The 55,437-nt window shown below is 65.7% G+C and carries 58 protein-coding genes (2 of these 58 running past the window's edge); 31 read left to right on the top strand and 27 right to left on the bottom strand.

Going from position 1 to position 55,437, the window contains the following annotated elements:
- From BM167_RS14030 to BM167_RS14005, 5 genes are all read left to right on the top strand, one after another.
- Positions 1-329 carry the 3' portion of a CPBP family intramembrane glutamic endopeptidase gene (locus tag BM167_RS14030; protein ID WP_092893352.1) on the top strand. It extends 496 nt beyond the left edge of the window, so only the last 329 of its 825 coding nucleotides appear in the window; the start codon falls outside the window, past its left edge; the stop codon is at positions 327-329.
- A gap of 128 nt (positions 330-457) precedes the next feature.
- A complete protein-coding gene (locus BM167_RS14025; RefSeq protein WP_092893351.1) occupies positions 458-850 on the top strand; it encodes a DUF8147 domain-containing protein in 393 nt (130 codons plus the stop codon).
- A gap of 903 nt (positions 851-1,753) precedes the next feature.
- Positions 1,754-2,569 carry a diadenylate cyclase gene (dacZ, locus tag BM167_RS14015; protein ID WP_092893349.1) on the top strand — a complete coding sequence of 272 codons (816 nt, stop codon included), beginning with the start codon at positions 1,754-1,756 and terminating at the stop codon, positions 2,567-2,569.
- Positions 2,569-3,381, top strand: a complete 813-nt coding sequence (locus tag BM167_RS14010; protein ID WP_092893348.1) for a mechanosensitive ion channel family protein — start codon at positions 2,569-2,571, stop codon at positions 3,379-3,381. Before dacZ ends, BM167_RS14010 begins: the two co-directional genes overlap by 1 nt.
- A 183-nt stretch (positions 3,382-3,564) precedes the next feature.
- A complete protein-coding gene (locus tag BM167_RS14005; protein ID WP_092893347.1) occupies positions 3,565-4,602 on the top strand; it encodes a sensor histidine kinase in 1,038 nt (345 codons plus the stop codon).
- Between the two features lie 17 nt (positions 4,603-4,619).
- Here BM167_RS14005 and BM167_RS14000 read toward each other — a convergent pair whose 3' ends face one another.
- The gene (locus tag BM167_RS14000) at positions 4,620-5,162 is read right to left on the bottom strand and encodes an acyltransferase (RefSeq protein WP_092893346.1); all 543 of its coding nucleotides are present in this window, start codon (positions 5,160-5,162) and stop codon (positions 4,620-4,622) included.
- Between the two features lie 89 nt (positions 5,163-5,251).
- Entirely contained in the window at positions 5,252-6,544 is a 1,293-nt protein-coding gene (gene purD, locus BM167_RS13995) for a phosphoribosylamine--glycine ligase (protein WP_092893345.1), read from the bottom strand.
- Positions 6,545-6,688: 144 nt separating this feature from the next.
- On the opposite strand from purD, the gene BM167_RS13990 reads away from it, so the two are divergent.
- On the top strand, positions 6,689-8,851 hold the full coding sequence (locus BM167_RS13990) for a thioredoxin domain-containing protein (RefSeq protein ID WP_092893344.1): 2,163 nt from the start codon (positions 6,689-6,691) through the stop codon (positions 8,849-8,851).
- 30 nt (positions 8,852-8,881) lie between these two features.
- On the opposite strand, the gene BM167_RS13985 is transcribed toward BM167_RS13990, so the two are convergent.
- Complete coding sequence (locus tag BM167_RS13985; RefSeq protein ID WP_092893343.1) at positions 8,882-9,268, bottom strand: thioredoxin family protein; 387 nt, start codon at positions 9,266-9,268, stop codon at positions 8,882-8,884.
- A 167-nt stretch (positions 9,269-9,435) separates the two neighbouring features.
- On the opposite strand from BM167_RS13985, the gene BM167_RS13980 reads away from it, so the two are divergent.
- Positions 9,436-10,416 (top strand): PLP-dependent cysteine synthase family protein, encoded by a 981-nt coding sequence (locus BM167_RS13980; RefSeq protein WP_092893342.1) that lies wholly within the window; start codon positions 9,436-9,438, stop codon positions 10,414-10,416.
- Here the strand turns inward: BM167_RS13980 and BM167_RS13975 are convergent.
- The 6 genes from BM167_RS13975 to cyaB form a co-directional block, all read right to left on the bottom strand.
- On the bottom strand, positions 10,389-11,261 hold the full coding sequence (locus BM167_RS13975) for an alpha/beta fold hydrolase (RefSeq protein WP_092893341.1): 873 nt from the start codon (positions 11,259-11,261) through the stop codon (positions 10,389-10,391). The genes BM167_RS13980 and BM167_RS13975 overlap by 28 nt on opposite strands.
- A 39-nt stretch (positions 11,262-11,300) precedes the next feature.
- Positions 11,301-11,756, bottom strand: a complete 456-nt coding sequence (locus BM167_RS13970) for a DUF5804 family protein (protein ID WP_092893340.1) — start codon at positions 11,754-11,756, stop codon at positions 11,301-11,303.
- 67 nt (positions 11,757-11,823) lie between these two features.
- Entirely contained in the window at positions 11,824-12,099 is a 276-nt protein-coding gene (locus BM167_RS13965; RefSeq protein WP_092893339.1) for a hypothetical protein, read from the bottom strand.
- A 114-nt stretch (positions 12,100-12,213) separates the two neighbouring features.
- Positions 12,214-13,431, bottom strand: a complete 1,218-nt coding sequence (locus BM167_RS13960; RefSeq protein ID WP_245781372.1) for a tRNA sulfurtransferase — start codon at positions 13,429-13,431, stop codon at positions 12,214-12,216.
- Between the two features lie 92 nt (positions 13,432-13,523).
- Positions 13,524-14,729, bottom strand: a complete 1,206-nt coding sequence (locus BM167_RS13955) for a methionine adenosyltransferase (RefSeq protein WP_092893338.1) — start codon at positions 14,727-14,729, stop codon at positions 13,524-13,526.
- Between the two features lie 109 nt (positions 14,730-14,838).
- The gene (cyaB, locus tag BM167_RS13950) at positions 14,839-15,420 is read right to left on the bottom strand and encodes a class IV adenylate cyclase (protein WP_092893337.1); all 582 of its coding nucleotides are present in this window, start codon (positions 15,418-15,420) and stop codon (positions 14,839-14,841) included.
- A 207-nt stretch (positions 15,421-15,627) separates the two neighbouring features.
- On the opposite strand from cyaB, the gene BM167_RS13945 reads away from it, so the two are divergent.
- A complete protein-coding gene (locus tag BM167_RS13945; RefSeq protein ID WP_092893336.1) occupies positions 15,628-16,614 on the top strand; it encodes an FKBP-type peptidyl-prolyl cis-trans isomerase in 987 nt (328 codons plus the stop codon).
- A gap of 65 nt (positions 16,615-16,679) precedes the next feature.
- The gene (locus BM167_RS13940; RefSeq protein WP_092893335.1) at positions 16,680-16,955 is read left to right on the top strand and encodes a DUF8049 family protein; all 276 of its coding nucleotides are present in this window, start codon (positions 16,680-16,682) and stop codon (positions 16,953-16,955) included.
- Between the two features lie 50 nt (positions 16,956-17,005).
- Here BM167_RS13940 and BM167_RS13935 read toward each other — a convergent pair whose 3' ends face one another.
- The 3 genes from BM167_RS13935 to BM167_RS13925 all read right to left on the bottom strand — a co-directional run bounded on the left by BM167_RS13935 (position 17,006) and on the right by BM167_RS13925 (position 18,769).
- Positions 17,006-17,632, bottom strand: coding sequence for an RAD55 family ATPase (locus BM167_RS13935; protein WP_092893334.1), 627 nt, complete (start codon positions 17,630-17,632; stop codon positions 17,006-17,008).
- Positions 17,633-17,653: 21 nt separating this feature from the next.
- Positions 17,654-18,298, bottom strand: a complete 645-nt coding sequence (locus tag BM167_RS13930) for a MinD/ParA family ATP-binding protein (protein ID WP_092893333.1) — start codon at positions 18,296-18,298, stop codon at positions 17,654-17,656.
- A 96-nt stretch (positions 18,299-18,394) separates the two neighbouring features.
- Positions 18,395-18,769: a YlbF/YmcA family competence regulator gene (locus tag BM167_RS13925; RefSeq protein ID WP_092893332.1), complete on the bottom strand. Its 375-nt coding sequence runs from the start codon at positions 18,767-18,769 to the stop codon at positions 18,395-18,397.
- Positions 18,770-18,859: 90 nt separating this feature from the next.
- Here BM167_RS13925 and BM167_RS13920 point away from each other — a divergent pair, with 90 nt between their 5' ends.
- From BM167_RS13920 to BM167_RS13905, 4 genes are all read left to right on the top strand, one after another.
- Entirely contained in the window at positions 18,860-20,467 is a 1,608-nt protein-coding gene (locus BM167_RS13920; protein ID WP_092893331.1) for a hypothetical protein, read from the top strand.
- Positions 20,439-21,473 (top strand): diphthamide biosynthesis enzyme Dph2, encoded by a 1,035-nt coding sequence (gene dph2, locus BM167_RS13915; RefSeq protein ID WP_092893330.1) that lies wholly within the window; start codon positions 20,439-20,441, stop codon positions 21,471-21,473. The genes BM167_RS13920 and dph2 overlap by 29 nt, the downstream gene beginning before the upstream one ends.
- Positions 21,474-21,611: 138 nt before the next feature.
- Positions 21,612-22,160 carry a DUF8173 domain-containing protein gene (locus tag BM167_RS13910; RefSeq protein ID WP_092893329.1) on the top strand — a complete coding sequence of 183 codons (549 nt, stop codon included), beginning with the start codon at positions 21,612-21,614 and terminating at the stop codon, positions 22,158-22,160.
- Between the two features lie 82 nt (positions 22,161-22,242).
- The gene (locus BM167_RS13905) at positions 22,243-22,821 is read left to right on the top strand and encodes a DUF8173 domain-containing protein (protein ID WP_092893328.1); all 579 of its coding nucleotides are present in this window, start codon (positions 22,243-22,245) and stop codon (positions 22,819-22,821) included.
- Between the two features lie 24 nt (positions 22,822-22,845).
- Here BM167_RS13905 and BM167_RS13900 read toward each other — a convergent pair whose 3' ends face one another.
- Both BM167_RS13900 and BM167_RS13895 read right to left on the bottom strand, forming a co-directional pair.
- Positions 22,846-23,859 (bottom strand): hypothetical protein, encoded by a 1,014-nt coding sequence (locus BM167_RS13900; RefSeq protein ID WP_092893327.1) that lies wholly within the window; start codon positions 23,857-23,859, stop codon positions 22,846-22,848.
- A 67-nt stretch (positions 23,860-23,926) separates the two neighbouring features.
- Positions 23,927-24,388, bottom strand: a complete 462-nt coding sequence (locus tag BM167_RS13895; protein ID WP_092893326.1) for a TIGR00725 family protein — start codon at positions 24,386-24,388, stop codon at positions 23,927-23,929.
- Positions 24,389-24,780: 392 nt separating this feature from the next.
- Here BM167_RS13895 and BM167_RS13890 point away from each other — a divergent pair, with 392 nt between their 5' ends.
- From BM167_RS13890 to BM167_RS13880, 3 genes are all read left to right on the top strand, one after another.
- Complete coding sequence (locus BM167_RS13890) at positions 24,781-25,614, top strand: MBL fold metallo-hydrolase (RefSeq protein ID WP_092893325.1); 834 nt, start codon at positions 24,781-24,783, stop codon at positions 25,612-25,614.
- 90 nt (positions 25,615-25,704) lie between these two features.
- Entirely contained in the window at positions 25,705-27,474 is a 1,770-nt protein-coding gene (locus tag BM167_RS13885) for a coiled-coil domain-containing protein (protein WP_092893416.1), read from the top strand.
- Positions 27,475-27,538: 64 nt separating this feature from the next.
- Positions 27,539-28,435, top strand: coding sequence for a phosphoribosyltransferase HisG-related protein (locus BM167_RS13880; RefSeq protein WP_092893324.1), 897 nt, complete (start codon positions 27,539-27,541; stop codon positions 28,433-28,435).
- 78 nt (positions 28,436-28,513) lie between these two features.
- Here BM167_RS13880 and BM167_RS13875 read toward each other — a convergent pair whose 3' ends face one another.
- From BM167_RS13875 to BM167_RS13865, 3 genes are all read right to left on the bottom strand, one after another.
- On the bottom strand, positions 28,514-29,734 hold the full coding sequence (locus BM167_RS13875; protein WP_092893323.1) for an ABC transporter substrate-binding protein: 1,221 nt from the start codon (positions 29,732-29,734) through the stop codon (positions 28,514-28,516).
- Positions 29,735-29,964: 230 nt separating this feature from the next.
- Positions 29,965-31,020, bottom strand: a complete 1,056-nt coding sequence (locus BM167_RS13870) for a tyrosine-type recombinase/integrase (protein ID WP_092893322.1) — start codon at positions 31,018-31,020, stop codon at positions 29,965-29,967.
- Positions 31,010-31,432 (bottom strand): DUF5805 domain-containing protein, encoded by a 423-nt coding sequence (locus BM167_RS13865; protein WP_092893321.1) that lies wholly within the window; start codon positions 31,430-31,432, stop codon positions 31,010-31,012. The genes BM167_RS13870 and BM167_RS13865 overlap by 11 nt, the downstream gene beginning before the upstream one ends.
- 963 nt (positions 31,433-32,395) lie before the next feature.
- Here BM167_RS13865 and BM167_RS13860 point away from each other — a divergent pair.
- Positions 32,396-34,075 (top strand): twin-arginine translocation signal domain-containing protein, encoded by a 1,680-nt coding sequence (locus BM167_RS13860; RefSeq protein ID WP_092893320.1) that lies wholly within the window; start codon positions 32,396-32,398, stop codon positions 34,073-34,075.
- Between the two features lie 396 nt (positions 34,076-34,471).
- Here the strand turns inward: BM167_RS13860 and BM167_RS13855 are convergent, their stop codons facing one another.
- Positions 34,472-35,179 carry an SOS response-associated peptidase gene (locus tag BM167_RS13855; protein ID WP_092893319.1) on the bottom strand — a complete coding sequence of 236 codons (708 nt, stop codon included), beginning with the start codon at positions 35,177-35,179 and terminating at the stop codon, positions 34,472-34,474.
- Positions 35,180-35,295: 116 nt separating this feature from the next.
- Here BM167_RS13855 and BM167_RS13850 point away from each other — a divergent pair, with 116 nt between their 5' ends.
- Positions 35,296-36,084, top strand: coding sequence for a ribonuclease H-like domain-containing protein (locus BM167_RS13850; protein ID WP_092893318.1), 789 nt, complete (start codon positions 35,296-35,298; stop codon positions 36,082-36,084).
- 38 nt (positions 36,085-36,122) lie between these two features.
- On the opposite strand, the gene BM167_RS13845 is transcribed toward BM167_RS13850, so the two are convergent.
- Positions 36,123-36,320, bottom strand: a complete 198-nt coding sequence (locus BM167_RS13845) for a DUF5800 family protein (RefSeq protein ID WP_092893317.1) — start codon at positions 36,318-36,320, stop codon at positions 36,123-36,125.
- Positions 36,321-36,419: 99 nt separating this feature from the next.
- Between BM167_RS13845 and BM167_RS13840 the strand changes: the two genes are divergently transcribed.
- The 3 genes from BM167_RS13840 (at position 36,420) to BM167_RS13830 (ending at position 39,526) form a co-directional block, all read left to right on the top strand.
- Entirely contained in the window at positions 36,420-37,271 is an 852-nt protein-coding gene (locus BM167_RS13840; protein ID WP_092893316.1) for a polymer-forming cytoskeletal protein, read from the top strand.
- Positions 37,272-37,382: 111 nt separating this feature from the next.
- Complete coding sequence (locus BM167_RS13835; RefSeq protein WP_092893315.1) at positions 37,383-38,273, top strand: DUF4349 domain-containing protein; 891 nt, start codon at positions 37,383-37,385, stop codon at positions 38,271-38,273.
- Positions 38,274-38,350: 77 nt separating this feature from the next.
- On the top strand, positions 38,351-39,526 hold the full coding sequence (locus tag BM167_RS13830) for a redox-regulated ATPase YchF (RefSeq protein WP_092893314.1): 1,176 nt from the start codon (positions 38,351-38,353) through the stop codon (positions 39,524-39,526).
- A gap of 239 nt (positions 39,527-39,765) precedes the next feature.
- On the opposite strand, the gene BM167_RS13825 is transcribed toward BM167_RS13830, so the two are convergent.
- The 3 genes from BM167_RS13825 to BM167_RS13815 all read right to left on the bottom strand — a co-directional run bounded on the left by BM167_RS13825 (position 39,766) and on the right by BM167_RS13815 (position 43,043).
- On the bottom strand, positions 39,766-40,089 hold the full coding sequence (locus BM167_RS13825; protein WP_245781370.1) for a DUF7344 domain-containing protein: 324 nt from the start codon (positions 40,087-40,089) through the stop codon (positions 39,766-39,768).
- Between the two features lie 163 nt (positions 40,090-40,252).
- On the bottom strand, positions 40,253-41,815 hold the full coding sequence (locus BM167_RS13820) for a Na+/H+ antiporter NhaC family protein (protein WP_092893313.1): 1,563 nt from the start codon (positions 41,813-41,815) through the stop codon (positions 40,253-40,255).
- A gap of 106 nt (positions 41,816-41,921) precedes the next feature.
- Positions 41,922-43,043 (bottom strand): pyridoxal phosphate-dependent aminotransferase, encoded by a 1,122-nt coding sequence (locus BM167_RS13815; protein WP_092893312.1) that lies wholly within the window; start codon positions 43,041-43,043, stop codon positions 41,922-41,924.
- Positions 43,044-43,291: 248 nt separating this feature from the next.
- Between BM167_RS13815 and BM167_RS13810 the strand changes: the two genes are divergently transcribed.
- From BM167_RS13810 to BM167_RS13800, 3 genes are read left to right on the top strand one after another with little or no spacing between them, the layout of a single operon-like run.
- Entirely contained in the window at positions 43,292-44,356 is a 1,065-nt protein-coding gene (locus BM167_RS13810) for an ABC transporter substrate-binding protein (protein ID WP_092893311.1), read from the top strand.
- A gap of 7 nt (positions 44,357-44,363) precedes the next feature.
- Positions 44,364-45,218 carry an ABC transporter permease gene (locus BM167_RS13805; protein ID WP_092893310.1) on the top strand — a complete coding sequence of 285 codons (855 nt, stop codon included), beginning with the start codon at positions 44,364-44,366 and terminating at the stop codon, positions 45,216-45,218.
- Positions 45,206-45,958 carry an ABC transporter ATP-binding protein gene (locus BM167_RS13800; protein ID WP_092893309.1) on the top strand — a complete coding sequence of 251 codons (753 nt, stop codon included), beginning with the start codon at positions 45,206-45,208 and terminating at the stop codon, positions 45,956-45,958. Before BM167_RS13805 ends, BM167_RS13800 begins: the two co-directional genes overlap by 13 nt.
- A gap of 15 nt (positions 45,959-45,973) precedes the next feature.
- Here the strand turns inward: BM167_RS13800 and BM167_RS18585 are convergent, their stop codons facing one another.
- Positions 45,974-46,132 carry a hypothetical protein gene (locus BM167_RS18585; RefSeq protein ID WP_177213379.1) on the bottom strand — a complete coding sequence of 53 codons (159 nt, stop codon included), beginning with the start codon at positions 46,130-46,132 and terminating at the stop codon, positions 45,974-45,976.
- Positions 46,133-46,241: 109 nt separating this feature from the next.
- On the opposite strand from BM167_RS18585, the gene BM167_RS13795 reads away from it, so the two are divergent.
- Positions 46,242-47,591: a DEAD/DEAH box helicase gene (locus tag BM167_RS13795; protein WP_092893308.1), complete on the top strand. Its 1,350-nt coding sequence runs from the start codon at positions 46,242-46,244 to the stop codon at positions 47,589-47,591.
- Positions 47,592-47,606: 15 nt separating this feature from the next.
- On the opposite strand, the gene BM167_RS13790 is transcribed toward BM167_RS13795, so the two are convergent.
- Together BM167_RS13790 and BM167_RS13785 are read right to left on the bottom strand one after the other, a co-directional pair.
- Positions 47,607-48,014: a transcriptional initiation protein Tat gene (locus BM167_RS13790; protein WP_092893307.1), complete on the bottom strand. Its 408-nt coding sequence runs from the start codon at positions 48,012-48,014 to the stop codon at positions 47,607-47,609.
- A gap of 110 nt (positions 48,015-48,124) precedes the next feature.
- Positions 48,125-48,529 carry a hypothetical protein gene (locus BM167_RS13785; protein ID WP_092893306.1) on the bottom strand — a complete coding sequence of 135 codons (405 nt, stop codon included), beginning with the start codon at positions 48,527-48,529 and terminating at the stop codon, positions 48,125-48,127.
- Between the two features lie 140 nt (positions 48,530-48,669).
- Here BM167_RS13785 and BM167_RS13780 point away from each other — a divergent pair, with 140 nt between their 5' ends.
- Both BM167_RS13780 and BM167_RS13775 read left to right on the top strand, forming a co-directional pair.
- Positions 48,670-50,256: a DUF790 family protein gene (locus BM167_RS13780; protein WP_092893414.1), complete on the top strand. Its 1,587-nt coding sequence runs from the start codon at positions 48,670-48,672 to the stop codon at positions 50,254-50,256.
- Positions 50,257-50,404: 148 nt separating this feature from the next.
- Positions 50,405-50,761: a four-helix bundle copper-binding protein gene (locus BM167_RS13775; protein WP_092893305.1), complete on the top strand. Its 357-nt coding sequence runs from the start codon at positions 50,405-50,407 to the stop codon at positions 50,759-50,761.
- Positions 50,762-50,888: 127 nt separating this feature from the next.
- Here BM167_RS13775 and BM167_RS13770 read toward each other — a convergent pair whose 3' ends face one another.
- Positions 50,889-51,428 carry a DUF7122 family protein gene (locus BM167_RS13770; RefSeq protein ID WP_092893304.1) on the bottom strand — a complete coding sequence of 180 codons (540 nt, stop codon included), beginning with the start codon at positions 51,426-51,428 and terminating at the stop codon, positions 50,889-50,891.
- On the bottom strand, positions 51,425-52,363 hold the full coding sequence (locus BM167_RS13765; RefSeq protein ID WP_092893303.1) for an RsmB/NOP family class I SAM-dependent RNA methyltransferase: 939 nt from the start codon (positions 52,361-52,363) through the stop codon (positions 51,425-51,427). The genes BM167_RS13770 and BM167_RS13765 overlap by 4 nt, the downstream gene beginning before the upstream one ends.
- A gap of 128 nt (positions 52,364-52,491) precedes the next feature.
- On the opposite strand from BM167_RS13765, the gene BM167_RS13760 reads away from it, so the two are divergent.
- The 4 genes from BM167_RS13760 to dnaK all read left to right on the top strand — a co-directional run.
- Entirely contained in the window at positions 52,492-53,235 is a 744-nt protein-coding gene (locus BM167_RS13760; protein WP_092893302.1) for a proteasome assembly chaperone family protein, read from the top strand.
- Positions 53,236-53,313: 78 nt separating this feature from the next.
- Complete coding sequence (locus BM167_RS13755) at positions 53,314-53,994, top strand: nucleotide exchange factor GrpE (protein WP_092893301.1); 681 nt, start codon at positions 53,314-53,316, stop codon at positions 53,992-53,994.
- A 95-nt stretch (positions 53,995-54,089) separates the two neighbouring features.
- Positions 54,090-54,806, top strand: coding sequence for an alpha/beta fold hydrolase (locus BM167_RS13750; protein WP_092893413.1), 717 nt, complete (start codon positions 54,090-54,092; stop codon positions 54,804-54,806).
- 159 nt (positions 54,807-54,965) lie between these two features.
- A protein-coding gene (dnaK, locus tag BM167_RS13745; RefSeq protein WP_092893300.1) for a molecular chaperone DnaK crosses the window boundary here: on the top strand, positions 54,966-55,437 show its start. 1,445 nt of this gene lie beyond the right edge of the window; only the first 472 of its 1,917 coding nucleotides appear in the window; its start codon is at positions 54,966-54,968; the stop codon falls past the right edge of the window.

The raw sequence follows: 55,437 nt of genomic DNA, 5'->3' as shown, positions 1-55,437 counted from the left end.
GTGTCGCTGTCGGCGTCGTCTGGGCAGTGTGGCACGTTCCGCTCTTTTTCATCCCGAGCGAAACGATCTACTACCAGAACCCGTTTCTCGGGTTCGCGGTCTCTATCACGCTTCTGTCCGTGCTCATGACCTGGGTGTACAACAACACGAACGCCAGCCTTCTCCCCGCCCTTCTGTTTCACACCTCGTTCAACTGGTCTCAGGGAATGTTTCCAATACTCGACTCCGATCCAGCGAGCCTCACGCTCGTCGGACTCCTCGCTTTTACGACACTGTCCGTCGTCCTCTACTGGGGGCCGACCAGACTGCGTCGGACAGACCGCTCGTAGTCTCTCTTACTACCGCGAACTGTTAGCCGACAAACTCCGAATGCTGGATGCAAGTGAATCCAGCGCGACGAACCTCTCCGACCCCCCCTTCCCCGTGTCTTTATTGTCTCCACCGTGATATGTCAGCCATGACAGCTCGTACGACTGCTCTGGGTGCGGGTGCCGCTGTCACCACGTTCCTGTTAGCCGGTGCCGCGACAATCGAACTGCTGGGGGGCGGAGAGGCTCCCGCAGTCGGTATCATCGGCGTCTTCGTCGCCGTCATCGCCGGACTGTTGGCGGGCGGGATTGTCAGCGTGTACGCTGACCGCCTCTCTCGAACCGCCAGTTCGGTCCTCGTCGCCTACGCGACGTTCGGCGTCGCCTTCGTCGCAATCGCCGGGATGAGCTACGTCAACGTCCCGTACGTTGACGACGTGTTCACGTTCCCCGTCCGTATCGGCGTGAGCATCGTCGTCGCAGTCGTCGTCGCCCTGTTGGCCAGCCGTAGAAAATCCGGCGAGGGGACCGGGACCGCCTGAGTTCGACCCCGGTTCGTTATCGAATCCGCTCTCACGCGCTCTCACGGGCCGAGCGAACCGGTACTGGCGTTCGACGCTGGGGCTGACCAGACTCGTCGTCTCCGTACGGTATTCACGTCTCGGAGCGGTCGTTTCTGACTTCCGACAGACCGTTCGCTCGCGAACTCCGTTCTTCCGCACGCGTCGCAACGAGTTCGACGCTACGACTCCGGATGGTAGATATACGAGTGGCGGATGTCGCTGTCGTACAACTGACCCTGCGCCGTGTGTTCATCAGAGTCGCCGAAACCTATCACCGGTCGGGGATTCCGACAAGCTCCCTCGAACGCAACTCAGTATTCTACATAAACATTCAGGATAAGAACTATATGTATCTGACGTGTCGTGTCCAAGTGGATGGTTACCACGACAACGCAGACGGTCACTGTCGACCGAGTTAGTAACGGTGGAAACTCCATCGCGCAACAGCAGCACGGTGGCAAGTCCATCCACGTTCCTGCCGGAGAGGTGGGAGAAACGTACGAGGTTCGCCTCGTCGAGAAGGGTGGGTACTTCGAGGCTCACCTAGTGGACCAAATGGACTCGGTTCAACCGCGGGGACCGAGTATCGGTCCAGATACGAGTGACGTTGGCAAGAGCCTACTCGACCCTGAACGGAACCACTCTCATTCGTATGAGATCCGGAACTCTCCCGGAGGCGGGAAACTACGTAGCAACAACCCCTCGGGACAGAGGATGCGGAGCGATCTGTCGCGACGGAAGAAGTGACTGCTCGAAGCGTCGCTGAACTGCTACGCACTCCGTATTTAAACCCGCACCCAGACCCATCGGCCGCCGACGACCGCTTCTCACCTTTGAGAACATGCCACAACTCTTTTTCGTACCGGGATTGACGTATCAACGATGGCGGCCTTATCGGACCTCCTCGGAGATATCGTCGAGAGCGTGGATGCGTTGTTCTTGTTCTCCCCAAGCAGTTCGTTCTACGAACGGTTCGCCGACGCGGACTCGAACGTTCCGGTGGTGGTCGTCGCACCGGAGAACGCCGTGGACGCGGAGACGTACGTCGAACTTCCCTTGGAGTTCGACAACGTCCGCGACCGGGTTCGCTTCGGCGTCGAGGGCGCGATGGAACGCGGACTCGTCGAGGACGGCGACACCGTCGCTTGTAGCGTCTCCGTGTTCGGCGGCGACATCGACTCTGTCATCCGCGTCCGGGTCAGCGAGGGGATGCGCTCGGGCATCTTCGACCTGTTCGCGAACTCCCGGGCCGAACCGAGCGTCATCCGCGACGTCTTCGAGGTGGCTCTCGAACTCGGTAAGAAGGGCCAGAAGGGCAAGCCCGTGGGTGCGTTGTTCATCGTCGGCGACGCCGGGAAGGTGATGAACAAGTCCCGACCGCTCTCGTACAACCCGTTCGAGAAATCCCACGTCCACGTCGGCGACCCCATCGTGAACGTGATGCTCAAGGAGTTCTCCCGCCTCGACGGGGCGTTCGTCATCTCCGACTCGGGAAAGATAGTCAGCGCGTACCGCTACCTCGAACCCTCCGCGGAGGGAGTCGACATCCCGAAGGGTCTCGGCGCGCGCCACATGTCCGGCGCGGCTATCACCCGCGACACGAACGCGACGGCCATCGTGCTCTCGGAGTCCGACGGTCTCGTCCGCGCGTTCAAAGGTGGGAAGATGATTCTCGAAATCGATCCGGAGGGGTACTGATGACCGGGGGGACACCCGTACAGACGCAGACGGGCGGCTCCGTCTTCGGGGAACTGTTCGACACCGTCCCCCGCGACGTGTGGTTCGCTCTCGGCGTCCTCGTCGTCGGCGTCCTCGTCGCGTTCGTCCTCGGCTCTCTCACCCGGCGCGTCCTCGACGGACTCGGCGTTCCCGGTGCGATAGAGGGGACGGCGTTCGAGCGAACCGCGCGCGACTTCGACACCTCCACGGTCGAACTGTTGGGCTGGCTCGTCCGCTACTTCGTCATCGGCGTCGCCGTGTTGGCGGCCCTGTCGCTGTCGGACGTGAACTACGCCACCCAGTTTTGGAGCCGAGTAGTCGGGTTCCTTCCGATGCTCTTTTTCGCGGTGGTCATCCTCATCGTCGGCATTCTCGTCGGCGACAAGGTGGAACTGCTCATCACGGAACGACTGCGCGGGGTCAAACTCCCCCAGATAGGTATCATCCCCTCCATCGCGAAGTACACGGTCTTCTTTCTCGCGACGCTCATCGCGCTTTCGCAGGTACGAGTCGCCACGGACGCGTTGGTCGTCGCCCTCGGCGGGTACCTGTTCGCGCTCGTTGTCTTTGCCGCGATAGCGTTCGCCGACCTGCTGAAGTCCGGGGCGGCGGGGACGTTTCTCCTGTTGAACCAACCGTACGCCATCGGCGACCGGGTTCGCGTCGGCGAGACGAAAGGCATCGTCCAAGAGGTAGATCTGTTCGTCACTCGAATCGAGACCGACGACGAGGAGTACATCGTCCCGAACCAGAAGGTGTTCGAAGAGGGCATCGTCCGCATCCGGTCGTGAGGCGGACGGACGACGCCGGTATCGAGGCCGTCCTCGGTCGACGCGGTCGAACGCTCGTTTTCTTTTGACCGCTGTCGACCCCTCCGTTTTTCTCCCCGCCACGCGGAGAACCGCGAGACGGGGCAGTCGGCGGAGCGCCGAAACAACCCGGAAAGTGAAATACCTCCCGGACGACGTAGTGCCGTGGAAGGCAGTCACTCCGGCGACGAGAGCGGACTCGACGAGGAGGTGTACCGCGAGGCGTTCCGCAGCACCGAGACTCCTGCGCTCATCGCCGATCCGGAGTTCGTGATTCGAGACGTCAATCACGGCGGACTGGAGTTTCTCGGCTACGAACTCGACGAACTCGTCGGCCGACCGATGACGATAATCTCGGGCGACGACGACATCTCAGACGAGATGCTCGACTGTCTCAGGCGCGGAGAGAAGTGGCGCGGGGAGTTCGCCGTCGAGACGCAGAACGGACGCAACGTCTACGGAACCGGCTCTGCGTCCCCCATCGTCTTCGACGGCGAGACGAAGGGCATCATCACGATATTCGTCGACACGACGAAACAACGGCAGTACGAGAACACCTCCGAGGTGTTGAGTCGGTTGCTCAGACACGACCTGCGCAACGAACTCAACATCATGTACGGGCACATCCAACGCGCCCAGTCGACGACGGACTCCGCGGACGCCGACGAGAGCCTCGAACGGGCGAGAGACAAAATCGTCGAAATCGTCCACAAGACCGAACGCGCACGCGACCTGCGGAATCTACTGGAGAAGTCCTACTCCGCTTCGAACCGGCCGGTCAGACTCGACATCGTCCTCAACAACAAGATAGTGGAGGTGATGCACGAGTTCGACGAGGCGGAGTACGACTTCGAGGTGTTCCCCGAAGTCGCCGTCGTCGCAGACGACCTACTGCCCGCGGCCATCGAGGCGGTCCTCGAAAACGCGGTCACCCACAACGACCAACCGACGCCGCGGGTCGAAGTCTCGGTGGAGGTCACAGACTCCGCGGCGATAGTCTCGGTCGCGGACAACGGCCCGGGCGTCCCCGAGGCCCAACGCGAACTCATCTTCGGCCGCGAGGAGTTCGACCAACTCCACCACGGCACCGGAATCAGCCTCTTTTTCGCCGACAGCGTCCTCAGCAGTTACAGCGGCGACATCTGGGTCGAGGACAACGACCCCCGCGGAGCCGTCTTCAACATCCGCCTCGAACGACCCTGACCCCGCCCGCCCCGCGTCTACTCGCTTTCGCCGTCGTCGTCCTGACTGGACATCGGCCGCGCGGGGACGCCCGCCACCGTCGTGTCCGGCGGTACGTCGCGCGTGACGAGCGAGTTCGCCGCGACCTGTGCGCCCTCGCCGACGCGGACGCCGGGCAGAAGCACCGCCTTCGCGCCTATCATCGCCCTGTCGCCGACGACCACCTCGCCGGTCCGGTACTCGTCTTGGAGGAACTCGTGACAGAGGATGACGGAGTCGTAGCCGACGACGACGTGGTCCCCGAGCGTTATCAGTTCTGGCCAGAACACGTCCGGCGTCGCCTCTAACCCCCACGAGACGCCGTCGCCGACGGTGACGCCGAGTCGCCTCAGCGCCCAGTTTTTCAGCCAGAAGAAGGGAGAGACGCGGGCCACCCACACGAGGAGGTAGTTCAGCGTCACTCGCCAGAGCGGCTTTGCGTCGGTCCAGTATCGCAGGGAGTTGAGCGGTCCGGGCGTCGGATGCGCCGTCACCCGGTGGTGTCGCCGCCCCGCCGCGTCCGCGTCGTTCTCGTCGCTCACGACTCGGGGTTCGCGGGCGCGGTACAAAAGAAATACCCGGCGGCGGAGTCGCCGGAACCGTCGGACCCGCCGACCGGAGAGGCGCGGCGCTACTCGCCGCGCAGTTCGGCCACGTGGTCGATACGCTTTTGGACGAGTTCGGGTTTCCCGATGTCGTGGCGGATGCGGACGCCCTCGCCCGCCGCGGCGAGTCCGGATTCGGCCTGCTTCTCGGCCGCGTCGATGGTGTCGGCCACGCCGACGACGGCGAACGACCGCGAGGTGGTCGTGTAGATGCCGTCCTCGCGGGCGTCCACGCTGGCGTAGAAGAGGAGTGCGTCGCCGACGTTCTCCTCGTCCACGGTCACCTTCGCGCCCGAGTCGGGGTCCGTCGGGTAGCCGTCGGGGACGGCGTACTTACAGACGGTCGCCTTCCCGGCGAACTCCAACTGCGGAATCGAGTCGCCGTCGCGCGCGGCCGTCACCACGTCGAGAAACGACGTTTCGAGGACCGGAAGCGTGTTCATCGCCTCCGGGTCGCCGAACCGGGCGTTGAACTCGATTACCTTCACGCCCTCGGCGGTGAGCATGAACTGCCCGTAGAGAACGCCCTTGTAGTCGGGAAGCGCGTCGATTGTCGCTTCGAGAACCTCCACCGCCGCGGCGTAGTCGTCGCCGGTCATGAACGGCAGTTCCGGCGCGGCGTCGGTGTAACTCCCCATGCCGCCGGTGTTCGGCCCTTCGTCGCCCTCGTAGGCCCGCTTGTGGTCCTGCACGGCGGGCGTCGGATGCACCTCGCCGTTCGCGACGAACGCTTGCACGGTGAACTCCTCGCCGACGAGTCGTTCTTCGAGGACGACTTCCTCGTACTCGGAGTCTCGGAGGTACTCCTTTGCCTCCGCTTTCGTCACCTGGTCGCCGGTGACTTTCACGCCCTTCCCCCCCGTCAGGCCCGCGGGTTTGACCGCCAAATCGCCGTCGTAGTCGTCGATGTAGTCGCAGGCGGCGTCGATGTCTTCGAAGACGGCGAAGTCGGGACAGCCCGGAATCTCCTTTTCCTCCATGAACCGCCGTTGGAACGCCTTGTCCGTCTCGATTTTCGCCTCCTCCGCCTGCGGGCCGAACGTGTAGACGCCCGCGTCGTCTAACGCGTCCGCGACGCCCGCTTGGAGCGCGGATTCGGGGCCGACGACGGCCACGTCCGCGCCCACTTCTTCGGCGTAGGCGACGATGTCCGCCGCCGCCGTCTCCGAGAGTTGCTCGAACCCGGCGGCGAGTTCGGCGATGCCGGGGTTTCGGTTGCTCGCGCAGGCGTACAGTTCGCAGTCCGAACCCGCCGCCAACGCGCGGGCTATCGCGTGTTCTCGGCCGCCGCCGCCGACGAGGAGCGCAGTCTCGGTCATACGCGGTACCGCGATGCACGAGAGTGTAAAAGTTGCTCTTCGGACAGCGCCGAACACTCACAAACGTGGATATGCGGGGCGCGAACGCTCCGCTCCGTCGCCGCCTCCACGCCCCTTTAGTTCCCGACTCTCCTACCCACGTCCATGAACGACGTTCTCGGGCGCAACCGACTCGACGACGAAGAGAGTCCGTACCTCCGCCAGCACGCGGACAACCCCGTGAACTGGCAACCGTGGGACGACGACGCACTCGCCGTCGCCCGCGACGAGGACAAGCCCATCTTCCTCTCGGTCGGCTACTCCGCCTGTCACTGGTGTCACGTGATGGCCGAGGAGAGCTTCGAAGACGAGGAGGTGGCGAACGTCCTCAACGAGGCGTTCGTCCCGATAAAGGTGGACAGAGAGGAACGACCCGACTTAGACCGAATCTACCAGACCATCTGCCAACTCGTCACCGGCGGCGGCGGGTGGCCCCTCTCGGTCTTCCTCACGCCGGAGGGAAAGCCGTTCTACGTCGGCACCTACTTCCCGAAAGAGGAGCGTCCCGACAGGGGGAACGTCCCCGGCTTCTTGGACTTGATTCGGTCGTTCGCGGGGTCGTGGGAGACCGACCGCGACGAGATAGAGAACCGCGCCGAGCAGTGGACGAGCGCCATCACCGACAACCTCGAAACGACGCCCGACGAACCCGGCGAAGCGCCGGGCGCGGAGATTCTCGGCTCCGTCGCGACGGCGGCGGTTCGAGGTGCCGACCGCGAGTACGGCGGGTTCGGCTCCGGCGGCCCGAAGTTCCCGCAGGCCCGCCGCGTCGAATCGCTCCTGAAGACGTACGTTCGCTCCGGCGACGAGGACGCCCTCGCGGTTGCGAGGGAGGCCCTCGACGCGATGGCCGGCGGCGGCATGTACGACCACGTCGGCGGCGGTTTCCACCGCTACGTCACCGACCGCGAGTGGACCGTCCCGCACTTCGAGAAGATGCTGTACGACAACGCCGAACTCCCGCGCGTCTACCTCGCGGCCCACCGACTCACCGGTCGAGAGGACTACGCGCAGGTGGCCCGCGGGACGTTCGACTTCGTCGAGCGGGAACTCCGCCACCCCGACGGCGGCTTCTACAGCACCTTAGACGCCAGAAGCGGCGGCGAGGAGGGGACGTACTACGTCTGGACGCCCGAACAGGTCCGCGAGGCACTCGGCGACGAGACGACGGCCGACCTGTTCTGCGACCGGTACGGCGTCACACGGTCGGGGAACTTCGAGAACGGGACGACGGTGCTGACGGTTTCTGTCCCCCTCGACGGACTCGCAGCGGAGCACGACATCTCCGTCGAGGAGGCGGCCGACAGACTCGACGACGCCCGAGAGACGCTGTTCGAGGCGCGCGAGGAGCGCGTCCGCCCCGCCCGCGACGAGAAAGTCCTCGCGGGGTGGAACGGCCTGATGATTTCGTCGCTCGCGGAGGGCGGACTCGTCCTCGGCGAGGAGTACACCCGACTCGCGGAAGACGCCCTCGCGTTCGTCCGCGACCGACTCTGGGACGACGGCGAGAAGCGACTCGCGCGGCGGTACAAAGACGGCGACGTGAAGGGCGACGGCTACCTCGAGGATTACGCCTTCCTCGCCCGCGGCGCGTTCGACCTCTACCAAGCCACCGGCGACGCCGACTACCTCGCTTTCGCACTCGAACTCGCGCGCGCCGTCGTCGACCAGTTCTACGACGAGTCGGCGGGGACGCTGTACATGACTCCCGCCGAGGGCGAATCGCTCGTCACCCGCCCGCAGGAACTTCAAGACCAATCGACGCCGTCGAGCGTCGGCGTCGCCGTCTCGCTTCTCCTCGACGCGGACGCGTTCGCTCCCGACGCCGACTTCGCGTCCGTCGCGGGCGCGGTTCTCGACACGCACGCGGACCGAATCCGCGGGCGGCCCCTCGAACACGTCTCGCTCGCACTCGCCGCCGAGAAGCGCGCACACGGCGGGACGGAACTCGTCGTCGCCGCGGACTCGCTCCCCGAGTCGTGGCGCGAGACGCTCGCCGCGCGCTACGTCCCCGACGCCGTCCTCTCGGTCCGCCCGCCGACGGACGACGAACTCGGACCGTGGCTGGAGACGCTCGGACTCTCCGACGCGCCGCCGGTCTGGAAGGGTCGCGAGGCGCGCGGCGGCGACCCGACTATCTACGTCTGCGAGGGACGGACGTGCTCTGCGCCCGCCCACTCCGTCGACGAGGCGTTGTCGTGGCTCGAAGGCGACGGGGACGACGAACGAGACGTCTCGCTCGACGACGTGGACGACATCGACCTCTGAAAAACGAGACGGCGGCGAGCGGAGACGTCGTCAGGAGTCGAGTTCGTCCGCGAGGTAGACGGCGATGGGTGCGGACTCCTCTTCGACGAACCGCGCCACCTCCTCGCCGTCGCGTTCGACGACGACGGTCGGGATGAGTTCGATGCCGTACTCCTCGACGTTCGGCCCGGTCTTGCTCCCGTCGTCTTCTTTCTCGACGGGGTAGTGGTGGACGTTCTCGTCGGGGACGCCCGCGGCGTCTAACGCGGCGCCGAAGTCCGGCAGTTGCCCCCGGCAGTCGCCGCACCAGTCGCCGCCCCACACCCGATAGACGAGACCGTCTTCGGCGAGAGCCTCGATTTCGTCCTCGTAGGACTGTTCGTCCCACATCGGGTTCGGTTCCATCGTCTCTAACGTCCGTGACTCGGCGTCGGCCATGTCACACGATACCGGGTCGAGGGGTTTAATCCGAGCGGTCCGCGACGGATTCCCCTCGCCGATGTTCCGCCTCCGCGCCGCCGCCTCCGCCTACGCGCGTCGCCGAATCCGGCGCGTCTTGCCCGGGTCCGCCACCGTTTTCGGTCCGAGTCGCCTACGAGTCGGTGATGGATGCGAGTATCCTCGAGACCATCGGGTCGCCGTTGGTCCGAGTTTCGTCGCCGCCGGGGGCGCTCGTTGCGGCGAAGATAGAGTCGAAGAACCCCGGCGGGTCCGCGAAGGACCGACCGGCGCTGGGGATGATAGAGGCAGCCGAACGGGAGGGACTCATTTCGCCGGGCGACGAACTGGTCGAACCGACGAGCGGGAACACCGGAATCGGACTGTCGATGGCCGCCGCGAGCAAAGGCTACGACGTGACTATCGTGATGCCCGCCTCGAAGTCGCCGGAGCGACGCGAAATCATGCGGGCGTACGGCGCGGAGATCGAACTCGTGGACGGCGACATCTCCGCGGCGAAAGACCGCGCCGACGAACTGGAGGCCGAGGGGATGACCCAACTCCGGCAGTTCGAGAACCCCGCGAACCCGCGGGCGCACTACCGAACCACCGCAGAGGAGATTCTCGAACAGATAGAGGGCCGAACCGTCGACGCCCTCGTCGCGGGCGTCGGCACCGGCGGCACCCTCTCGGGCATCGGGCGACGCCTCCGCGAGGAGTTTCCCGAGATGGACGTCGTCGCCGTCGAACCCGAGGGCAACGCCGTCCTCTCGACCGGGAAATCGGGGCCCGACGACTTCCAGGGGATGGGGCCGGGGTTCGTCAGTCCGAACCTCGACAGGGACATCGTAGACGAGATAGAAGTCGTCTCTCTCGGTGCCGCCGAAGAAGAGTGTCGCCGCCTCGCCCGCGAGGAGGGCATCCTCGTCGGGCAGTCGTCGGGCGCGTCGAACCTCGCCGCGCGCCGCGTGGCCGACCGACTCGCGGACCCGGCGACGGACCGCGAGAGCGACGCGGACGGCTACGTCGTGACGGAGGGTCCGGCCGACGCGTCCGCGGAGTCGCTTCCAGACGAGGACTGCCCCCTCGTCGTCACCGTCTTCTGGGACAGCGGAGAGCGCTACATGTCCACGGGCATGTTCGACTGAACGAACAGTCGAATCAACGCGTTCACGCGGTTCGGTTGCTCTCGCGGCGGCCAGTGACCGCAGTTCGGCAGGATGCGCACCTCCGCGTCGGGGACGAGAGCCCCCGCGCGGACGGACCACGACTGCGGGACCAGCCTGTCGTCCTCGCCGTGGACGAAAAGCGACGGCACCGACACGTCGGGCAGTCGGTCCACGTAGTTCGTCTTCAGGCCGCGGAAGCCGACTTCGGCCCGTTGGAAGCGCCGCCACGCGTCGCCGTCGGTTCGCTTCGCCTCCGCGAACACCTCGTCTACCAGTCCCGGCGAGACGTTGCCGTAGGAGACCACCGCCCGAACCGAGAAGTACGCGACCGTTCGACTCCGCGCGATGGCCCGCCACGAGAGGTCGCCGAGGTACGGAATCCGCGGAAAGAGCGCGCCCAACACGCCGCCGGGAACCGACCCGCCGAGTCCGTAACTGTCGATTGCGACCAGCGCGGAGACTGACGCCGCGTGTTCTAAGGTGTAGCCGACGGCGATTCCGCCGCCCATCGACGTCCCGACCAAAACGGGCCGTTCGACGCCGATTTCGGGGAGGAACCGTTCGAGGACGCGGACGTAGTAGTCCGTCGTCGGCGTCCGTTCGGGCGGGTCGCTCTCGCCGTATCCGGGGAAGTCGGGCGCGACGACGCGGAAGTCCTTCGCGAGGGCCGGAATCAACTCGCGCCACGAGAGCGACGCGCTATCGAGTCCGCCGCCGTGCAGGAGGACGACGACGGGGTCCGCCGAGTCGCCGGCCACCAGATACCGAAGGTGGAGGCCATCGAGTTCGACGTCGCGGGACTCCGCCCCGTAGGGAACCGCCATGGACCCGCCTACGACCGCCCGGACAAAAAGGTGCGCCGCCTACCGCCCGAACTCGTCGTCGCTCACGCGGACCACCACCGTCTCCGAGACGTCTCTGAGGTCGTACGTCGGCACCGACCCGTCCGGACGGCGAGCGACGTACATCGGTTCGACGAGGCGGCCGTCTTCGAGGCCGTATATCGCGAGTCGCTCTCTCGTCTCCTCGGGGCGCACGTCGCCGTCGCGAACCCGTTCCGCGAGGCGGCGCGAGAGCCACTCGGTATCGCTGATGCTCGGTTCGCGGACGAGGACGGTGTCGACGAAGCGGACGAGATACCAGTTGAGGTCGTTACAGAGAGAGACGGCGGCGCCGACGCTCACCGTATCGACCGCGAGCGAGTTCTCGAACGGTTGGCGTATCTCGTACGTCGAGAGGGCGGCCCGCGCCGTCTCCCGAGAGAGGAGTTCGTACTGGACGTTCACCTCGGGCGCCCCGACGAAGCAGACCCGCGTCACGTCTTCTGCCTGACGGCGGGCGGCTAAATCGGTTGCGGTGCGGCGGTCTGGCGTCGGTTCGAGGGCGTCAGTCGTCGGCCGCGTCGTCGCCGTCGAGCCACTCCGTCGCACACGGTCCGTCGCAGAACGACAACAGCCGTCGTTCGTACGTCAACTTCTCTCCGCGGTCGGGTCGCCGGTCGCGGCCGAGTTCGACCTGGTGGTGCGCCCCGTTCAGATCGACGGTGTCGCCGCACGCCGGGCACGTCTCGCGTCCGACGCGCCACGAGGTGCGCGGGACCACCTGCCTGACGGTCCACGAGGAGTCGGTTCGGCCGTGGGGAGGGCGGCGCGTTCGTGACATTACCGGATCGTACGACGTGGAGCTTTGTAAACCCATTTTACCCCGATTATTCACACGAGAGCGAACGGAACGTAGATAATATGAATTATAATTGTCGTTCCGGTGGGTGAGCCGCTACGGGTCGAGTTCGACGACCGACCGCTCTGCGGCCGCCTCCCGCGCGGAGTCCAAGAGTCCGTCGGGTTCTTGGTCTTCGACCGCATCGAGCGTCGCGTTCGTCTCCGGATGCGACGGCGCGACTCGTTCACAGCCGACCGGAAGCGTCGAGTCCGAGAACGTCCCGAGGGCGCGCGCCTCTTCGACGATGTCCGTCTTGTCCACCGTCAAGAGCGGTCTGTGGACCGGAAGCGAGACGGCGGGGTCGGTCGTCGCGAGGTTCGGACCGGTCTGCGACGACTTCTGGCCGAGCGATTCGCCCGTCACCACGGCGTGGGCGTCGACCTCGCGGGCCACCGCCTCGCCCGCCGCGAGCATCGCCCGGCGGAGCGACAGCATCCGCGTGTCGTACAGTTCCTCGACCACCGTCTGCACCACGTCGCCGCCGGGGACGACGTGGAGGCGAACGTCCTCGTCGGGCGCGCGCCGCGAGAGCGCCGTCGCGACTTCCCTCGCGCGAGCGCGGTGGTCCGCGCCACCGTAGTCGCCCAAATCGACGTACACCGGCACGACCGAGCAACCGCGGCGCATCATCCGCCACGCGGCGACGGGCGAGTCGATACCGCCGCTGAGCAGGGCCACGACGCGGCCCTGCGTCCCGACCGGAAGTCCGCCCGGCCCGTCCGACTGGACGGCGGAGACGAACGCTTCGTCGTCGCGCACTTCGATGCGGTACGTCCGGTCCGGGCGGTCTAAGTCCACCGGGGCGTCGGTGGCGGCTTCGACGGCGCTTCCGCCCTCGACTTTCAGGTCGCGACTGGAGAACGGATGCGCCGAGGGCGGCCCGACGCGGCGACTCTCCACCGCGAACGACTCCTCTGCGGTGTGCCCGCGTTCGGAAGCGAGCGTTCGGAGAGCGTCGCAGACGGCAGCGAGCGTCGCGTCCGTCCGAACCGCGGGTCGCGCCCAGACGGTGCCCGGCAGGGTGGCGACGCGTTCGGCGACCGAATCCGCCGCCGTCGTCTCGGCGAGGTCGCCACACTGCGTTTTGCGGCCAGTCGAACGTAGTTCGACGACGAGTCGCGACCACCGCCTGTCGACGGTACCGGGGAGTTCGGCGTCGGCGAGGGCGGCGCGGACGCTGTCTGCGAGTCGCTTCGTCATCTTCGCGCGCACCTCGCTACTTTTCGTCCCGAACTCTCCGTATCCGACCACGACGACGTTCTCGGCGTTCACTACACGGTCGTACTTCGCGGCGCGCAATCAGCGTCTCGGTCCCGACGCGGGGCCGACGGGGATACGGCGGCCGTCCCGTCGCCGAAGCGCCCTCAGAACGTCGTCAAGTCGCCATTTATCGCCTGCCGAGTGATGTCGGTGACGTTCGCGAGGCGGTCGTCGACGATGGCCTCCACGTCGGCTTCGATGTCGGAGAGGACGACGCCGTCGTCGGTGACTATCTTCGCGTCCGCGACGTGCGGTTCGTCGATGGGCCGACCGATCTGAGAGAGCAGGCGAATCTGCAGGTCGCGGATGCCCTCCACCTCGTCGACGACGGTTTCGGCGATGTCGGTCGACAGCAGGTTGTATATCTTCCCGATGTGGTTGACGGGGTTCTTCCCCGACGTCGCCTCCATGCTCATCGGTCGGTTCGGCGTGATGAGGCCGTTCGCGCGGTTCCCGCGCCCGACGGACCCGTCGTCGCCCTGTTCTGCGCTGGTGCCGGTCACGGTGAGGTAGATGGAACCTTCGTCGTAGTCGTCGGCCGTGTTGACGGCGACGTCGACGTTTCGGTCGGTGTACTGGCGGGCCACCTCGCCTGCGAACTCCTCTACGGCGTCGACCGCGTCCTCGTACTCCTCTATGTCGGCGATGTACGAGTCGACCATCGCGGCGGCGACGGTGATGTCTATCGAGTCGCCCTCGCGTTTGCCCATCACCTTCACGTCCGGTCCGAGGTGGGGGTTCGTTTCCACGTACGTCGAGTTCAGTTCGCGTTCGACGTTCAGCACTATCTCTTCGGTTTCGGTCAACGGCGCGTGCCCGACGCCGAACGACGTGTCGTTGGCCATCGGCACCTGCACGTTCTCCTCGCCGAAGACGTCCTGCAGGTCGCCGGACCCCTCGCCGAGTTTCACGTCGACGACGACGTCGGTGCCGAACTCCAGTTCGGGGACGTGTTCGTTCAGGTAGTCGCGGGCGGCCTCCAGAGCGACCGAATCGACGGGGAGTCGCTTCCCGTCGTACTTCTTCGTCGCGCGACCCACGAGGAGGATGTAGATGGGTTCGACGACTTCGCCGCCGCCGAAGGCGGGCGCGGCCTCCCCGGCGACCAGTTGCGTCTCGTCCGTGTTGTAGTGGAGCACTTTCCCGACCCGGTCGAGATAGAGATTCGACAGGGCGCGAGAGACGCTCTCGGCGATTCCGTCCGAGATGGAGTCGGGGTGACCGATACCTTTTCGCTCGACGATTTCGACCTGCTGATCCTCGACGGCGGTTCTGTCGGCCGCCTCGATACTTATGTTCCGTTCGGTCATTGTTCAGTCGTTTCGCACCGGCGATTCTATAACTTGCGGAAAATATTAGCGTCACAAGTATTACCATAGAACATACCCGCGCGACGGAGACGGTCGCCCTCCGCGACGACTACTCCTCTGCGCCGAGGAGCATCCCGAGATACGACGTCCGAATCTGGTCGTCCGGGTCGAGGCCCAACTGGCGGACGACGGCGTACGCACCGTCGCGAACCGACTCCACGTCCGCCTCCGCTTTGGCCTCGCGTTCGACTTCCACGAACGTTCCCACTCCCTCGACGGCGTCGAGAGTGACCGTGTAGCCGTTCAGTCGGTAGAACGTCCGGCCTTTCTCCACCACCGCCGCCGGTTCGAAGCCGAGTCCGTCCAACACGGCGTCCATCGTCTCGCCGTCGGCCACCTCCGTCTCGTGTTCGGTCCGCGTCTTCGACTCGTCGTCGACGAGTGGTCCCTTGTACGTCACGCGCGCCGTCGTCTCGCCTCCCGACTCTGCGGACTCGTCGCCGTCGGCGTCGGCGAGTCGCGTCTCGCGGCGGACGCGGAGAGCCTCGTCCGTGGCCGCGAAGTCGCGGTGCGGGGCGTCGTAGTAGGTGTCTACCTGTCGCACGCGCCCGACGCGTTCGGCACCTCGGTCTTCGAGCGTCGCCCGAACCGCGTCGTGGTCGGCCCGAATCTTGACCTCGACTTCGTACATGACTCCGTCGTCGTCGCCGCCGACGAAAAGCGTGGGTGACTCGCGAACCCGACCCGACCTGTTTTCCCCGACTACCTCTCCGCGGGCGAGAGCACCGTTGCCGCCGTCTGTGCCGGTCCATTTCGTCGGTAGACGCCGCTGGTGGGCGGTTTTCTCCGCGACGGGCGAAACGTGATTCTTAAGGGTCGCACGAGTATTGTACCGCGTATGAGTGACGAACAGCAGGCGGAGGCGGCCGACGCCGACGCGACAGACGTCGAAGAAGAGGTCGCCGAAGACGAGGAAGTCGCCGAGGACGGAATCCAAGACGGCGACTTCGTGCGCCTCGCGTACACCGTACGTACGGTCGAAGACGACACCGTCGTCGACACGACCGACGAAGAGGTCGCCGAAGAAGCCGAAATCGACACCGACGAGTACGACTTCGAACCGCGCGTCATCGTGGTCGGCGCGGGACACGTTTTCGAAGCCGTCGACGACGCCCTCATCGGCGGCGACGTCGGCGACACCGACGTCGTCGAGATTCCCGCCGCGCAGGCGTTCGGCGAGTTCGACGACGACGAAGTCCGCACGGTCAGCGCGAACAAGATCGACGAGGACGACCGCTACCCCGGCGCGCAGGTCCAAGTCGACGGCGAACAGGGCCGCGTCGAGACCATCATCGGCGGCCGCGCACGCGTCAACTTCAACCACCCCCTCGCGGGCGAGGACCTCGAGTACGACTACGAAGTTCTCGAAATCGTCGAGGACCGCGATGAGCAAGCCGAGAGCCTCCTCAGCATGTACCTCCAGGAGGCCCCCGAGGTCTGGATCCAGACCGACGAGGTCGAAGAGGAGACGGTCGTCGAACCCGACGAGGACGACGATGAGGACGCCGAACCCGAGACGGAGACCGAGACCGTCGAAAAGGAGACGCTGTACATCGAGGCCACGCCGCAGATGACGATGAACCAGCAGTGGATGTTCTCGAAGCAGCAGATAGCCCAAGACGTGATGGACCGTCTCGAACTCGACCGCGTCATCGTCCAAGAGACCATCGACGGGATGGGCGGCATGATGGGCGGTATGGGCGGTATGATGGGCGGCATGGGCGGCGGCGCGGACGCAGGCGACATCGAGGAAGCCATCGAGGACGTCGACGTGGACGCGGACGAACTCGTCGAGGAACTCGAAGGCGAAGAACTCGAAGAGTAACGCCCGACTCGGCGGCGACCGAACCGCCGGACTCTTAGTTCCCGTTTTCGCAGTTCAGAAGAGAGATGACCGACGGAGACTCCGAGGCCGCGACGCTCGACGTTCCGGACGACGCCTACGTCGCGGCCGTCGCCGCGGTATCGACTATCGCGCTCACGCTCGCGTTCGAGTACGGAGTCGGAGCGGACCCGCCGTTTCTCTCGCGACTCGCACCGCTCGGACCGTACTTCCTGTCGGTCTTCGCGCGCGGCGTCGACCTCGGCCCGGTCGATACGGTCCGCGTCTGGTCGCTTCTGACGGCGGCGGTGACGCTCTCGGTCTTCCTGTTCTACGCGGTCTGAACACGATTCAGCGGGTCACACGAACGTCGAGGCGGAGGCCCGGCCGGAAGTCACGCGATGTCGCGGCTGGTGTCGACGGTGACCTGTTCGCTCAAGCGGAGTTTGATGGTCTCTTCGGGCGCCTTGCCGCCGCGGAACTTCGGGACGGCGAGTCGGTTCTCTATCTCTGCGCCCTCTACCTCCGTCTGCAGGTCGAACACCACGTCCGACATGTGTTCTGTGTACCGGCGGTTCCGCGGCGCGTCGTCCGTCTTCAGCCCGTGAAGTATCGCGAGTCCGCCGGTGTTGACCATGTGCGTCTGCAGTTCGTTGAGGAACTCTCGATACCGAGCGGTACCGGCCTCCTCTAACACGTCCACCACGTCGACGATGAGGTTCGCCCCCTCCGGCAGTTCCGTGACGAGTTTGTTCGCGGAGTCAAGCGGTGCGCTCGCACCGATATCGCGAACCGTCGGACTGCCGACGGTTCCGGGCGTCCGGTTCACCGCGTCGAGCACCGCGGCGTCGGACCGGACGGTCGTGAGATACAGCGTCCCGCGGACGGCGGTGAGTTCGTAGAGGAACAGCTCAGACTGGCTCGCGGGCTCCGCGCCGAGAAAGACGATGCTCCCCGCCGGAATCCCGCCGTCGAGTTGTCGGTCAAGGACGTCGATACCAGTTGTGAGCCGTTCTGACACGTCATCTCTTACTACGGTCTGTTATATTATCCCTTCGGCGGCGTGTATCTCCTCTGTCACGTTCTCGTACGCCCGTTCGACCGCTTCGTCTTCGAGGACGGGGGGAGTCGCCTCGGGGACGCTTTCGACGACGGGACACCCGAGCAACTCCGAGACGCCCGGCGGCGTCACGCGCGCCCGAGTGACGACTGCGCCCACCACGGGCGTCCCGAGCGTTCGCGCCATCGACGCCGTCTTGGCCGTGTCGCGAAGCGACGGCGCGCAGAGCGACGAGACGAGGAGGACGCCGTCGCAGATTCGAAGCGGGGCGGCGGCGTCCGGTCCCGCCCCCGCCGGACAGTCCACGAGGACGGCGTCGCCCGCGTCCGCCTCGGTTCGCACCCGTTCCAGTCGCGCCGTCGCGTCGTCGCGTCCGCCGTCGGGCCGCGACGCTCCGTTCGTCGGCGCGGGCCAGACGGAGACGCGGTCGTAGGCGGGGTGACGGTACGGCGGCGTTCGATTCTCGGCGTCCGCGTCGGCGTCGCGCGGAACGCCCGCGAGGGCGTGGAGGTTCGGCATATCTCGGTCGGCGTCGGCGACGACCGTCTCCCCGTCTATCGCCGCCGCCAGTCCGAGCGTCGTCGTCGTCTTCCCGCATCCGCCTTTCCCGCCGGCTATCGCGAGCATGGCGGGGGTGGTCCCGTCTCGGTATAAGAAGCTACGCCCCGCGGCGCGGCGCGACGCACGCCTCGAACGCGAAACGCCGGCGTCGTCGCCCGTCGGTCAGTCGTGGCAGCATCCGCCCGCTTCGCCGCCGAAGTCGACGGCGAGGGGTTCGGAGATGGCCTCGTTTATCGCTTCGAGTCGCGCCTGAAGCGTCTCTTGGGCCTCGAGATACTCCGCCATGGCGGGCATCGAGTGGAGTTCCTCTTGGGCGGACTGGACCTTCTCGAGGCCCTCTTGGGTCGCGTTGCCCGTCTGGCGCGCGAACATGAACTCCTCGCGGAGCGATTCGAACTCCGAAATCTGCGCTTGGACCTCGTCGTCGTTCTCGACCGCTTGCTTTGCCTCCTCGAACGCGGCGTACTCGGGCGTCTCGGTGACTGCCTCGCCGAGTTCTCGGCCCATCTCCTCGAGGCGGTCGGTCTGCATGCTCATAGCTCGTGGTTGGGATGCGAGTCGTTTCAACTTGCCGGATGCGGGGGTCTACGGGGAAAGAGTCGTAGTCGTCGAACGACAACAGTTATCATGGGCGTCGTCTCGGCTCGGACGTTCGAACGGTGGCTCAGACGCCTCGATTCGGAGCGTCTACGGGGATTCGTGAGCGACCTGTACGCCGCCGCCGGCCGGGACGTGCGGCGGCGCGCGGACGGCACCCTCGTTCTCGCGGAGAGCGGTCAGACCGTCGTCACGGTCGACGCTCGCCTGCGACTCCGGACGCCGCGCATCCCCGCCGACGCAGATATCGTCGTCGCGGCGAGTCCGTCGCGTCGCCTCGTCGGCCGCGCCGCCGAGAGCGGAGTGACGCTTCTCGGACCGACGGACCTCCGCGAGATGGCGCTGTACGGCGTTGACCGCGACGACTGCGAGCGACTGTTCCGGCGGTACTTCGACGAGTCGCCGGTCGTCGAACGGTCGAACGGGGGTGCGGACGGGAGGACGCCCGACGCCGCGGGCGCGGACGCGGACGCGGCCCGCGGGTCGGACGGCCGGTGGGACCCCGTTCGCGAGGAACCGCTTTCGAGCCTCCTCGTCGTCGCTCTCGCCGCACTCGTCGTCGCCGCGGCCCTCCTCGGTCCGGTCGGACCCGGCGCGGACGACGCCGACGAACCGGCCGTCGAGGCCGGGACGGCGGAGGCGGCCGACGCCGACGACGGACTGTTCCCCCCGGGCGTCGGACCCACGGGCGTCGTCTCCGCGGAGACGCTGGCGACGGCGCACGCCGACGCCGTCACGGGGCGGTCGTACCAACTCATCGTGCGGCAGTCCGGAAGCGGCGCGTGGGCGGGGCGGACGTGGGACCGCGCGTATCAGAGAGCGGACGTCGCGGGTCCGACGAACTACCACTACTCGGTCACGGGATACCGGTCTACGGACGACGGGGACGACGAACTCGTCCAGTACTCGATGTACGCGGACGGACGGGACAACTACGTCTTCATCGAAGACGGCGACAACCGGTCGTTCGTCCGCTACTCGGTCAGAACCGACGAGGCCGGGCACGGCCCGTTCGAGAACCGCGCCGCCCGCGCCATCGAGCGCTATCTGGACGCGACGCGGACGAACGTCACCCGAGAGAACTGGAGCGTCCAACCCTATCGCATCGTCGCCACCGGGACGCCGGAGTCGGTGGACGACGCGGAGAGAATCGTCGACTACCGGGCGGAAGCGCACGTCGGCGCGGACGGGTTCGTCTCGCGTCTCACCGTCGCGTACGGCGTCCGAATCGACGACGAGGTGGAGAACGTCTCCTTTCGGATGGAGTACGTACAGATGGACGTCCAGACGGTCCGTCCGCCCTCGTGGTACGACGAGGCGCGGAACGCCACGCTGAAATCGGAACCCACGCCGGTCAGAGCTTCCTCGGCGACGCCCCGAAACGAGAGTTCGTCGGCGTCGCCGACGCCGAACGGGTCGGCGACCGAAACGACGCGCGCGGACGAGACGGCGCGTCCGACCGCGACGTCGCCGACTGCCGCCTCGGTGCGCGTCGCCGACCGTCTCGCAGTCGCGCGGTTTGGCCGTCTCGCACCCCGTTTCGGACTCCCCGCCGCCGCCGCATCGGGGAACGCCGACGTTATACCTCCTGAACGGCAACGAGGGGACAATGAGTCAGGACGCTTCTTCCGACGGTGACCTCCGGAACACCGGGATGTCGCTTCGGCACGACAGAGAGTGGGATTACGAACTCGACAGGATCATCGACGAAATCGAGGAACGGGACGCCTCGCGCGTCGGACTGCAGTTCCCCGAGGGACTGAAGCGACGCGGCCCGGCCGTCGCCGACGACCTGCGGGCACTCTGCGACGACGACGTGACGTTCATGCTGTCGGGGCAACCCTGTTACGGCGCCTGTGACCTCGACACCTACCTGATGCGCCGGACGGACGTGTTCGTCCACTTCGGGCACTCGCCGATGAAAGAATCCGAGAAGATAATCTACGTTCCCCTCTTCTCGAACGTGGACCCGTTCCCCATCCTCGAAGACTCGCTCGACGAACTGGACGGCGAGGAGGTCGGACTCGTGACGACGGCCCAGCACATGAACCGCTTCGAGGAGATGTGCGATTGGCTGGAAGAACGCGACTACGACGTCCACACCCGCCGGGGCGACGACCGCCTCTCCCACGAGGGCCAGGTCCTCGGCTGTAACTACGCCTCCGCGGACATAGACGCAGACCAGATACTGTACGTCGGCGGCGGGAAGTTCCACCCCCTCGGCCTCGCGATGGAACACCCCGACAAGAAGGTGGTCATCGCGGACCCCGTCAACAACGTCGTCACCATCGCCGACACGGAGAAGTTCATGAAACAGCGCTACGGCGCGGTCCACCGCGCGATGGACGCCGAGAAGTGGGGCGTCATCTTCTGTACGAAGATCGGGCAGGGTCGCATGGAGATAGCCGAGAAGATAATCGAGGACAACCCGAACGCCTACCTCATCACCATGGACGAGGTGACGCCGGACCGACTCCGGAACTTCGACATGGACGCGTTCGTCAACACCGGCTGTCCCCGAATCACCACCGACGACGGCCCGCGGTTCCACAAGCCGATGCTGACGCCGCAGGAGTACCGCATCGCCGTCGGCGACGAACCCCTCGACGCCTTGGAGTTCGACACGTTCCACGGCACGTGGTGAACTGACCGTCGAATTCGTCGTCGTCTCCGCTCTCTTTCGGTCTCTTTCACCGCCCCTTCTCTCCTCTCTCCTCTCGGTCCCTCTCTCCTCGCGGCGTAACCGTAACGTACATCGGAATTCCAACTAGTCCCACGTACGATGGTTCCCGCAAACGAACTGTTGGCCGCTTTCGGTACCGTGCCCCTCCAACCGAACGAACTGCCGGTTCTCGCCCGACTCCTCGGTACGGGAATCGGACTGACTATCGCAGTCGCGATAAGCGGCGTCCTCGCCGTCGTCGTCGCCGGTCTCGCGCCGACACTGACGGACGAGAGCCTGCAGAGGTGCCGCGACGACGGCGTCGTCGCCTTCCTCGTCGGTCTCGGTGCGACGATTCTGGTCCCCATCGTCTTAGCCATCCTCGCGGTCACGGTAATCGGACTCGTGGTCGCTATCCCCGGGTTCGTCGTCCTCTTCGTCGTTCTCCTCGTCGGGTCGGCTATCGGCGTCCTCCTCGTCGGCCGGTTCGTCCTCGGCGTCGTCTCTTCGTCCGCGGGCGAACCCGACACCCTGTTGGTGGCGTTCGCCGGGGCCGTCGTCCTCGTCGCCGTCTCGTTGATTCCGGTCCTCGGCGGACTGGTCAACTTCGCGATTTCGACCGCGGGCGTCGGCGCCGTCTCGCTCGTCCTCTGGAACCGGTACCGCTGACGACTGCCGGTCCGCGGCCGTCGGCCGCGCCCGGAACTGTCAATCCATAACTATTTTGTCTCGGTCTGCGCTCTCTCGGCTCGTGCCCTCCACGCGTACGAAAAAATCGTCGTCAGTAGCGCTCGCCGTCGCTTTCGCGGCCGGTGTCGTCTGTCTCGTCGAACCGGCGGCCGCCCAGTCGATTCCCGACGTGTCGCGCGAGTTCGGGTTCGACCCCGTGCTCGCTTTCCTCGGCAAGTTGGTGTTGAACCTCGCTCTCGGTGCCGTCGTACTCGGCGTCGCACCGGAGTTCTCTCGGTCCGTCGTCGACAGAATCCGCTCGCAACCCGTCGAGTCGTTTCTCTACGGTCTCTTGACGTACGTCGCCGTCGTCGCGCTGACGGTTCTGCTCGCACTCACCATCGTCGGCCTCGTCGTCGTCCTCCCCGGCCTTCTCGTTCTCGCCGTCGTCGGACTGGTGGCCAACGGCGTCGCGGTGGTCGCAGTCGGAACGCTCCTCGCCGAGTCGTCCGGGGAGTCGGCGCTCTGGGAGAGTCTCGCCGTCGGTGCCGTCGCCGTCTCGCTTCTGACGGCGATACCGCCCCTCATGGAACCGGTGAACTTCCTCCTCGGCACCGTCGGGATGGGCGCTATCGCCGCACGGTACTGGGAACGCCGATAGCACTGATTCGACTTCCGAGGCCCGTCACCCGTCGGCCTCGGGGCCGGCCGTCTCGATTTTCTCTGTCGTAATCAGGTATCGGTCCCCCTCGTACTCGATTCGGCCTCCATCGCTGACGCCGAACGCCGGGGCCGACGAGGCCCGTCCTTCGAGGCGAACGGTCTCGACGCCCGCCTCGAAGAACGGGAGCGTGTTTCGCAGCGTCCGGTCTCTGAGAGCCTGTTCGGTGAGTATCCTGCGAACGTCGTCCCCGCCGTCTCCGCTCTCCCCGTCCGCGCGGCGGACCACGAACGCGACCGTCTGAGCGTCGCTTCCGGAGTCGGCGTCCGTGGCGACGACGACGGTGTCGCCGTCCCGAGTCGTCTCCGTTACCTCGTCGGTCGGCGTCAGTTCGACCGGGTCGCCGTCGAGTTCGAACCGGGCGGCGAAGCCGACGCCGTTCTCGTAGTCTTCGCTCTCGAACCAGCCGTCGACAGTGAACGCGTACGTTCCGCCGCCGAGTCCGACGAGCGTCACCGAACGCCGCCCCTCCACGGGAGAGAGCGGCGTTCCGTCGAGTCGGTCGTTGTCCACCGTGAGCGTCCACGCGTGCGACTCGCCCGGACCGAGATACCGCAACGGTTCGGGCCAGTACCGAGGTTCGACGTGGAACCACTCGCCGTCGACCCGTTTCCAGACCGACCAGCCGTAGTCGTTGAACGCGAACCGAGCATCGGTGTCGTTCCGAAGCGCGAACTCGAAACCCGCGGTCGGAAGCGGCCCGCGACTCCTCGCGGGCGTCAGGCGAATCGGCGTCTCCTCGGTCGCTTCGGTCCACGAGACGACGCGCGTCACGTCGTCGTCCCACGGCGGACCCGACGCCTCGTTCGGAGGGACGCCGACGTCCGGGACGGCAGGCGCGTTCGGGTCCGCGGTAGTCGTCTCCGGCGACGAGGCGGCGGTGGTCGATTCCGCGCCGGTTCCGGACGGTCCGTCGCCGGCCGTGCAACCGGCGAACGCGACGCTACCGAGTGACAGGAGAAGGGCGCGACGGTTCATATCCTCGGGACTCGGTGACGGAGATAAATACTTCGTGGTGGTCCCCCGCGGCCTCGGACCCGGCCTCTCACCGGCCGTTCGGACCGCACGACGGCGCGTCTTCGACGTACTCGACGGCTTGCTCGGGCGTTTCGACCCGTTCGACGCCCGGCACGTCGTGGGTGTCGAGTCCGGCGAGCGGTCTGTCGTAGACGAACGAGAACCCGATTTCCGAGAGCGTCCCGCCGCTTCCGCCGATTGCGACGACGGCGTCGCCGTTCATCGCCACCAGCGCGTTCCGGGCGTGACCGAGTCCCGTCGCGATTGCGGTGTCCACGTAGTCGTTGGCGTCTTCGCGGCGGTCAGTCGGAAGGATGCCGATAGTTTCGCCGCCGGCGTCCGACGCGCCGCGACACGCAGCCTCCATGATGCCGCCGAGGCCGCCGCAGACGACGGTGTGGCCCCTCTCCGCGAGCAGTCGCCCCGTCGAGTACGCGGCGTCCAAACGCTGTTGGGTGACGGTTCCGCCGCCGATGACACTCACGCGCATACGTCCGCCTCCGCGGCGCGACAGAAAGAGACGGTGGTCGTCTTCACGTCGTCAATCGAGGTCTGTCGCCGGAGGCTGCGGGTCCCACGTTCCGAGCGTGCGCATGATCGTGTCCATCTCACAGAAATCGGCGGTGTGTCTTCGGCGCGCAGACATGACATCACTACACATACGGTCCGGATGTATATTCTTTTCGCGGGTTATCGACCACATAACGGGGATGTAAGATGGAATAGGATTACTAACGTTTGATATACGTGGAATAATATAGCCGTATGTTCTATTCTATTCTATTCTATTCCGGATGGGGAGACGCCCCGAGAGCGAACGGTTCGACCGACGGCGTCGGCGACTTCGCAACACTTAGTCTCCGCCCGTGCGCACCCCGCCGTATGTCCCTCAGTGACTGGAGCGATTGGCTTCCGCGCGCCGTCGAGGCGGCCGACCCGGAGACGGTGGCCGTCTGGTATCTCGGCTGTAACGGTTTCTTCCTGAAGGGAAGCGACGGCACGACGCTCGCAATCGACCCCTACGTCGGCCTCGGCGACCCGCCGCGGACCGTCCGCATGATTCCGGTTCCGTTCGACCCCGAAGACGTGGCGGAACTGGACGGACTCCTCGCGACGCACGAACACACGGACCACGTCCACGGCCCGAGTCAGGCCCCCCTCTTGGAGACCACCGGCACGACGTTCTACGCGCCGGACGACTCCGTCGACGTCGCCCTCGACGAGGAGGCGTGGACGGAGAACTACGACGTCGACGAATCGCAGTTCGAAGTCGTCGCGGAGGGCGACACACTCGACATCGGCGAGTTCACCGTTCACGTCGAAGTCGCACACGACCCGGACGCCACGCATCCGGTCTCGTACGTCGTCGAACACGAGTCGGGCACGTTCTTCCACGGCGGCGATACGAAACCGACCGAGGAGTTCGCCGAACTCGGCGAGGAGTACGACATCGACCTGGGCGTCCTCGCGTTCGGCGCGGTGGGCAACATCCCCGACAAGCGGACGGGCGACCCGGTGCGGACGAAGTGGTACTCGACGGAGAATCAGGTCGTGAAAGCGGCGTCCGACCTCCAGTTCGACCGTTTTCTCCCCAGTCACTGGGATATGTGGAAGGGACTGACCGCCGACCCGACTGCGCTCCACCACCACGCGCGAAGTTTCGACTACCCCCGACGGTTGGAACTGGCCGAAATCGGCGACCGCGTGGATCTCTAGTCCGGCATCTGACACTACGCGAGCGGACAGACTGTCACGGCTCCGAAAATCCCCGGTTATTTTATGTAATGGCTTTCGGAAGGGATGCTCATGAGCCACGAGTCTGACCTAGGGGGGCCGGTGTACGTCTCGGACGGAGACGTATCAGTCGAGAAATCGTTCGTCGCCGACGACTTCCCGGTTCCGGCGATAAAGTTCCGCATCACTTCCGACAGCGACGAGACGGTCCACGTCCGAATCGTCGACAGTATCCCCAAAGAGTTCCCGATGGAGGGAGTGGGGTTCCACCCCGACTACGAGAGCGACAACTGGACGGCGTACAAGGACCAACGCGTCGAGTACGAACGGACGCTCGACCCCGGGGAGGCGGTCACGACGGTGTACGGCATCCGCCTGAGCACCGTGAGCGAGGCCGAGGACTTCCTCGTCGAACCGGTGTTAGAACGACCGCCCGTCCCCGAGGAGAGCGACGACGGCGACCACGCGGACGACGGCGTCGAGGACATCCTCGGCGAGGACCGGAGCCAACTCGTCCGCGACGCGTTGCAGGGCAACGGGTCTCTCGCGGACGAGGAGTCGCTTCCGGAAGACGACGTCGAGGGCGACGAATCGCCTCTCGCCGACGCGGACGGCGACGCCGCCGCAGGCGACGCCACGGGCGACGACGCCGCACCCGGCTCCGCCATCGAGGAGGCCGAAGACACCGTCGAAGACGCCTTAGAGTCGATTCCGAATCCCGGCGACGAGACGACGGGGCCGCGCGAACTCGACGACGACTCGATTCCGGTCGTCGTCGATTCGCCCGTCGAGGCAGACGACGCGAGGGCCGACGATGAGGCGTCCGCCGACGAGAAACCACCGGCTGACGGGCAGACGGCGTCAGACCACGACGCCGCCGCGGTCGGTTCTGAGGGGGAGGCGGCGACCGACGACGCCGACGCGGACGACTCGGACCGAGCGGAGGCGGAGTACGTCGACGTCGAAGACGCGGTATCGGACGAGGACGCGGCCGAGGCGGACGCGGAGGAGAGCGGTACTTCGCGCGCCGCGCCCGCCGGAGACGGGTCGCTCGCGTCGGCCCTCGCGGCGGAGATTCGCGACGGGCGCGTCTCCGACGACGACTTGGAACTGATCCGGTCGGAACTCGACTCGGGCCTTCCCCGGAGCGCCGACGTTCGCATCCGCCGCCTCCAGGGGCAGATGAACGATTTAGAGGCGTACAGCGACGCACTCGCGGAGTTCATCGACGAGGAGGGCACCGGCGCGGACGTGGTAGCGTCGCTCCGCGAGGAGATGCAGACCGTCTCCGAGGAACTCGACGCCCTCGAAGCGAGCGTCTCCGACGCCGAGGACGAACGCTCCGCCGTCCGGTCCGACGTCTCTCGCCTCCGCGGTGACCTCGGCGCAATCGACGAACGCGTCGAAAACGCGGCGCAGGAACTCTCGGACGTGAGCGAGACGGCCGACTCGAACGCGTCGGCGGTCGCCGACCTGCGCTCGGACCACGACGACGTCTCCGCCCGCGTCGACGGCGTCGAATCCGACGTGTCGGACGTCTCTACTCGCGTCGCGGACGCCGCAGCGGAGGCGTCGGCGGCGAACGAAACCGCCGCCGAACTCGACGACGAACTCGGCGACGTCCGCGAGGACATCGCCGAACTCGACGGCGACATCGTCGACGCGCGGGAGGAACTCTCGGAAGATATCGAAGCGATTCGCTCCGACGTGGAGGAGTTGTCGACGGCCATCGACCGCATCGAGGAACTCGAATCGACGGTCGAGGGCCTCGAATCGTTCCGCCACCGCCTGAACGACGTGTTCGGGGCGGGCGCGGCGGCGGGCGACGGCGACGAGGAGTAGTCCGCCGTTCTCCCGTTCTGCCCGAAACGCAACCTGTTTAGCGTCCGCGTCCGTGAACTCGACAATGACCGCTACGGTGCGCGTCGCCGTTCCGCGCAAGGGACGCCCCCTCGAAGCCGTGTTGGAGCGCTTCGCCGAGTGTGCCGACGCCGCGGCACTCGCGGACGAAATCACGTCTACGCTTCGCTACGAGAAGTCCGTCACCAAGGGCGACGCCCATCCGGAACGCGACGTGTACGAACGTCTCGCCGACTACAGCGACCTCTCGGACCCCTCGGAACCCGAGTACACTCTCCTCCGGGACGACCGAGACGGGATGCCGCGCCGCGTCGTCTTCGACAGCGTGACGCTCGACGTCGGCGGTGTGGCCGTCCACCTCGTCGGCCGCGAGGAACCGTTCCGCGCGCTTCGCACCCACGAGTTCGGCCTCGGGTTCGACAGCGCCGACCTCGTCCTCGAAGAGGTCGTCAAACTGCGAGCGGAGGGTCTCGGCAGCATCGCCGACATCAACGCCCGAATCGACCCGATGGACACGGACGTTCGGGTGGTCTCCGGCCTCGGAGACACCGTCTACCACACGCTCATGGCCAAACCCGAGATACTGCCGCCGGGGTCGGACCTCGACCGGTCGTTCGTCGAAGGCTACGAGGGACCGCTCTGCATCTCGCCGCGGTACGAACGACTCGTCGAGGCGGTTCTCGGGACGAGCCAACTCGACGGCGTCACCTTCGCTTACCCCGACGACGCGGCCGAAGAGGAGGCCGCGATAGCGGACGTCGGTCTCGGCGTCTACCTCACGATGACGGGTTCTACCGCCCGCGACCACGGACTCGTCCTCGGTGAGCATCTGTTCCCGAGCGAGACGGTGCTGATGGAGAACGTCGCCGAGTCCGACGCCGCCGCAGAACGCGTGAAGGCGGCCGTCGCGGACGAAGACGTCGAGACCGAGATTCCAGTCTGACGGCCGAGGCGGCCCCTCGAACTCCGCCGTCGCCGCCGACCGGCCGTTCGACGTCTCCGTCTCCGCGGGACGGGCCTGTCAGAACTCTCCGCGGACGACGCCGGCTACCCGTTCGCGGTCGAACAGGCGTTCGCTCTCGGCTATCTCCGGGTACGGCCCCTCTTCGTACGTCGGCCACTCGCCGAACCGGTCGGGGTAGAGCTGTTTTGCGGTCATCTCCGTCTGGAAGAGGTTCAGTATCGGTCCCTGATAGCGCGCCCCCTGCGCGTAGACGCGGCCGTTTCGAACCGCGGAGAGTTCTCGGCCGACCGAGTGTTCTTCGAAGCCGCGGCGAATCTCGGCCATGTCCGTGTCCGGATGCATCCCGCCTAACGTGAGAATCACGTCCGGGTCGGCTTCCAGCATCGTCTCCATATCGACCTGCGCGCCGGAGTCGATATCCTCACCGAGTACGTCCACCGCTCCGAACGGGCGCACGTGCGCCGTCAGGAACCCGGGGGTGTCCACGTTGTAGACGTACGGACTCTCTACGTCGCTCATCCCGGCCATCACGACGGTCGGTCGCTCCTCGGCCGGGGGAAGGTTCTCGTCCACCGTCGCGAGCAGTTCGCTCCGAACCTCCGCGAGGGCCTCGTAGCGCGCCTCCTCGCGGAACGCCCCCGCGACCTTCTCGAACATCTCCCAGAGTCCGTAGTACTGGTACTTCTCGGCCCACTCTGCGGGCGGTTCCGCGTTTCTATCGCTGAACTTGTTACCGAACCACGGGCCGACGTTCTCCCGTATCTCGGCTACGTCGTCCATGTTCCATCCGTCGAGTGCGAAGAGGCTCGCGGGGTCCGCGAGGTGGACGTCGCTGTCTAACTCGTAGAGGTTCTCTTTTCCCGGATTCCACGAGGAGTACAGTCCCGACCAATCCAGCGAGACGCCGTCGAGACGCGGCGTAAACTGGTTCCAGAGCGCGTCGTAGTAGTCCGGAGCGTGCATCGCGTTGACGTCGTCGCCGCGACCGAGTGCGAACGCCATCCCGGCGAGGTGGGTGAGTCGGGTGAAGATGCTCTCAGGGACCGTCTCGAACTCGACCGTCCCCATCGGTGCCATCGTCACGGAGTACGACCCGTCTGCGGGTTCGTCCGTCCGCGTCGCCGCCTCGGACTCGGTCGTCTCGTCTGTCTGCGTCGCGTTCGGTTCGGCTCCGTCGCCCGTACACCCCGCGAGCAACCCGCCAGCGACGAGTGCGCCGCCGCACTTCACGTAGTCGCGTCGAGTCGGTGCTCTCCGAGCGTCGCGTTCGCGTGCCATCGATTTTTAGGTTCGCCTAATCAATTAAACCAGTTCCGGAATTTCGGCGAGCCTAAAACGACTGCGGTGGCGTCCGGCGGGGCCGAACGCGGGTTCGCGCCGACTCGACGCGACTCCCTCCAACGACGGCGCTCTGCGAGGGGACGGAGACTCGGCGTTCGAGTACGACCGCCGCCGGTTCAATATAGCGAAATAGGATTCACAAGTCCGATATCGGACGCCCGAACCGGTCAAAAAACCGAATAGATGTGTGTCTCGTACGTCTCTCGCACTCGGTCACCCCAGTTGTGGGTGTACGTGTCTATGATGTCGCCGCCGACGTCGCCGCGGAGGTATTTGACGATGCCGCGGTCACCGGTTCGGTCCCGGAGGTGGGTAGTGAAGAAGTGCCGGAAGTAGTGCGGCGTGACGTTCTCCTCCGCGTTGCCGCCGGCGCGGTGCCATCCGACGTCGCGGGCGTGGCGTTCGACGACGTGGTGGACCATATCCGGCGTGAGCCGTCTCCCCCAACTGCCGGACGTACTGACGAACAGGGGGTCTGCGGGCGATTGAACGTCCGGGCGGACGGCCAACCACCGGGCTAACACGGCTTCCAGTTCGTCATCTACGGGGACGACGGTGGAGCGCTTTCGCTTGTTCGAGGCGGTCCGTTCCTCGCCGTTCGCTACCGCGCCGGCGTTCGGTTCGGCGGAGACGTACAGCGACGGCCCGCGGCCGTCGAGTTGGGCGCGACTCGATACATCGCCGAGCGGTGTGTCGTCCGCGAGTGAGACGTCCCGAAGGTCGAGATTGCAGAGTTCGCCGACGCGCATCCCCGTCTTGAGCAATGTGACGACGAGAGCGTAGTCTAAGGGGTGGTGGATATCGCGGAGGAACCGCCGCATCTCCGGGAGGGATATCTCCCGGCGGGAGGGGTTTGTCTCTATCTGTTCGTCCATCTCCTCCATGACGAGCGTCATCGGGTTGGCCTCGAACGCGCCGACCTGTGCCATGTACGCGTAGAAGCGGTGGAGGTAGGACGCGTACGTCGCGACTGTGCTGTCTGCGGCGTCCGACTGGCGAAGCGAGTGTATCCACGCCATACAGTCGCGGTGAGACGCCGCCTCGACGCGCTTTCGGGCGCCGTCCGGGTTCGACTCGGGGTCTCTGAGGAACGCCTCGAAGCGCCGAAGAACGCGCTCGTAGGCGTCCCTGGTCCGCTCCGTCTTCCCGTGGTAGATCATGTCTTGGAGGAAGTACGCGACCGGGTCCTCGACGGACTCGCCGTCGGCCGTCTCAACGGCCATCGGTTCTCTCTCCGCTATCGGACGCGACGGTGTACCCGCCGTGTCGACCGCTGTACTGGACGCGGTTTTCGGCCTGCAACTCCTGTAGCGTCTCGTCGAGTCGGTCTTCGACGTCCTCGGTCAACGTTTCGAGGAGTTCGTCCCACGACCGGTGTTCGGCCGCCGAGAGAGCGTCGAGGACGCTCTTTTCGAACTCGTTGGTCCGGCCGTCGTCAGGGTCGTCGCCGTCCGATTCCGCGCCGCCGTACGACCGGTCCGGCACCTCGAAGTCCCGGCGTCCGGCTTGGACCATCGTCCGGACGAACTCGCTTTGACTCATCCCGAGTCGCTCTGCGTGTTCGACCCACCGTTCTTTCTGGTAGGCGGGGACGTACGTCTGTACGGTCTTTCGCTCTTCTCCCTCACTCGACATGGCTACTCCTCCGTCTGCGGCCTATTTCGGTTTTGTCGTCGATTCCGGTCGTCGGGGTCGACCGAGTCGCCGACCGACGGTGGCCCGACTGGATTTCAGCTCTCTCGTTTTCGGTAGGTCTCGGTGAGCGATTCGATCGTGGTTTCGTCTGTTGCTCTGCAGTGTGCGGACGGTTCGTGCTGGATGTTCTCGGGCACGGCGTCGGCGGATGGGCGTGCTCCCCGGTCATCGAACGTCCCACCACATTGCCGCCGCCGTCTCTCGAAGGAGTCTACTCACGTTACATGCACACATCAGCATAACCCTACTTATATTGTTCTACGACCCCGGGATACCGAACTTTATCTGTGAAGCTACAGCCAAATAACGGCGGATTGGATGTACATACACAAATATACTATGGACTATTCTTCCCTTTGACATACAACAGATTCCGCGCGCGAGTGCTGTCGAGGGGTCGGCTCGGTACTCACTATCGAACGTCCGGGAGTTATTGATATCTATTCGATATAGTTCGAAATTATGTCCCGATGGAGGGTCGTCTTCCCACCGTTTACCCCCGGGGTGACGGGGCCGAAACCACCCTCTAGAAACCGGAGAATTTGACTTGTTGTTCGCGTCGGTACTCGACAGCACTGATTTTCTCGATTCGATGATCACCGTATTCACTTCTGTTTTCGTGGCGACAGTCCGGCAACACCACCACCGCTCGAACCGGGGTCCATTATCTCTGAACCGAGTGCAGTATCGCTCGTAAAAGAGAGACGGCGTCGTTCGAAGCGGCGGATTCGGCTGTCCGAACGCGATAGCCCCGACTCGGCAGGGACAAATCTGATAGGATTGGAATACACTCTCAAATTCCTAATATTCTCTGGTTATTTCTTGTTCTCTTCTACATTTATTTGCTTTTCAACGAGATATATGCGAAAACCATATACACGGACAGATGGATGAGTAGCTGGAATGGCAGAACACACGGCTCGTGACGAGGAGGAAAACGGGGACCACGGAGAGACCGACGACGGTTGTCGTCTCCATCGTCGTGACGCGCTGAAGATGAGTGCAACCGCGGTCGCTGCCGGGTTGACCGGCCTGTCGATGACGAGTTCGGCGGCTGCAGCCACCGAGCGCCACGGAATCTCGTTCGACCGCGTGGTCGACGCCGTCGACGACTTGGGACTGGACCCCGACGGCGACGAACCGATCGATTCGGCGATAGCCGAGACCATAGAAGAGGGCGATACTCTCGTCGAGTTCCCGCCGGGCGAGTACTACTGGAAGGACAGCATCTCCGAACACGACGTCCGAAACTGGGGAATTCGCGGTCTGGGCGACGACCCGACCGACGTCCGGTTCGTCTCCGACGAGGGCGCCTCGAAGCATCTGCTGAAGACGAACGGAGGGAACGGCCTCCTCGTCGAGAACGTCGCTCTCGACTACGGATCCGACCGAGACGGCAGTCTCGGACTGGTACTGAAGCTAGACGACGGCCTCCGCGTACAGGACGTTCATTTCGTCGGGTACAACCCGATCGAAAACGACGGCGCCGTCGACAACCTGAGCCCGCAGGCGCTCGATTCCGACGGTCGGGCTATCGTCGATGGACTCGTCAGAACGGGCCCGACGGACGTCAGACCGCACGGCGAGAACGAGGGCTGCATCTGGCTCGGTGACAACCACGTCGGCGAGTTGGTCGTCCGGAACTCCCACATCGAGAACACCGGGACGAACGCCATCTACGCCCGCGCGGCCCCCGGAGACGTGAAAGTCGAAGACTCCCTTTTCGTCAACAACAACCAAGCGTCGCTCCGCATCGGCGGCGAGGGGAGCCACGTGAAGAACTGCCGGTTCGTCGTCGATACCGACGACGCCACAGACGAGAACGACGGCCGATTCATCAACCCGAACTCGATCCTCTGGGAGACGGGCGAAAGAGGCGAAAACGGCGGCTCCATCGAGGGGTGTGACTTCATCTACGAGTCGGTCCCCTCGGAGACGACAGCCGTCTGGATTGACGGTTCGGCGGGCGAGACGACCATCCGCGACAGCCGGTTCCGACTCGACGCCGACGCGGCGGCCGTTCGCGCCGACGACCCTCGGGACCCGCGTCTCGGAGAGACGAGCGAACGGCCGTGGAACGTCACGCTCGACGGCGTGAGCGTCACCGGGTCGTCCTCGGGGTCGACACCCGCCATCTCCATCGAGAACCGCGACGACTCGACCATCCGAAACAGTTGCCTCCATCTGACCGGGGACCGCCACGGTGTCCTCTTCCGCGACTGCGACGACAGCGCCATCGAGGATACGAATATCAACGTCGGCGGCGAAGCGACCATCTTCCAGGGATCCGACGTCTCTACGTCGGGAATCACTGACTCCGAGAGTTGCCCGGTCCCGGGCGACTCCTCGTCCTCCGGCCAGGAGGCGGACGCACAAGAAGAGACCGAAGAGGAAGACACGGAGACCGAAGAGGAAGACACGGAGACCGAAGAAGAGACCGAGACTGAGACCGAAGAAGAGACCGAGACTGAGACCGAAGAAGAGACCGAGACTGAGACCGAAGAAGAGACCGAAACCGAGACAGCGACCGAAACCGAGACAGCGACCGAAACCGAGACCGCGACCAAAACAGACGACAAGTAACCGCTTTAGAGCCGCTACCGGCCGCTTTCCCCGCTTTCCACTGCCGCATACGCCACCTCCTTTCTCTCCGCTACGCTCGACTCGATTACTTCTGTCCACTCCGTGCGACGATATCGAGCGAGGTTCGTACCCGGTTCGACTGTGATTCGTGGTGAGCGCTACCGTTCGACACCACCGACGAACGTCCGACGCCGCACGCGTACATCATATGTCGCTATATACAATGGCCGCCGCAGTCAACCCGACTCCGGGTGCTGGCGGCGGCGAAAGGGGAAGAAAAGAGACCACCTCACGTCCCGTCCGTCTCGATGCGGCGCTCTGAACGCTCTACGACACCGCTCGGTAGCACACCGGGGTGCGAACTCGCTCACGTCGGGGTAACGGGCACGATTTCGCCTATCCTTCGAGCGGTTCTACGAGGTCCGGCCCGTCGTTGGTCGGGTCGTTCACGCGGGTGGAGACGGGGTACGCGTGCATCTCGCTGCCGGGGTGCGTATCGAGAAGAGACGCCGCCTCGTCCGAGTCGCCGTCGAGCCACGTCGATTCCTCGTCTGGGGCTAAGACGACCGCCATCCGGTCGTGGAGGTCCGCCACCACGTCGTTCGGTTCGGTGGTGATCACGGTGAACGTCTCCAGTACGTCGGGTTCGGCGTCGGGTCGCCCGCCCGCCGAGAACTGATTCAGTCCGGTCTGAGTCCCGTCGGGTCGCCAGCGTTCCCAGAGACCGGCCATCGCGAACGGGCGGTCGTCCTCGAACGCGACCCGGTACGGCCGTTTCTCCCCGTCGCGGACGGCCCACTCGTAGAACCCGTCGGCGACGACGAGACAGCGCCGACGCTCGAACGCCTCCCGAAAGCTGGGTTTGTCTCGCACCGTCTCCGCGCGCGCGTTGATGAGATTGCGTCCCACCGATCTGTCGTCGGCCCACTCCGGGACCAGCCCCCACTTTTGGAGGCGAAACTCTCCGGGCGCGTCGTCGGTGATCACCGGGAGTTCCTGCCCGGGCGCGCAGTTGTACCGCCGTTCGAACGACTGCGCCGGTTCGGCGTCGAATCTCGACGCGAGTTCGTCCGTCGGTGTGAACAGACTGTACCGGCCGCACATGACCTCCCCTTGGAGCGACGCGTACAAAAACTACGACCCCCCGAATCGGTTCGGAGAGTCCGACATCTCAGCCCGGACTCGAAGGGTTTAGGCCCCGTGACGCCCGCCTTCCGCACGTGCGAATCGAGAACAGTTTCATCCCCGTCCGCGGCGTCGGCGAACGGACCGAACAGACGTTGTGGGCCGAGGGGGTACTCACGTGGGACGAGTTCACTCCGGAGGCGTCCCCCGTCGGCGCGAAGACGGGCGAACGCATCGAGTCGTTCATCGCGGACTCGTTGGAACGACTCGACGACGGCGACGCCCGGTACTTCGGCGACGTATTTCCGTCGGGCGAGCGCTGGCGACTGTACGAGAACTTCCGCGAGGACGCCTGCTTTTTCGACATCGAGACGACCGGACTCGACGCCTCGCGAAACGACGTGACCACAGTCTCCGTTCACCGCGGCGGCGAGACGACGACGCTCGTCCGCGGCGAGACGCTCACCGCAGAGGCCCTCCGCGACCAGTTCCGCGACGCGTCGCTCGTCGTCTCGTTCAACGGAAAGCGGTTCGACGTCCCCTTCCTCGAAGAGTCGTTCGACTTCTCCGTGGACCTGCCGCACGTGGACCTGATGTATCCGTGCCGGAGACTCGACCTGACGGGCGGTCTCAAGCAGATAGAGAAAGACGTCGGTATCGATCGGGACCGACCCGACCTCTCTGGTCGCGACGCGGTCAGACTCTGGCGTCGGTACGAACGCGACGGCGACGACGACGCTCTCGACACGTTGGTCTCGTACAACCGCGACGACACGGTCAACCTGAAACGCCTCATGGACGTCGTCGCCGGAACGCTTCACGAGGAATCGCTCGGCGGCGTCGACGGCGCGACGTGTAACCTTCCGACCCGCGACTCCGTCTGAACGTTCGGTCCGTGACCCTCCCGGCGGGACGGAGACGGTTACCGGACGATGTCGCCGATGCGGCGCGGTTCGCCCTGGAGGTCGGGGTTCTTCTCGACGATCTGGAGGACCTCGTGGTCCGTCACGTCCGGGTACGCCTTCTCGGTGGCGTCTTCGATGAGGTCTTTGTCGAGTCGGAACTCGGTGCCCTCGTACTCGACGTCGACCCCTTTGTCGTCGAAAGAAAGGACGGTCATGCGTGACCGTAGTTTACGGGAGAATAAAAACGCACGCTTCGAACCGTCAGACGCCCGTCGTACGGGCGGTTTATTACCCAGCACGCGTTGGTCGGAGTTGTGTCACTCGGTACGGACCCGCTCGATGCGCTCGAGATACCCGACGGGACGACCGTCGAGGAACACGACTTGGTGACGGAAAGCGACGTCATCGTCGGCGGACAGAGCACGGTCGAGTTCGGAGTGCGCGGACGGAACGTCGTCGCCGGCGAACGGGTGCGGTTCGGCGGCGACATAGAGGCCGAAGGCGACTGTCGATTGGACACCTGGTGCGACGTGGCCGGTAACATCCTCGTCGGCGAGAACGCCTACCTCGGCGAACGCGTTCACGTCGGCGGCCGACTGATGGTCTCGGGTGATTTAGACATCGGCGACGACGTCGACATCGAAGAGGGGTTCGAGGCCAACGGCTGGATAGTCATCCGCAACCCCGTCCCGACGCTCGTCTTTTACTTCATCGTCCTCTCGCAACTGCTCCGACTCGACGAGACGGACGCGGCGGACGAACTCGCAGATTCGCTCGCGGGCGAGAGCGACAGCCAACCGCTGACGATTCCGCGCGGGTCGACCGTCTCCGACGACGCGTGGCGCGCTTCGACCCCGGCGGTCGTCGGCGACGAATGCCGACTCCACGGCAACATCCGCGCGCAGTCTATCGAAATCGGCGAGGACAACAACATATTCGGCAGTCTCCGCGCCCGCGACGACATCGTCGTCCGGGCGGGAACGCGCGTCCACGGCGACGTGACCACTCGGAACGGGACGGTCACCGTCGAGTCGGACGCGCGCATCCTCGGCGACGTCTCCTGTCGGGAACTCGAACTCCACGAGGGCGCGGTCGTAGACGGGACGATGCGCGCCCGCGGCGAGATGCGCATCCACAGCGCGGACTCCACGCGCGACGCGGAGTGAGGCAGCCGTCTCCGACGGTCGGTCGGCGGCTTTCTCCCGGTCGAGATGACTGAAACGACCGTTTGTGCCTACGGTACTGCTTTTTGATGGGTCGTGGTAGTCGATGACAGCATGCCAGCAAGACGAACGCTCGCAGTCGTCGGACTCGCCGCCCTCCTCGTTCTCTCGGGGTGCGGGGGCGCGTCGAACGGCGGCGGCGACGGCGGCGGCGCACCCTCATTCGGTGCCGGCGACGCAGAGCGGAGTACGGCCGCCGCGGAGGCGACGGCGTCCGCGGGCGACGGCGAGTCGGCCTCTCGGGAAGCCCTCCAGCAACGCGCGCTGATAAAGACGGGCCGCCTCGTCGTCGAGGTTGACGACTTCGAGTCCTCGCGGGCGAACCTCACGGAGTCCGTCGAGGGCTACGGCGGGTTCGTCAGCGAGACGCGGACGCAACGCCGCGGGTCCGAGAACAACAGCTACGTCTACGGAACGCTCGTCCTCCGCGTCCCCTCCGAGGAGTACGAATCGCTCCTCTCCGACGCCGAAGCCGAGGGCGACGTCGTCTCTTCGGAGACGAGCACCGAGGACGTGACAGAGCGGTTGGTCGATCTGGAAGCCCGATTGGAGAACCTCCGGGCGGAACGCGACCGCCTCAGAACGCTGTACGACCGGGCGAACTCGACGGAGGACGTTCTGGCGGTGCAGCGAGAACTCTCGGACGTGCAGGGCGAAATCGAGCGACTGGAGGCACAGAAACAGTCGCTCGAACGCCGCGTCGCCTACTCCACGCTGACTGTCGAACTGCGAGAACCCGACCCCACGCCGCAGTACGTCCGCGAGTCGTGGTACGACACGCCCGTCCTCTCGGCGTTCCTCGAATCGGTCCAAGGCGTCCTCGTCGTCGGGCGGGCCATCGTCGTCGGGTTCGCCTACGCGCTTCCGTACCTGTTCGCGTTCGTCGCGCCCGTCGCCCTCCTCGGCGCGGCGGTGTGGCGGTTCCGACACCGACTCTCACGCTGAGTCGGAATCGGCGCTCCGGTCGATTCGACCGCCCGAGGACCGAAAAGAAGTTCCGACGCTCGGCCCTCTCTCCGCGTATGCTCTCTATCGCGCTAGCGGGCAAACCCAACGCGGGTAAGTCCACGTTCTACAAGGCGGCCACGCAGGCGGACGTGGACGTCGGCAACTACCCCTTCACGACCATCGACCCGAACCGGGGAGTGACCCACGCCCGCACCCGGTGTCCGTGCCTCGACAGAGACGAACGCTGCGGCAACTGCGAGGACGGCACGCGGTACGTCCCCGTGGAACTGCTCGACGTGGCCGGACTCGTCCCCGGCGCGCACGAGGGCCGCGGACTCGGCAACCAGTTTTTGGACGCACTCACCAACGCGGACGTCATCCTCAACGTCGTCGACGCCTCCGGCGGCACGAACGAGGAGGGCGAACCCGTCGAAGTGGGAACGTACGACCCCGTCGAGGAAGTCGATTTCGTCCAAGAGGAGCTAGAGCAGTGGCTCACCGGCATCATCGACCGGAACTGGGAGTCCGTCGAACGGAAGTCCCGGTCGCCGGACTTCGACATCGACGACGCCCTCACGGAGATGCTCACCGGGTTCGGCGCGACGGAACACGACGTGGCGGCGTCGCTTCGGTCTCTCGACTACCCGGCGGACCCGATGCAGTGGGAAGACGAGGACCGAGAGACGCTGGCGCGCGACATCCGCGAACGGACGAAACCCATCGTCCTCGTCGCCAACAAAGCCGATATCGCCCCCGACGAGAACGTCGAACGACTCCGCGACACGGGAAAGCCGGTGATTCCGACCACCGCCGACGGAGAACTCGCCCTCCGGACGGGCGCGGAGGCGGGCATCGTCGAGTACGACCCCGGCGACGAGGAGTTCGAGATAGTGGGCGACGTCTCCGACGCCCAAGCGAAGGGGTTAGAGAAGATTCGCGACGTGATGGCGGAGTACGGCGGGACGGGCGTCCAGCAGTCGATAAACACCGCCGTCTACGACGTTCTCGACGTGTTGACGGCCTACCCCGTTCAAAACGAGACGCGGTGGACCGACGGGACGGGCGAGATGCTCCCGGACGCGTTTCTCCTCCCGCAGGGGTCGACGCCGAGAGATCTGGCGTACGCCGTCCACTCGGATATCGGCGACGGCTACCTCCACGCGGTGGACGCGCGGTCGAACCGCCGTATCGCCGAGGAGTACGAACTCGACGAGGGAGACGTCATCAAAATCGTGAGTACGGCGTCGTAGAACTCGCGAGTACGGCGTCGTCGTCGTCGAACGCGCCCGACAGCGTCGTCACTCGCGGGGTGAAACGCCCGGGCAGGAAGGACGGGCGTGTCCATGGCAAGTCCTACCGGGCCCGGGTGGGAGTCTTTTCGAGTCGAGCCGTTATAAATAACAAGGAGATACCTGCGCCTCTCGACGGGGGGAACGGATACGATACCCCAGCTGGGTCTTCGTGTCTTCCCGCGTCTACGCGGGAAACCTCAGGAAACGGTCGATTCCTGGAGGATCTGAGCCGTCTGTTCTGCGACTCCGCCCGTCGTCCGCGCGACGGTTTCGTCCTCGTGGTCGAAGCGGACGAGTCCCGCCTCGTCGAGTTTCGGGAGATGGACGTGGTACAACTGCACCGTGGCCGCGCGCCGTTCGTCGTCGCTCACCTCGTCGGAACGGACGTCGTCGCGGGCGGCGACGACGTCGGCGGCGAGGCTTTCGACGGGCACCGACCCGTCTCGGTCTTCGAGACAGGAGAACGCCAGCCGTCGGGTCCGGTCGGAGAGAGCTTCGAATGGGGTTTCGTGGTCCATCATAGCGTGGAGATGTTCGGGGCGAGCGAGTCGTCCCGTCTGAGTGGTACCTACCACCGCCACCCCCTCAACGCTGTCCCTACTCACTTAGGTCATCCATCGGACACGTACCCCGGACGCGGTCCGGGGGACGCGGTTCGAAGAGACGGCGGCGGCGGCGAACCGTTCAGTCCGCGTCCGACGAGAAGACGCGCGGGACGGAGACGCCGGTCCGTTCGGAGAACGTGTACGCCGCGACGGCGACGAGGACGATACCGACGGCGAGCAACGGAAGCGGCGAGATTCCGTATCCGCTCGCGAGGAACAGGAGCGTCGCCACCGACCCGCAGACGACGGCGTACGGAATCTGTGTGTTCACGTGGTCGACGTGGTCCGACCCGGCGAACATCGACGACATCACCGTCGTGTCAGAGATGGGAGAACAGTGGTCGCCGAACAGCGACCCGGTGAGAATCGCGCCGATGGCGCCCGGAAGCGGCGCGCCGAGGTTGAAGGCGAGGGGAACCGCCACGGGGAACATGATTCCCATCGTCCCCCACGAGGTGCCGATGCTAAAGGAGATGATGGCGGCGGAGACGAAGACGACGGCCGGAAGCAGGCTGGCGGTGATGACTCCTTGCGAGACGGCGACGACGTACGGGCCGACGCCGAGAGCCTGGCTGACGGCGCCGATGGTCCACGCGAGAGAGAGGACGGCGACGGGGAACATCACCATCTTGAACCCCTCGAAGATGGAATCGCTCACCTCGTCGAGCCCGATTCGCGCGTGGCCGATGAGTATCGCGAGCAGGACGCCGCACGCCGAGAACACGCCCCAGAGGATGGCGTCGGCCGTCGCGGCTTCCTTCAACGCTTCGACGGGGACGCGCCCGGGCCACCCGCCCGAGTAGAGGAGGCCGAACCCGGTCACGGCGACGAGGGTGACGATGGGGAGCGCGAAGTACCACCAGCGAGCGTCGACGTGGTCCGGCGTGACGATGTCCTCCTCGCGCGTCTCCAAGAGGGGGTTCGCGTCGTCGCGGAGCACCTTCCCGGTCTCTTTCGCGCGTTTCTCCGCGCGCTTCATCGGACCGAAGTTCCACCCGGTGAAGACGACGACGAAGACGAGCACCACCGCGAGCAGACTGTAGAACCGGTACGGGATGCTCTGCAGGAACACGACGAACGCGCTGGTCTCGATGCCGAGTTCTTGGAACTGCTGGGAGATGAGGCCGACTTCGAAGCCGACCCACGTCGAGACGACGGCGACGCTCACCACCGGCGAGGTGGTGGAGTCGAGGAGGTACGCGAGTTTCTCGCGACTGATGTCGAACTGGTCGGTGATGGGTCGCATCACCGACCCCGTTATCATCGTGCTCGCGTACGAGTCGACGAAGATGAGCATCCCGAGGACGCTGGTTCCGATTTCGGCCTGTCGTCGCGTCCGGATGCGGTCTATGATGCGCTTTGCGAGGGCGTTCATCCCGCCCGAGAGGAATATCATCCCGAGCATCGCCCCCGAGAGGAACGTGAACAGTAACAGTTTGATGTTGAACGCCGGGGTGATGTTGTCGATGACCAACTGCAGGGAGTGTGCGGCCCCCGCGATTGGGTTCCACCCGACGAGTATCGTCGCACCTATCCAGATTCCCGCGAACAAAGAAAGCAGGACCTGTCTGCTCAAAAGCGTCAGGACGATGGCGAGCAACGCCGGGAGCAGACTGATGAGTCCGTGCGTTTCGGCAGCCATGACACCGCTCGTTCTCGGCTCTCACGTTAAAAAATATGCCATATAATCCGGAGGAAATGCGACATTATGCCAACAAGCCCACGAATAACGGCATATACTTTACGGCCTACACCACGGCGTCGTACGCGTCGGCCATGATATCGAGCGCATCTCGAAGCGACTCCTCGTCCGTCGCGTAGGAGAGTCGGGCGTAGCCCGCACCGTGTTCGCCGAAGGAGTCTCCGGGGACGACGACGACGCCGCGTTCGAGACATTCGTCTACGAACCCGTCAGGCACCTTCGGCATGCAGTAGAACGCGCCGCCGGGCGTCGGCACCTCCATGCCGATGTCTTCGAGTCCGGAGACGACGATATCGCGCCGCCGACGGAACGACTCCGTCATCTCGGACACCTGTTCTTGCGGGCCGGTCAGCGCCGCCTCGGCGGCGAACTGCGCCGGTGCGGACGCGCAGGCTTGGACGTACTGGTGGACGCGGAGCATCCGCTCGATTCGGTCCGCAGAGCCGTGGACCCACCCGAGGCGCCACCCGGTCATCGAGTAGAGCTTCGAGGCGGAGTTGACGACGACGACGTTGTCAGTTTCGGCGAACTCCGCGGGCGACCGGAACTCGCCGTCGAAGACGGTGTACTCGTACACCTCGTCGGAGATGCAGAGCACGTCGTGTTCGTCCGCGATGCGGGCGAACTCCCGGACGTCTTCCGGCGGCGACACCGCGCCCGTCGGATTGCCGGGACTGTTGACGACGAACGCCGCCGTGTCGTCGGTGAGAGCCTCCTCGACGGCGGCGGGGTCGAGCGTCAGGTCGTCGCGGAGGGGGACCGGAACGGGGTCACCGCCGGCGAGTTTCGTCAACGCGTCGTACGAGACGAACCCCGGGTCGGGGAAGATGACCTCGTCTCCGGGTTCGACGTGCGCCTCCAACGCGACGTGGAGGGCTTCGCTCCCGCCCGCCGTGGCGATGACGTCGTCGGGGGAGACGTCGATACCTTGGTCGCGTTCGTGTTTCGCGGCGATGGCCTCCCGCAGGGAGAGAATCCCCTTGTTCTCGGTGTACCCGTCCGCGCGGCCGTCGCGTATCGCCGCTATCGCCGCCTCGCGGGCGTGCGGGGGCGCGGGAAAGTCGGGTTGTCCGAGTCCGAGGTTGATGGCGTCCTCGCTCGCCGCCTCGAACACCTCGCGGATGCCGCTTATCGAAATCGACTCCACTCGTTCGGAGAAACCGGTCATACTCTCTCCCGCGTCGTCCGCCGGGATAGTTCTTCCCTACCACGCCCGTCTCGCCGGTTCTGCGGCGACGAGCAGTGAATCGGATAGTATTGCCCGAAACTACGACGAACCGCGCCCAGCGGAAAACGGACTCGCGCCGTGCAGAGGGGCAGTCGACGTCGCTACCCGCGGTTTTCGCCGCGTCGAGTCTCCGCGCAGTATCTACCGTGTGCGCGTACCAAATACCCGTGCGAACCGTACCGGGCACAATGACGAATTCTCCGGGTACTGAATCGAACAGACTGACGCGCAGGCGGTTCGTGCAGGCGACGGGCGCGGCTTCCGCAGTCGGACTCACGAGCGTCGCCGGGTGTACCGGTAGCGGCGGCGGTGGCGGCGGACTCGACGAGATTCGGGTCGCGTACATGCCGATATACCCCGACATGCAGTACTTCGTGATGCAAGAGGAAGAGTACTTCTCGGAACTCGACGTCGAGGTGTCGAGCGAGGTGTTCTCCGACGGGCCGAGCATCGTGCAGGCGTCGGCGAAGGGCGACTTCGACGTGATGATGTTCGGCATCGTACCGGCGATGATCGTGATAGACAAGGGGATTCCCGCGAAGATAACCGCCGCGAACATCCAAAACGCGATGCAGATCCTCGCTCACGACGACTTCGCGGCGCTCTGGGAGGAACACGGGGCCGACGCGTTCGCGGAGTTCGAAGCGCAGAAGGGCCGGAAGTTCACGTTCGGCACGTTCCCGCCGGGGTCGGTCCCGGACATCCTGCTTCGGTACTGGCTGACAGAAGAGGTCGGCGTCGAACCCGGAACCGACGTGGAGGTAACTCCGCTCGGGGGGGCCGGTCCCGTCCGGCAGTCGCTCTTAGCCGAGAAGGTAGACGGCACCTCCATCATGGAACCCGTCCCGACGGTCATAGAAGAGAGGGGCGCGCCGTTCCAGTCTATCGCGTGGGCGGGCGACTTCATGCCGGGGCAACCGGCCGCGGTGACCCTGATGCACGACAGACTTCGGTCGGACAACCCCGAGGTGGCGCGCGCGTTCGTCGAACAGCACCAACGGGCCACCGACTTCACGAAATCCAACAAGGACGCCGCGGCGGCGGACGCGAGTGCCGTCATCGGGAAGTCGTCGCTGCCCGTCGAGACGGCGCGAAAGGCGATGGACTCGCCCGCCTCGGACTTCGTTACCGACCCGCACGCGATCACCGACGGCGCGAAAATCTTCTCCGAGTACGCCGTCGCCGCGGACAAGGTAAGCGAACCGCTCTCGAACGACGCGTTGTTCGACCTAGACATCTACGACGGCCTCTGAGCCGAACATGAGCATCGAAACCAACACCGATTCGGAGGCGGCTTCCCGGTCCGAGTTCGGGTTCGACGACGTGGACGTTCGGAGTCTCGTCCTCGGAACCGTCGGAACCGCCGCGTTTCTGCTCGCGTGGCAGGCCGCGGCGATGGCCGTCGGCCGGACGTATCTCCTCCCCTCGCCCGTCGAGGTGGCGACGGCGTTCGTCGTCGAACTGGTCGCGCCGACCACCGTCGCCGTCCCGTTCACGGCCGTCGAGATTCCGGCGACGCGACTCCTCGCCAATCTCCTCCAGAGCCTCATGCACTACGTCCCCGGCCTCGTCGTCGGGAGCCTCCTCGGCATCGCTCTCGGGGTGGCGATGGGGTGGAACGAGTCGCTCGACGCCGCGCTGACCCCCGTGACGCGCTTCCTTCGACCGATTCCGCCGCTGGCGTGGATCGTGTTCGCCATCGTCTGGATCGGTATCGGCCACGGCGGCGCGGCGTTCATCGTCGGCATCGGCGCGTTCTGGATCAACTTCTACAACGCCTACGCCGGCGTCGAAGGCGTCTCCGCGGACCTGAGAGAGGTGGCCGCGAGTCTCGGCGTGGACGACGACGTGACGATGATTCGGAAGGTCGTCGTCCCCGCGGCGAGTCCGTCCATCATGACGGGTCTCCGGACGAGTATCGGCCAGTGTTGGATGATAGTCGTGGCCGCCGAACTGTTCGGCGCGCCCGGCGTGGGCTTTCAGATAATCAACGCCGCGCAGAACCTCTCGACGGACGTGAGCGTGGCGTACATGGTGGTCATAAGCCTCGTCTTCCTCGTGAGCGACGGTCTGTTCCGCCGCGTCGAACGGAGGGTCCTCGTGTGGCGGGCGTAGAGAAAGTCGTCGTCGACGGCGTCGGCAAGACGTACGAGTCGGACCGACAGACGGTACGAGCGCTCTCCGACGTCGATTTCGCCGTCGAAGACGGCGAGTTCGTCTGCATCGTCGGCCCCTCCGGATGCGGCAAGACGACGCTGTTCCGCACCATCGCCGGTCTCGAATCGCCGACCGAGGGCGAGGTTCGCCTGGGCGGTTCCGTCGTCGAAGGCCCCGGAACCGACCGCGGCATGGTGTTCCAAGAGTACGGCCTGTTCCCGTGGCGCACCGTCCGGGGGAACGTCGCGTTCGGCCTCGAAGAACAGGGCGTCTCCGGCGAGGAACGCGAGAACCGCCTCTCGGAGATGCTCGAACTCGTCGGGTTAGAGGGGTTCGCCGACGCCTACCCGAAGGAACTGTCCGGCGGGATGAAACAACGCGTCGGCATCGCCCGCGCCCTCGCGGTCGACCCGGACATCCTCCTCATGGACGAACCGTTCGGGAGTGTCGACGCGCAGACGCGCGACATGCTCCACGGCGAACTGCTCCGCATCTGGGCGGAGACGGAGAAGACGGTTCTGTTCGTCACCCACGACGTAGAGGAGGCGGTCACCCTCGCGGACCGCGTCGTCGTCATGGCCGCGAACCCCGGACGGGTGCGAGAGGTAGTCGACGTGGACCTCCGCCGACCGAGAGAGCGGACGGTCCCGGCGTTCGGCGAGTACGTCTCGGAGATCCGCGGCCTCATCGGCGAGTAGACCGCGGGGCCGTCCTCACGCCGACTCGTGGGCCTCGCGGAGTTCGTCGAGATGCGTCTCCAACACGGAGAGCGTCGCGTCGGCGTCCGCGTACCCCTTCTCGTACTCGCTGTAGGCCTTGTCCGCGCCCTTCAGGAACGCCGCCACCGCGTCTTCGAGTTCGTCGTCGCTCATGGCCGTCGATGCGGCCCACGCCCTGAAAAACGCCCCGACAGCGCGCTCTCGGCGTCGCCGTCCGGCGCGCGTCCGTCGGTTTATACGCGATGCCGACCCACTTACGACCGTGCTCACGCTGACGTTCGAGGACGGAACCGTTCGCCTCGACGGCCTCGCGGAGTCGGGCCTCTCTACGGCCGACCTGCCGGGCGTCGAAACCGACGACCGGAGCCTCGTCGCCCGCGCGCCCGCCCATCGCTACGCGGCCGTCCGCTCCGCCCTCGACGAACGCGGTGTCGCTTACGAGGACCGAGTGCTCCCCGAGGAACGTCTCGACGTCTCGCACTCGTACGACTTGCGCGACTACCAGCGCGAGGCCCTCGACGCGTGGCGGGACGAGGGCGACAGGGGCGTCCTCGAACTGCCGACCGGAAGCGGGAAGACGGTCATCGCAGTCGCCGCCGTCGCCGCACTCGGCGTTCCGACACTCGTGGTCGTCCCGACCATCGACCTCCTCGAACAGTGGCGACGCGAACTGGAGACGGAGTTCGAGGTTCCGGTCGGGCAGTTCGGCGGCGGCGAACAGACGCAAGAGCGAATCACCGTCTCGACGTACGATTCGGCGTACCTCCGCGCGGAGGACGTCGGCGGCGACTTCGGGTTCGTCGTCTTCGACGAGGTGCACCACCTCGGCGGCGAGGGGTACAGAGACGTCGCCCGGTTGCTCGCCGCACCCGCGCGCCTCGGTCTGACGGCGACGTTCGAACGCCCGGACGGCGCACACGAGGTGATCGCCGAACTCGTCGGCCCGAAGGTTCACGAACTCTCGGTCGAGGAGTTGGCGGGCGACCACCTCGCGGAGTACGAGGTGCGGCGCGTCGAAGTCGAACTCACGCCCGAGGAACGCGAGGCGTACGAGGAGGCCCAAGGGACGTTCGTCGACTACCTCAAGCGCTCGGACCTCTCTCTGACGAGTGGCTCGGACTACCGAAAACTCGTGATGCGGTCCGGTTCCGACCCGAAAGCGCGGGAAGCGCTCCTCGCGAAGCAACGCGCCCGGCGCATCATGATGAACTCCGACGCGAAAGTGGCGAAACTCGCGTCCATCTTGGACCGCCACCGCGGGGACAGGATAATCGTCTTCACCGCCCACACAGACCTCGTCTACCGACTCTCGGAGCGGTTTCTCCTCCCCGCGGTGACGAACGAGACGGGCGCGGCGGAACGCCGCGAGATTCTCGGTCGGTTCCGCGACGGGACGTACTCTCGCGTCGTCACCGCGAACGTGTTAGACGAGGGGGTGGACGTTCCGGACGCGAACGTCGCGGTACTTCTGGCGGGAAGCGGGTCCGAACGCGAGTTCGCACAGCGACTCGGGCGCATCCTCAGACCGAAGGCGGACGGCGGACGCGCGACGCTCTACGAACTCGTGAGCGTCGAGACGGCCGAAGAACGGGTGGCCGACCGGCGGCGGTAGCGTCCCGAACGGCGCTCAGTTCACGCTCACGTCGATTTCGCCGCCGTTCAGGAATTCGGATTCGGTCACCTCGAACTCGACTTCGAAGGCCGCCGAACTCCCGGGCGCGACGGTCACGGACGTCTCGCGGACGGTCCGTTCGCCGTTGAGCGTCACCCTCACGCGGACGCGACCGACCCGTTCCGCCGCCCCTCGATTCCCCACCTCGCCGAACACGCGGAGCGCTCCGTCGTCGGCCGCGCCGAAGTCGAACGTCTCCACGTACAGGTCGGGCCGAGTCGGCGTCGTCCGCGGTTCTCCGGCGGGTGCTCCCGGCGGGCGACGCGGACCGGTCGCGCCGGGGGCGGACCCGAGACATCCCGCGGAGAGACCGGCCACGACCACCTGCAGGACGCGCCGTCGCGTCGAGGACCGAAACTCCATACTCGCCACTCGGCGGACTCGCTCATGAGTCTTTCCGACGAAAGCCCGGCCACCCGTTCGAGACGACGCCCCGAGAAAAGACGGTCCGCTTCGACGACGCGGCGCACCGCTCACGTCGTCGTGGTCGTCTGGTCCGACTTCCGGTCGTCGTACCAGAACAGCACCGCTCCGACCGCCGCGAGAATCGCGATGGCCAGCGTCGTCGTCGAACCGAGGACGGCCCACGTGAGGCCGAACAGGCCGGTGATGTCGATAATCCAGAGCGCACCCATGATTATCGCGCCGGCGACGGAGAACCACAACAGCCCCGGACTGCCGTCGTCGTCGGTGTCGACTCGTCTCTCGTCGTAGCGTTCGCCCCGGGTGTCGTCGTAGTCGTCGGAGGCGGTGTCCGTCTCTTTCGTGTAGTGTTGTTCTGTGCGAACGCCGTCTTCGTTCTGTGTCACCTCCTCGGACTCTTTCGTGAACGTGCTCTCCTCGCGAGTTCTGTCGTCGTCTCGTGGTTCGTTTGCCATGCGATTGGTAGTTGGTGTCACCCACGTGAGTAATTTACGGCAGAATATAAGATAATATTAATTTGCGGCCCGGTGACCTGACCGTTCTCGCGTACTACTCGGACGCGCGACTTTTGTCCGCTCGGTGCGAATCCACGGCCGTGTTGACGAAAGACCTCCTGCGCGTCTCTCGGGCGGGCGGAGGATACCACCCGAAGTTCGCCGGGCGAGAGTCAGAGCCCCTCGCTGCCCGCGTCATCGGCGTGTTTCAGGGGCACGTCGGCGAACCTCGCCACCGACTCGACGAGGCACTCGGGGAGTTGGAGGACGACGCAGACGACTTCAAACTCGTCCGCGGGTTCGCGGCGTTGGCCGACCGGGAGGCGACGTTCGAGACGCGGGCGGAACTGCCCCCAGAGCGGGTCAGACGGGTGGCGTTCGAGGAGGCGGAAGCCGTCGGCGTCGTCACCGCGGACGAACGCGAGGCGGCACTCGAACGGGTCGCAGACCGCCTCGCGGCCGACCGGTCTGCGGTCGAATCGTCGCTGTACGCGGACAGGGAAGTAAACGAGGTGCTCGCGTCGTTCGACCCGCGGTGGAGTCCCGACGAACTGCTCGAACGTTCCGACGTCTCTCTCGAACGGTCGGACGCCGAAGACGTCGCGGAGGCCGTCCGAATCACCCCGGAGAACCTGATTCGGCTCTACAACCTCTCTCTCGCTCAGACCGCGCTTTTCGACGCTACCGAGGTCCGCATCCGGTGTTCGGACCCGCGAACGCTCGTCACGGCGGTCAAACGGCTCGAACTGATGTACGAGATACGGACGGACGACGGCGAGTGGGACGTCGTCGTGACGGGGCCGGACTCGCTGTTCCGAAAGACGCGGCGGTACGGCACGCGCTTTGCGCGACTGCTCCGAACGGTGGCGAAGACGTCGGAGTGGCGGCTGACCGCGACTATCGACGATAGGGGCACCGAACGGACGATGCGTCTCTCGGAGTCGGACCCGGTGGCAGTCTCGTCCTCCCGGCCCGCCGCGGAGACGCGTTTCGACAGCGGCGTCGAAGCGGAGTTCGCCGCCCGGTTCGAGTCGGTCGATTCGGACTGGGAGTTGGTCCGCGAACCCGCGCCGTTGGCCGTCGGCGAGAGCGTCATGATTCCCGACTTCGCGTTCGACTACGAGTTCGCGGAGTTCAGGGTGTTCTTCGAGATAATGGGCTTTTGGACCCCCGAGTACGTCGAGAAGAAACTCGGTCAGTTGGCCGCGCTCGACGGGGTGGAGATGCTCGTCGCCGTAGACGAGAGCCTCGGCGTTAGCGAGGATATCGAGGCGCGCGACCACCGGGCGATTCCGTACTCCGGGTCGGTCCGCATCAAAGACGTTCGCGACGCCCTCCGCCGGTACGAAGAGCGGTTGGTGACGGCGTCGGCGTCCGCCCTCCCCGACGAGTTGCGACCCGACGCCGACGCGGTGTCGCTCTCGGAACTGGCCGACGAACGCGGCGTGAGCGAGGACGCAATAGAGGGCGTCTCGTTTCCCGACCACCGGCGCGTGGGCCGAACGCTCGTCCGAGCCGAACTGTTGGAGGAACTCGCCGCCGCACTCGAACCGGGGATGTCGCTCGACGACGCCGAAGACGTGCTGTCCGAGAGGGACGTTACGGACACCAGTTCGGTGCTCGCGGAGTTGGGGTACGAGGTGGTCTGGGAGGGTCTCAGCGGCGGAACACTCCGGAACGCGGAGTGAGGATGCTCGACCCCGAAGCCGTGTCTGACCGGTAGTTCGCGGACGAGGGCGACGCCGGTACCGCGGTGCGCGTTCGTTCTCTCTGTAGACTTTTTCTCTATTGTTCGCCAAAAGAAAGAAAATCGGGCGCGCCCAAGACGAGAGTGGAATGTCTCTGACAGAAACCGCGTCCAACATCGACCATCTGAGCGACGAGCAACGCGACTGTATCGAGAACTGCTTCGAGGCCGCGGAAGTCTGCGAGTGGTGCGCAGACGAGTGTATCGGCGAAGGAGAGGAGATGGCCGAGTGCGCCCGTCTCTGCCGAGACGTCGCCGACCTGACGAGCCTTCACGCGCGGTTCATGGCTCGGGACTCCAACTACAGCACTCAACTCGCCCAAGCCTGCGCCGGGGCGTGCGAGGAGTGCGCCGAAGAGTGCGCCCGCCACGACGACGAGCACTGTCAGGTCTGCGCCGAGGTTCTGGAGGAGTGCGCAGAGACCTGTCGGCAGATGGCGGCGTAATCGGCGACGAGAGGGAAGCGATAGCGGAGCGACCTGTGAGCGATTTTTTCGTGCGCGTCCGTCACCCCGCCCGAGACTCACTCGGCGTCCGTGGCGTCTCTCATCTCGGAGTCGCCAGTTCGGCGTTTCAGTCTAACTCCGGCAGGTCCTCTTGGCGGCCTTTCGGTACCGTCGAGCGGAGTTCGCCGTGGAGAAACAGGCCGACTCCGATGGGTTCGCGTTCGCCCGCGAGTTCGTGCGCGGCGACGAGATACCCCCAGTCGCCGTCCCAGTCTATCTCTTGGTCCTCGCCCGCGACGAACCGAGTCGCCTCCTCGCCGTCGAGTTCGACGACGTTCTTCGTCGCCGCGCCGCCGAACCGTTGGACGGCGTTCGTCGACGGCTTCCAGTGCTCCTGTCGAGCGCGGAGGATTCTGAGGCCGAGTCCCTCCACGTCGGCGGGACTCACAACGTCGTCCGCGAACGCCCAAATCTTGCCCGCGCCCTTCTCCCAGAACGTGTGACCGTCCCACGTCTCCGGCGGGACGCCGTAGCGGTTCTCCCACCACGTGACGACTTCCTCGCGCGTGGGTCGGCCCGCGACGACTCGGCCGTCCGCCGTCTCGGGCAGGCGGTCGAATCGCTGTCCGTCGTTCGTCGGTCGGTCGTCGGTCTCCGTGTCGCTCATGCGGTCACCTCCAGTTTCGCGCAGAAGAACCCGCCCGTGTCGTTGAGATGCGGATAGACGCGGTGGGCCAGTTCGACGCTCGGGTCGTACTCGTCGTCCTCCCACTCGGTGACGCCGGGGACGGTGTCGAACCCGTCGGGGGCGTCCCACTCGACGACTCTGCAGTCCTCTTCGTCGAGGACGTGGTCGAGGACGGCCTCGTTCTCCTCGGGCGCGAACGTACAGGTGGAGTAGACGACGGTGCCGCCCTCCCGCGTCGCCTGCACCGCGCGGCGGAGGATGCCTTTCTGGATGCCCGCGACGCTTTTGACGTGGTTCATCGTCCACCTGTCGAGTGCGTCCGGGTTCTTCCGAATCGTCCCCTCGCAGGAACACGGCGCGTCCACGAGGGCCCCGTCGAACTCCTCGAACGCCTCGGGGTCGTCCGTCCCCTCGCCGAACGGCTTGAACGAGAAGTTCCGCGCGTCCTGATTCGTCACGACGAGGTTCGAGACGCCGAGTCGTTCGGCGTTGTGTCTGAGTGCGGACAGGCGTCCGAGGTTGTTGTCGTTGCCGACGAGGACGCCTCGGTCGTCCATCAGAGCGGCCAGTTGCGTCGTCTTGCTCCCGGGGGCGGCGCAGGCGTCCCAGACGGCGTCGCCGGGGTCGGGGTCCAACGCTATCGCGGGAAGCGCCGACACCTCCTCTTGTCCGTGGAGCCAGCCGTGGTAGTACGGCCACGAGGTGCCGGGGCCGCGTTCGTCGAGTTTCAGGACGCCGGGGTGCCACTCGGTCGGTTCGTAGGCGACGCCCTCGGCGTCTAAGGCCGTCCGCGCGCGTTCCACCGTCGTCTCGATGGTGTTGACGCGAACGACCGACGGAAGCGGCCGCTCGCACGCGGCCGAGAACGCCTCCTCGTCGCCGACGAGCGGTGCGTACCGCTTGAGCGGGTTCATCGACCGACTCTACCCCGCGACTCCGCTTGTGGGTTTCGGATACCGCCGGTCCCCAGCGAACGCGCCGACGTTCCGAGACGCGTGAACGCGGACCCCGGCTTTACAATCCGAAGGGTCGAACGCCACGTATGGCCCACATAAACGTGCTCGCCGAGGACGTGTCGCTCTCGGAACCGACGCTGATAGAGGGACTCCCCGGCGTCGGGCTGGTGGGGAAGATAGCGGCCGACCACGTCGTAGAGGAGTTCGAGATGACCCACTACGCGAACGTCCACTGCGACGGCGTCCCGCAGGTCGCGGTGTATCAGGACGGCGACTCCACCCTCCGGTCGCCGGTCAGACTGTACGCGGACGAGGAACGCGACCTCTACGTCTTACAGAGCGACGTGCCCATCCGACCGGACTCGGCGGCCGAACTCGCGGACTGCCTCTCGAACTGGTTCGACGACGAGTCGATTCTCCCAGTCTTCCTCTCCGGTATCCCCCGGGAGAAGCAAGCGAGCGACGTGCCGGAACTGTACGGCGTCAGCGCCGGCGAGGGAGCCCGGATGCTCGCGGACGCGGACATCGGCGAACCGAAAGAGACGGGCCTCGTCTCCGGACCGACCGGCGCGTTGCTCAACGACGCCGTCGAACGCGGACGGACCACGGTGGGTCTCGTCGTCGAGTCGGACCCGAAGTTCCCCGACCCCGCCGCCGCCCGCGTCGTCCTCAAAGAGGGAATCGAACCGCTCACGGGCGTCGAGATTCCGTCCGACGATTTAGTCGACCACGCGGAGGACATCCGCGAGGCCAAGGAGCGACTGGCAAAGCGCATGCAGAACGCCGAGGAGGAGAGCACGCAGGCCCGACCGCTCGGGATGTACCAGTAGGAGACGGAGAGCGGTCACCTCCTCGACCGCTCGGCCGCAGTCTACATCCTTAAGCCGGGGCAACCACTTCACCCGTCCATGAGTGAGGACTCCGTCGACCCGGACCGCAAAGCCGACCCCGACGCAGACCGCGCCGAAGAGACGGCCGACGCCCCGGACGAGACGGCCGACGAGACGACCACGAACGGCGACGCGGCGGCCGCGGACGCGCCGTCCACCGACGAGGCTCTCGCCGCCCGCGTGGCCGCCTACGACGAGGAACTCGCGGCGGACGTCGAGTCGCTTCAGCGTCGCGTCTCGGACCTCGAATCCGAACTGGACGCCTCGAACGAACAGGTCGAAGACCTCTCCTCGCGCCTCAAGCGCACGCAGGCCGACTTCCAGAACTACAAGAAGCGCGCCAAGAACAAACAAGAGCAGATTCGAGAACGCGCCACCGAGGACTTCGTCGGGCGCGTCGTCGCGGTGCGCGACAACCTCGTTCGGGCACTCGAACAGGACGAGGACGCCGACATTCGCCCGGGCGTCGAATCGACTCTCGAAGAGTTCGACCGCATCCTGTCTTCGGAGAACGTCGCGACCATCGACCCCGAACCCGGTGCCGACGTGGACCCGACGCGCCACGAGGTGATGATGCGCGTCGACAGCGACCAACCCGAGGGCACCGTCGCCGACGTCTACCAACCCGGCTACGAGATGGCCGAGAAGGTCATCCGCGAGGCGCAGGTGACAGTCAGCACCGGCGACGGCGACGAGTAGGCGACACCGCTCGTTCGCACACGCTTTTCTGCGCCGACCGACAGGTGTAGGGCGTGCGACTCCCGTTCCGAAACCGATTCCGAGAGACGCCGACGATAGAGTTCTCCGTCTTCGGAGACGGAAGCGAGGACCTGCTTTGCGTTCTGGGGTGGGGGAACCGACCGGAGCACGACCCGGTCTCGTGGTTCCTCGAATCGCTGGTCGAAGCGGGGTACCGCGTCCACGCGGTGACGCTTCCGACGAACCCGTGGGACTTCGAGGACCAACTCCTCGCGCCCGTCCGGTCGTACGCGCGCGAACGCGACATCGGCCTCGTCGTCAGTCACAGCACCGGGGGACTCGTCGCCGCGCATCTCGCCGCCGACGCGGACGTGCGAAACGTCTTCTTGAGTCCGTGGTGGGGAACCGCACCGGTCGAGGGCGTCGAGTCCGTCGCCCTTCCTGTCCTTCTCCGACTGCCGACCGCGAGGCGACTGCTCCGATTCGACCGGGACCCCTCGGTCCTCGGCGATCTGGTGTCCGAGGAGGCGTTCGAGGAGGCGGTTCCGGACGCCGCCTCGCCCGCGTTCTTGCGGACGATACGCGGCGCGCAGGCGCGCCTTCCGCCGTTCGACGACGACGACGCGGTGTTCTGTTCGCTCTCGGACCGCGTCGTGAGCGTCCGTGCAATCGGCGACCGGACGCCCGCCGCGAACCTGCGGCCGTACGACGGCGGCCACGAGTTCTTCGCGTCCTCCGGGCGCGAGTCCGTCCTCGAAGACGTCCTCGCGGCACTCGAAGGCGGCCCCGACGCGATTCGTCGAGGTCGGTAAGAGTGCGTCAGATGTGACGGTCTGCGGTTCGATAAAACGCTGACGAACGCGCTCACCCCCGAACGGGGGAAATCGCAAGACTGCGGCGACCCGCCGTCGCGCCGCCGACGCTCCCGTCTAGTAACCTTTAACCGATTTAGACCGGTATGTGCGAACAAGATGGCGAGCAACAAGATTCTCGGTATCGACCTCGGTACCACGAATAGTGCGTTCGCGGTGATGGAGGGCGGCGACCCCGAAATCATCGTGAACTCCGAGGGCGACCGCACCACACCCTCCGTGGTCGCGTTCACCGAGGACGACGAGCGTCTCGTGGGCAAACCGGCGAAGAACCAGGCCATCCAGAACCCAGAGCGCACCATCCGCTCGATCAAGCGCCACATGGGTGAGGACGACTACACCGTCGAGGTAGACGGCGAGGACTACACGCCGGAGCAGTTGTCGGCGATGATCCTCCAGAAGATAAAGCGCGACGCCGAGGACTACCTCGGCGACGATGTTGAGAAGGCCGTCATCACGGTGCCCGCCTACTTCAACGACCGCCAGCGTCAGGCGACGAAGGACGCGGGCGAAATCGCCGGGTTCGAGGTCGAACGCATCATCAACGAACCGACCGCCGCGTCGATGGCGT

The organism is Halopelagius inordinatus (assembly GCF_900113245.1).
In the GTDB taxonomy this organism is placed as follows: domain Archaea; phylum Halobacteriota; class Halobacteria; order Halobacteriales; family Haloferacaceae; genus Halopelagius; species Halopelagius inordinatus.
This window is presented reverse-complemented; position numbering and strand designations above follow the sequence as displayed.

Bases quoted from the DNA above. Each gene is read 5' to 3' on its own strand.
- BM167_RS14025 (WP_092893351.1), top strand. From the start codon at position 458: ATGACAGCTCGTACGACTGCTCTGGGTGCGGGTGCCGCTGTCACCACG.
- dacZ (WP_092893349.1), top strand. From the start codon at position 1,754: ATGGCGGCCTTATCGGACCTCCTCGGAGATATCGTCGAGAGCGTGGAT.
- BM167_RS14010 (WP_092893348.1), top strand. From the start codon at position 2,569: ATGACCGGGGGGACACCCGTACAGACGCAGACGGGCGGCTCCGTCTTC.
- purD (WP_092893345.1), bottom strand. From the start codon at position 6,544: ATGACCGAGACTGCGCTCCTCGTCGGCGGCGGCGGCCGAGAACACGCG.
- BM167_RS13990 (WP_092893344.1), top strand. From the start codon at position 6,689: ATGAACGACGTTCTCGGGCGCAACCGACTCGACGACGAAGAGAGTCCG.
- BM167_RS13985 (WP_092893343.1), bottom strand. From the start codon at position 9,268: ATGGCCGACGCCGAGTCACGGACGTTAGAGACGATGGAACCGAACCCG.
- BM167_RS13980 (WP_092893342.1), top strand. From the start codon at position 9,436: ATGGATGCGAGTATCCTCGAGACCATCGGGTCGCCGTTGGTCCGAGTT.
- BM167_RS13975 (WP_092893341.1), bottom strand. From the start codon at position 11,261: ATGGCGGTTCCCTACGGGGCGGAGTCCCGCGACGTCGAACTCGATGGC.
- BM167_RS13965 (WP_092893339.1), bottom strand. From the start codon at position 12,099: ATGTCACGAACGCGCCGCCCTCCCCACGGCCGAACCGACTCCTCGTGG.
- BM167_RS13955 (WP_092893338.1), bottom strand. From the start codon at position 14,729: ATGACCGAACGGAACATAAGTATCGAGGCGGCCGACAGAACCGCCGTC.
- cyaB (WP_092893337.1), bottom strand. From the start codon at position 15,420: ATGTACGAAGTCGAGGTCAAGATTCGGGCCGACCACGACGCGGTTCGG.
- BM167_RS13945 (WP_092893336.1), top strand. From the start codon at position 15,628: ATGAGTGACGAACAGCAGGCGGAGGCGGCCGACGCCGACGCGACAGAC.
- BM167_RS13940 (WP_092893335.1), top strand. From the start codon at position 16,680: ATGACCGACGGAGACTCCGAGGCCGCGACGCTCGACGTTCCGGACGAC.
- BM167_RS13930 (WP_092893333.1), bottom strand. From the start codon at position 18,298: ATGCTCGCGATAGCCGGCGGGAAAGGCGGATGCGGGAAGACGACGACG.
- BM167_RS13925 (WP_092893332.1), bottom strand. From the start codon at position 18,769: ATGAGCATGCAGACCGACCGCCTCGAGGAGATGGGCCGAGAACTCGGC.
- BM167_RS13920 (WP_092893331.1), top strand. From the start codon at position 18,860: ATGGGCGTCGTCTCGGCTCGGACGTTCGAACGGTGGCTCAGACGCCTC.
- dph2 (WP_092893330.1), top strand. From the start codon at position 20,439: ATGAGTCAGGACGCTTCTTCCGACGGTGACCTCCGGAACACCGGGATG.
- BM167_RS13910 (WP_092893329.1), top strand. From the start codon at position 21,612: ATGGTTCCCGCAAACGAACTGTTGGCCGCTTTCGGTACCGTGCCCCTC.
- BM167_RS13900 (WP_092893327.1), bottom strand. From the start codon at position 23,859: ATGAACCGTCGCGCCCTTCTCCTGTCACTCGGTAGCGTCGCGTTCGCC.
- BM167_RS13895 (WP_092893326.1), bottom strand. From the start codon at position 24,388: ATGCGCGTGAGTGTCATCGGCGGCGGAACCGTCACCCAACAGCGTTTG.
- BM167_RS13890 (WP_092893325.1), top strand. From the start codon at position 24,781: ATGTCCCTCAGTGACTGGAGCGATTGGCTTCCGCGCGCCGTCGAGGCG.
- BM167_RS13885 (WP_092893416.1), top strand. From the start codon at position 25,705: ATGAGCCACGAGTCTGACCTAGGGGGGCCGGTGTACGTCTCGGACGGA.
- BM167_RS13880 (WP_092893324.1), top strand. From the start codon at position 27,539: ATGACCGCTACGGTGCGCGTCGCCGTTCCGCGCAAGGGACGCCCCCTC.
- BM167_RS13875 (WP_092893323.1), bottom strand. From the start codon at position 29,734: ATGGCACGCGAACGCGACGCTCGGAGAGCACCGACTCGACGCGACTAC.
- BM167_RS13870 (WP_092893322.1), bottom strand. From the start codon at position 31,020: ATGGCCGTTGAGACGGCCGACGGCGAGTCCGTCGAGGACCCGGTCGCG.
- BM167_RS13865 (WP_092893321.1), bottom strand. From the start codon at position 31,432: ATGTCGAGTGAGGGAGAAGAGCGAAAGACCGTACAGACGTACGTCCCC.
- BM167_RS13860 (WP_092893320.1), top strand. From the start codon at position 32,396: ATGGCAGAACACACGGCTCGTGACGAGGAGGAAAACGGGGACCACGGA.
- BM167_RS13855 (WP_092893319.1), bottom strand. From the start codon at position 35,179: ATGTGCGGCCGGTACAGTCTGTTCACACCGACGGACGAACTCGCGTCG.
- BM167_RS13845 (WP_092893317.1), bottom strand. From the start codon at position 36,320: ATGACCGTCCTTTCTTTCGACGACAAAGGGGTCGACGTCGAGTACGAG.
- BM167_RS13835 (WP_092893315.1), top strand. From the start codon at position 37,383: ATGCCAGCAAGACGAACGCTCGCAGTCGTCGGACTCGCCGCCCTCCTC.
- BM167_RS13830 (WP_092893314.1), top strand. From the start codon at position 38,351: ATGCTCTCTATCGCGCTAGCGGGCAAACCCAACGCGGGTAAGTCCACG.
- BM167_RS13825 (WP_245781370.1), bottom strand. From the start codon at position 40,089: ATGATGGACCACGAAACCCCATTCGAAGCTCTCTCCGACCGGACCCGA.
- BM167_RS13820 (WP_092893313.1), bottom strand. From the start codon at position 41,815: ATGGCTGCCGAAACGCACGGACTCATCAGTCTGCTCCCGGCGTTGCTC.
- BM167_RS13815 (WP_092893312.1), bottom strand. From the start codon at position 43,043: ATGACCGGTTTCTCCGAACGAGTGGAGTCGATTTCGATAAGCGGCATC.
- BM167_RS13810 (WP_092893311.1), top strand. From the start codon at position 43,292: ATGACGAATTCTCCGGGTACTGAATCGAACAGACTGACGCGCAGGCGG.
- BM167_RS13805 (WP_092893310.1), top strand. From the start codon at position 44,364: ATGAGCATCGAAACCAACACCGATTCGGAGGCGGCTTCCCGGTCCGAG.
- BM167_RS18585 (WP_177213379.1), bottom strand. From the start codon at position 46,132: ATGAGCGACGACGAACTCGAAGACGCGGTGGCGGCGTTCCTGAAGGGC.
- BM167_RS13790 (WP_092893307.1), bottom strand. From the start codon at position 48,014: ATGGAGTTTCGGTCCTCGACGCGACGGCGCGTCCTGCAGGTGGTCGTG.
- BM167_RS13785 (WP_092893306.1), bottom strand. From the start codon at position 48,529: ATGGCAAACGAACCACGAGACGACGACAGAACTCGCGAGGAGAGCACG.
- BM167_RS13775 (WP_092893305.1), top strand. From the start codon at position 50,405: ATGTCTCTGACAGAAACCGCGTCCAACATCGACCATCTGAGCGACGAG.
- BM167_RS13770 (WP_092893304.1), bottom strand. From the start codon at position 51,428: ATGAGCGACACGGAGACCGACGACCGACCGACGAACGACGGACAGCGA.
- BM167_RS13765 (WP_092893303.1), bottom strand. From the start codon at position 52,363: ATGAACCCGCTCAAGCGGTACGCACCGCTCGTCGGCGACGAGGAGGCG.
- BM167_RS13760 (WP_092893302.1), top strand. From the start codon at position 52,492: ATGGCCCACATAAACGTGCTCGCCGAGGACGTGTCGCTCTCGGAACCG.
- BM167_RS13755 (WP_092893301.1), top strand. From the start codon at position 53,314: ATGAGTGAGGACTCCGTCGACCCGGACCGCAAAGCCGACCCCGACGCA.